The organism is Flavobacterium subsaxonicum WB 4.1-42 = DSM 21790 (genome assembly GCF_000422725.1).
GTDB classification, from domain to species: domain Bacteria; phylum Bacteroidota; class Bacteroidia; order Flavobacteriales; family Flavobacteriaceae; genus Flavobacterium; species Flavobacterium subsaxonicum.
Genome location: NZ_KE383909.1, coordinates 1,234,258 through 1,291,928, shown reverse-complemented (window position 1 = coordinate 1,291,928; position 57,671 = coordinate 1,234,258). Strand labels below are relative to the sequence as shown.

Below are 57,671 nucleotides of genomic sequence, written 5' to 3'. Positions count from 1 at the left end.
TAAGCACGTTATTGCCAATAGCACCCGGTTGAGTGTAGTACAATTTTAAGAACACCGCAAAGCCAAATTTCTTTTGCTCTTTAGAAGTATTTTCAGAAGGTTGAACCTTGTCTGCGGCAGGCGTACTAAGGCTGTCGCTGGTTTGTGCATTGGCAAAGTTAAGGCACAGCAATATCAGTATAGTAAGGTATGTGTTTTTCATTACTTAAAATTCAAGTGTGTAGTTAACGGGTTCTGAACCAATGGGTATTTGTACTTCGTGATTGCTTATAAGGGTGTTATCATTAATATAAGTACGGGTCTGATATTTTAAGGTAACAGTTTGGTTTTTAGCTACTAAATAAGATTCCTGATAGTTATAGTTTTCATCTTCCAGCGGAAGGTTAAAATTGTAATCAACCTCGTTTTTATCAATTAGCCCAACAAGGTTTAATTTGCTAATTGCATATCCGCCTGCATTATTTATGTTGATGCTAAGAGTTGTAGCATTGGCGACTTCAAATAACTTAATGTCTTCAAAATCAAGTTTATTATCGCTTAAATTTTCAGGAATTAAATTTTGAAAACTCGTAGACGAATAGGTAGTGTTTTGAGGATTGTAGGCGTTTTGATAGTTAACCAGTAACGCAATATTATTTTGGTTACGTGGTGCGGGGTAAAACATTTTGTAATTGCCACCGGCATCGGTTGTGGTATAGCTAATAATATCGGTGTCGCTTATAGGGTTGTAGTACAGGCCGGAATAGCCGTCTTTAGAAATATACACACTAACCGGAACGCCCTGTAACGGGCTACCGTTGGCATCTGTAATACGCCCCTGATAGAGCACGCGTTCGTCGCCGGTATATTTTAGTTCGTCATCACAGGCTGTAAGTGCTATTACAGCAATAAAAAATAACAGTAATTTTTTTAACATAGCAAGGTTGGTTTATATAACAAAGATGCTAATATGTTAAAAGGTTGCTTATGTGTGTGTTAATTATTTTTGTTGTACATTAATACGGTCTAAAATTTTACTAATACTATACTATTATGAAGATGTTTTTCTTTTCTGCCAAGCCGTACGATAAAGTGTTTTTTGATAGGTATAATAAAGATACCGGTATAGAAATTGAATATTTAGATACGCACCTTGGGCCGCATATAGTTAATGTGGTAGAAGATGCCGTTGCTGTTTGCGTGTTTGTAAATGATAAAGTTACCGCCGATGTTATAGCCCAGTTGGCTGCCAAAGGCGTAAAGATAATTGCCCTGCGTTGTGCCGGTTTTAATAATGTAGACCTTAATGCTGCCAAAGCGCATGGCATACGAGTTTGCAGGGTGCCGGCGTATTCACCTGAGGCTGTGGCCGAACATGCCGTAGCTATGTTGTTGACCCTGAACCGTAAAACACATAAAGCGTATAACCGTGTGCGCGAGCAAAATTTTTCGTTAAACGGATTGCTGGGTTTCAACCTGCATGGCAAAATGGTTGGTGTTATAGGTACGGGCAAAATTGGTAAAGCCTTCTGTAAAATTATGCTGGGCTTTGGCTGCACTGTTGTTGCGTATGATATTTATGAAGACGCCGACCTTAAATTGCTTGGCGTAACCTATGTAACGCAACAAGAGGTTATGCAAAAGTCGGATGTAATATCGCTGCATTGCCCGCTTACGGCAGATAATCATTACCTTATAAATAAAGATACCCTTGCTTTAATGAAGGAGGGCGTAACCCTGATAAACACCAGCCGCGGTGGCCTTGTTTGCACTGCCGATATTATCGATGCCCTTAAGCAGCACAAGGTGGGGCACCTGGGTATTGATGTGTACGAGCAGGAAGAGAAACTGTTTTTCAGGGATTTATCTCAGGATATTATAGAAGACGATATGATACAGCGGCTTATGAGTTTCCCAAATGTGCTGGTTACTGCGCACCAGGCCTTTTTTACCAATGAAGCCCTGTCTCAAATTGCACAAATTACGCTGGGCAGCATTGCAAGCCTTATAAAAGGGCAGGAGCCTGAAGATTTGGCAACCTTATTGGTATAACAAAAAAATCCGGACGTGTAGGTCCGGATTTTTAACGCACTAATAAACTAAGTTAAAAGGTTTATCTAAGGCGGTCGGCAGATTTTACGAGATCCTCATCCTTTTTAACAGCCCTATTGGCAAGGCTTAAAAAAACGATAGAAATTACAGGAAGAAACATCCCAATACCCTTCTCAGAGATTTCACTCTCTCCGGATAAATTTAGCAACCGGTAAACAAATAATCCTAATAAAATTAAATTCAATATTATGTTAAGCCTGTTTAAAACAAACTGTTTTTTTCTTTTCTTGTAGCTAAACAGCGTTATTATAGATAACGTTGCACTAAACACAAAAAGTATTACAAAAGCAATATTATCCATAAAGCTAACCTCTTCGCCATTGCTAAGCGTGTACAACGGCAAAAAAATGGGTAAAATACCGCTTGCTATAATGGCTATTAGTAAATAAACGCTTTGTATTCTTTGTATCATTGCTGCTTTAATTGCTGCACAAAAATATGTTTTCTTTTTAAAAAATACTATTGGTTATAAAAATAAATTTGTATTATTGCAGAACAAAACCATAAGTACTTCATTCTGCGAAGTATGGTATCTCCAAAAAAATCAATACACTTACTGCATTTAGATTACGATTTAATTAACCAATAGTTATACATGTTTGATATTTCTGAATTAAAAGAAATGAAGCTTCCTGAGCTTCAGGAAATTGCAAAAAAAGCAAAAATCAGCAAATTCAGGGGCCTTAAAAAAGACGAGCTTGTTTATCAAATTCTCGACCACCAGGCCGCCAACCCAGCCATAATACAACCACTTTTTGAAGAAACTGCCACAGCAGCACCATTAGTTGCAGATGATGCCGCAGCAGAAAACAAAACAAAAAGGGCGCGTATGACAAAAAACGCTGCCGAAGAAGCTAAAATACTGGCCACAATGCCGGAAACCCCTGCACGTACAGAAAAACCGGAAGAAACCCCGGCACACCCAATTATAGAGCCTGTACCGGCAAGGCAGCCAAGAGCAGATAAAGCCTTTGTAAAAAAAGACGATGCACCTAAACCCCGCACTGCAAAAACAATAATTACCCCGGCAGATAGTACTGCCCCTGCACCAGAAGCTAAAGCAGATATTGCCGATGCCAAGCCTGCTACAGAAAGAGCACCGCAAAAAGACGACAGGAGAAAAATACTTCCTGCAAAAGATAGTGCACAGCCAAGACCTGCAGATGGAACAGCCCCCGCAAGGACAAGGCCCCAGCTTACCGAAGAAGAAAGGCTTGCACAAATAGAAAGGGCTAACGCCAACAACCCTAATCATCCAAGTTATAAAAAGAACCTGGCTGTACAAAACGGGCAAAACACCCCTAATATACCCCCAATTATCTCGAACAAAGAAAACGTACCAAGCCAGCCTGCAGCTGCAGCACAGCCTGTACAAAATAAAAGACAAAATTTTAGGGAGCCTGATTTTGAATTTGATGGTATTATAGAAAGCGAAGGCGTACTGGAAATGATGCCCGATGGCTATGGTTTTCTTCGCTCGTCTGACTACAACTACCTTGCATCGCCCGATGATATTTATTTATCTAACTCGCAAATACGTTTGTTCGGCCTTAAAACCGGCGATACTGTTAAAGGAGTAGTGCGCCCTCCAAAAGAAGGCGAAAAATACTTTCCGCTTGTTAAGGTAAACAAGATAAACGGCCATGATCCGCAGGTAGTGCGCGACAGGGTTTCTTTTGAGCACCTTACGCCACTTTTTCCGGAAGAAAAATTTAACCTTGCCGATAAGCAAAGCACCATATCTACGCGTATTATAGATTTGTTTTCGCCAATAGGTAAAGGCCAGCGTGGTATGATCGTGGCACAGCCTAAAACAGGTAAAACCATGTTGCTTAAAGATATAGCCAACTCCATAGCGGCTAATCACCCGGAGGTGTACCTTATTGTTCTATTGATCGATGAAAGGCCCGAAGAGGTTACCGATATGCAGCGTAGCGTTAGGGGAGAGGTTATTGCCTCTACCTTTGATGAGCCTGCAGAGCGCCATGTAAAAGTGGCTAACATAGTGCTGGAAAAGGCTAAACGCCTTGTAGAGTGCGGCCACGATGTGGTTATATTACTCGATTCTATTACCCGTTTGGCAAGGGCTTACAATACGGTTCAGCCGGCATCGGGTAAAGTATTGAGTGGTGGTGTAGATGCTAATGCACTGCAAAAACCTAAACGATTTTTTGGTGCTGCCCGTAATATAGAAGGCGGCGGATCTTTAAGTATTATTGCTACGGCACTTACCGAAACCGGTTCTAAAATGGACGAGGTTATTTTTGAAGAATTTAAAGGTACCGGTAACATGGAGCTTCAGCTGGACAGAAAAATTGCCAACAGGCGTATTTTCCCTGCGATAGACTTAACATCGTCAAGCACCAGGAGAGACGACCTATTATTAGACGAAAAAACCATACAGCGCATGTGGATAATGAGAAAATACCTTGCCGATATGAATCCGGTTGAGGCTATGGACTTTATTAACGACCGCTTTAGAAAAACCAGGAACAACGAAGATTTTCTGCTATCTATGAATGATTAATTTTTAGTTGTTAAGGGGCCAAGTTTCTGAGAGATTTAAGTTTTTAGCAAATTCAATATACAAGAAAAGCCCCGATTGGGGCTTTTCTGTTTTTGTAATATTTTAGAACTTAGCATCTAAGAACCTCAGCACCTCAGTTACTCCTTGATAACTAAAATACTGGCTTTAAAACCTGTAGCAAGGTTCCATTGGTTACTGGATATAACTTTTTGCTGATCATCATAAACCCTGAATTCCGCCGTATTGGGGCCCGATGTTCCTTGGTTAAGGGCTTCAAAATCAATCTTGTTAAAGCCTTCATCTAAGGTAATTTGTATGCCCTTAAAACTATTATCAAGCATAATTTCATCAACTACTACGCGATCGTTAACCATAACTTTTATACGGTCGCCGTCTTCGGCACCAAAGTCGCGGGCCATAACCTGTACAAATTTCGATTTGCTTCGTACCTCGCCAAAAGACTGGTTACCACGATAGGCCTCATTAGATTCGCCTTCGGGCTTAACGGCGGCACGTTCGGCGTATTCGCTGCTGCGGTTTACAAACTTATCTTCCTGAAACATGCTAAACTCACTCTTTTTTTCTCCGACCGAAAATTTGGGCAGATTGAAATCGTTCTTTTCTTTGGGTTTGGCTGAAAAAGGGCTGTCCGGACTAACCGTTGTTGTAGAGGGTGCTATTGTAGTATTGGCTTTTTCTTTAGGAATTGCAATGCCACCGGCGTGTGTATCTACCTGAGCCCAAAGCCCAAGAGATGTTAGTAACAGCAAAATAAGAAAAACGTTTTTCATAAAATCCGATAAGATACAAGCAAAGTAACAAAAATTCTGCCAGTAATTGCAATGGCCGCAGTATTTGTGAGGTTAATAACGTTTTAAGTACGGTTAAATTGTAATTTGCCACAATTTTACAGGCTGCTCAAAAGTAATCGATCCGGGAGTGGTTACGTATTCTTTCACAAAAGTAAAGCCTGCCTTTTGTAACAACTTATTGGGCGCAGGGTTAAGTGCATACGGCTCGCAATACAAGGTTTTAATTTTGAGGTTATTAAAATAGTAGGGTAGTGACAGCCGTATCAGTTCGACACCATAGCCCTTTTTACGGTCGGCAGCATCCCAGATGTGTAAATGCATGTACGCGTTGGTACCAAAAGTAAACGGGTTAACGTTAGAGTGCCCAATGGGCTGGCCGTTAGCTTCCCAAATTAGGGCATAACCTTTTTTTTGGTCGTAAGGCAGGGCAAGCTGCGATTGCATCATAGCGGTAAACTGCTCGCGTTCGGGCATTTTTGCAATGTCTACACCCAAAGATTTAAGGTAGGCTTCATCAGCACCAAACCAATAGTTGGCAACACGATCGATATCATTTAGGGTTAATTCTCTAACGGTTAGCATCTTTATTATCAATTATAATACGACGCTAATAAAAGTACACAAATTACAACGATTTTACGGTATACGATTTAGCTTTTTTAGATTCAAAACTTACAGTATATCCAATAGTAGATTTTGTACTTTTTAAGTTAAGCCCTTCAATTATAAACGGTTCTGTAGCCCTTATAGTGCAGGTTCCGCCATTGTTAGATACAATTTTTGCGGTAGCAAGTTTGCCGGCTTTCCAGTTAATATCTACCGTAAAATTGCCTCTTGCAACAATGCCCGTAGTTGCGCCTTCTGCCCATGCATCGGGCAGTGCCGGCAATAAATGTATCTCGTTATTCTGGCTTTGCATCAGCATTTCTATAATGCCTGCCGTGCCGGCAAAGTTACCATCTATCTGGAACGGTGGGTGGGCATCAAACAGGTTAGGGTAGGCCCCGCCGTGGCCGCTGTACTTAGTATCGTTATCTTTTGTAAGGCGTAACTGGTTTTTAAACAAGGTGTACGCATGGTTGCCATCTAACAGGCGCGCCCACATATTTACTTTCCAGGCAAGGCTCCAGCCCGTACCGTCGTCGCCACGCAGTTCTAATGTTTTTTTCGCTGCGTTAGCCAATTCCGGTGTTGTCAGCGGCGATATACTATTTGCAGGATGCAATGCATATAGGTGCGATGTATGCCTGTGGTGCGGGTCTACGTCTTCAAAATCTTTATACCATTCCTGCAATTGACTTTTGCTGCCAATTTTAAAAGGTAACAGCTTATCGTTAGCCTTTTCTATAGTCTCCCTAAAATCTTTATCAGTATTTAAAAGGTTGGAAGCCGCTATGGTATTCGCAAATAAGTCTCTGATTATACCCATATCCATAGTGCTGCCCACTGTCATTACGCCCTGTTTTTTACCATCGTAGTAATACGTATTTTCGGGCGATGTAGACGGCATTGTAACCAGGTAGCCGTTTTTGTCTTTTTGCAGCCAGTCTAATGTAAACTCTGCAGCGCCTTTCATAATAGGGTAGGCTTGCTTTAAATATTCTTTATCTCCGGTAAATTGGTAATGCTCCCACAAATGCCTGCTTAGCCAGTTAGCGCCCATGTACCAGTTGGCCCACATAGGGTCGCCATTGCCAAGGTCGCCCACAGGGTTGCTGGTGCCCCAAATATCGGCGTTGTGGTGTACCACCCAGCCTTTGGCGTGGTAAAAACTCTTCGCAGTTTCGGCCCCTGTAACCGACAGGTTCCTGATCAGGTCGTTTAAAGGGGAGAATAATTCTGAAAGGTTAGCCGTTTCTACCGGCCAGTAATTCATCTGTACGTTAATATTGGTGGTATAATTGCTGCTCCAGGGTGCGCGCAGGTCTTTATTCCAGATGCCCTGTAAATTGGCAGGAGCATCTTTAGTACGCGATGACGAAATTAGCAGATAACGCCCGTATTGAAAAAATAATGCTTCGAGCTTTGAGTCTTTTTTACCTGCCGTATATTCTTCCAGTCGTTTATCTGTAGGCAATGCCGACTTATCGGCTTCGCCTGCATTTAGGTTTAAGGACACACGGTTAAATAACTTATGAAAATCGTCCAGATGCTCTTTAAGCAAAGCATCGTACTTTTTATTAGTGGCTTTCGCCAGATAGTCTGTAGCCAGTTTGTGCTCGTCTTTACCCTCGCTGTCAGGGCATTTATCAAAGCCGTTAAAACTTGTTGCGGCAGATACTACCAATATAATTTCGGAAGCATTTTGTATGGCAATAGTACTACCCTGATTTGTAACGGTACCGTCTTTAATTATAGGCTTTAGAATTAGTTCGAAACGCATACCGCGGCAGCCTGCAACATCTTTATAAATTATAGGCTCTTTATTGTAGCTAATATAGCTTGGGTCGGCATGGCTTGGTGCCTTGCCGTTTAAAAACAACAATTGCTCTTTTACAGCACTTTTATAAGGCAGCTGGCTTTTGGTATCAACCGTAACAGAAAGCTTTTTAGGCTGGCTGGATGTAAGGCGAATAATGATACACTCTCCCGGAGCCGAAGCAAAAATTTCCCTTTTATAAGTTACCCCATCTACCGTAAAACTTGTGGTTGCCACACCATCGGCAATATTAAGGTCGCGATAATAAGCGGCAGGTTTTTTATTGCCCAGGTCCTGTTTTAAAATAAGGTCGCCCAGCGGCAAGTAGCTCTCACTATATAGGCCCTGCATATTTTTTGTAAGTTCGTAAGCCTTTGCATAATCGCCGCTAAGCAGCGCAGCCCTGGTGGGTGCTAAATTTTCGAACGCTGTAGGGTTTACATTTTTAGATACCGGCCCGCCACTCCAAAGTGTGGCTTCGTTAAGCTGAATCAGTTCTTCGTTAACCCGTCCAAAAATCATTGCGCCAAGCCTGCCGTTGCCTATGGGCAGGGCTTCTGTCCATTCGGTGGCCGGTTTATCATAATGAAGTTTTAAATCTTGTTGGGCAAATAACGTTGTAGTGCAAGTAAGGACCAGTAAAAGTTGGTATGTTCTTAATATCATTATAATAGATAATTTTTTTGGATGCTATAGATTAATTGTATCTACAGCATCCAAAAATAAAGAATAAGAAAATATAAAAATTAAGGCAGGTTGTCTATTAGTTAAGCAATACTATCATCGTTTGAAATTGTGTTTACTGCCCAACATATTCAAAAGTATCAAAATCGGCATAGGCCTTTGAGGTTTGATTTTTTGACGTTGCAAACAAGCCAAGGTAAATACCTGTAAAGCCACCAACGGTTTCAGAACTTATGTAGGCTACATTCATTTTACCTGCGGAAGTAAAGTTTTTACCATCGGTCGAGTAGGCAAACGAGTAAAAGTCGGCGCTGCCTGTAACCTGCAAATATACTTTACCTTTGGGTATGGTAATTTCCTGGGCTATGTGGGTAAGTTCGCCCATACGGTAGCGTAGAACCACCACCTGTCTATCAGCAGAAGCTGATTGCTTTACAAACATATCGTAATGCGATTTATTGCTCATAAAAACGGTAACGCCCGATGCATCGCCATCCTGAGCATCGTTAAGGTTTAAAGCTGTTGAAGCTTTAAAATTAATGTGCTCCTGCCTGCGGGCAACAAAAGTAGGTGTATCTATATCGTGTAACTGTACAGTTGATGCTTTTAAACGCAGCGTACTTTTTTTATCGGTTAACGAATAATTTTCCAGGCGCGGATTTCTCAAATAATTCCACTCTAAACCCAATTTAGTATCTTTAAAATCGGTATCGAAAACCGGTTTTTTAAAGGGTTGCAGGGGCAGGGTAGTAACATCCATATTCAGGTCAATGGTTCCGTTACCATTTACAACCGGCCACGCATCTTTATCCCATCGCACGGGAGCCAAAAATGTTTCGCGGCCCAACATGTGGTGCAACCCAGATTGCGGACGGAAACCCAAACATACCATCCACCAAGAGCCATCTTTGGCCTGTACAAAATCGGCGTGCCCGGTGCCCTGTATAGGGTTCATTTGGGTAGCCACATTAGCGTGCGTTAATATAGGGTTGGATGGATTAGAATCGTAAGGGCCATCTATGTGTTTGCTGCGTGAAATAGTAACCTTATGGCCGTATTCTGTTCCACCTTCCGAGATCATAAGATAATACCAGCCGTCTTTTTTGTACAGGTGCGGAGATTCCGGGTAGCGGCCTCCTGTGCCTGTCCACAATGCTTTGGCGGGGGTTAATTGCTGACCCGTTATTGGGTTGATTTCGCTTAGGTAAATAGTATTATCGGGGTTGGTGGTCAGGTAGCATTTATCGCCCTCAAAATACAGCGAAGGGTCAATACCTTTTTGCTCCAGCCAAACAGGGTCAGACCATTCGCCACGCGGGTCTTTGGTGTGTACAATAAAATTCCCTTTGTCAGATACATTAGTGGTTATCATGTAAAATGTACCCTCGTGGTAGCGAATAGTTGGTGCGTAGATGCCACCCGAAACCCCTGCTTTTTGCAATGGCAGTTGCGACGGACGCGTTAGGCAATGGCCTATCTGCTCCCAGTTTATAAGGTCTTTACTGTGGTATAAGGGCACACCTGGAAAATATTCGAAACTGCTGGTTACCAGGTAAAAATCGTCGCCCACGCGGCAAACGCTCGGGTCAGGATGAAAACCCGGTATGATTGGGTTTTTATAGCCCTGGCCGTAGCCCGTTAAACAGCACAGGTTGAGTAATAATACAAGAAGTGTTACCTTTTTCATTTCATTATTTTTGATATGCGAAGGTATGCTCAACATACCTTTTACAGGGGATATTTTGAATTATATAACTGTATATTACGTATTACAACGTTTTATTTTAAGCTGCGCAGGTAGTCTGATGGCGATATGCCAAACTCGTTCTTAAAGTTGACACTAAAGCGCTTAGGCGAATTAAAGCCAACCGCATAGGCTACTTCGGCTATTTGCAACTGGCTTTTTTCTAAAAGCTGTTTGGCTCTTTTTAGCCTCACGGTACGAATAAATTCAGAGGGGCCTTTGCCCGTAATGTGCATTAGTTTTTTGTAAAGGTGGGTGCGGCTAAGGCCAACTGCCGCGCCAAGCTCTTCTACCGTAAAATCAGCATTGCCTATGTTTTGCTCCACACTTTTTATAGCCTTTTCTATTAGCTGTTCGTCTAAAGAAGTTATGGTAATTTCGCTTGGCGAAACATCCATTTTTTGGCTAAATGCCTGATGGCCCTTTTGAGTCCACTCTAAAAATTTGCTTACGCGAAGCTTTAATACATTAAAGTTGAAGGGTTTGGTAAGATAATCATCTGCACCAAGCTCCAGGCCTTCTATTTTGTATTCTTCGGCGGTCCTGGCAGTTAGCAATATTACCGGAATGTGTGACCACTGTATGTTGTTTTTTATATAGCTGCAAAGCTCGGTACCGCTCATTACAGGCATCATAACATCGCTTATCACTATATTTACATCGTTACTATGCAGTTTTTCGATGGCTTCTTTACCGTTGTGGGCAACCACTACCGTATAATCTTCAGACAGGCCATCGGCCATAAAATCGCAAAAATCTTTGTTGTCATCTACAAAAAGCAGCACCGGGTTTGTTTTAATAACTTCGGCATCGATTTCAACTACGTCTTCTTCAAATATATTTTCTTCCTCATCTTTAATGAGTTCTACAGGCAGTTTAAATGTAAAAATACTGCCTTTCGGATTGTTATCCGTAACCGTAACCGTGCCCTTATGCATGGCAAGGTACTCGCTTACAATGTGCAGGCCAATGCCGCTGCCTGTATTTTCTTTGCCCTGTGTTGCCTGGTAAAAGCGCTCAAAAACGTGCTGCTTTTCGGTATCGCTAATGCCATGGCCGGTATCGGCTACGCTAACGCATACATTATTGCCCTCGGCATAAATATGTAAGTTGATGCTGCCGCCATCCGGGGTATATTTAAAGGCATTTGAAAGGATATTAAAAAGTATCTTCTGCACTTTAGCCGGATCGAACTGCATAAACAGTGTTTCCATTTGACTGGTAAACAAAAAGGTAATATTACGGTCGGCGGCATACGACTGGAACAGCGTACAGTTGTCTTTAATGTAATGAACAAAATCGCCCATTTCCGTATTAAGGTTTTCGGTACCCACATCGAGCTTACGGAAGTCGAGTAACGAGTTGATCAGCTCCATTAACTGCTCTACATTTTTATATACGATAGATAGTTTTGACCGCAGGCCGCTATCCAGGTCTTTACTTAAAATGGTTTGCAGCGGTATGGTAATCAGGGTAAGGGGCGTACGCAGGTCGTGACTAATGTTGGTAAAGAACCTGAGCTTCATTTCGTTAAGGTTAATTTGCTGCAGGTGCTCTAATTGTATACGCTGATTTTCCAGCTCGGCATTGTGTTTTTTGGTGGTGCGCTGCGCTATGTAAATCATCATGCCTATAAAGGCAACAATATAAATCAATAAAGCCCAGCCTGAAAGGTATAGGGGAGGGGTAACCACTATGTTTAAAGTGGTGGCCCGGTTATTCCAGACTCCATCGCTGTTAGCGGCTTTTATTAGCAGCTTGTAGCTGCCCGGCGCCAGCGACGAGAACTCAATTTTGTTTTTTTCGGTAGGAAGCCACTGATTGTTAAAGCCTTCCAGTTTGTAGAGGTACTTAACCTTGTCGGCATTTATCAGGTCTCCGGTAGTAAATTGCAGGGCAATTAACTTATCGTTATGGCTAAACGTTATGGTTGATGTTTGCTCCATAGGGTGGCTAAGCAACTGATGCCCATTGTAAACCGAATCTACCTGAACAACCGTGTTACCTAAATTTAAACCCGTAAAAATTACCTTAGCCAATGGTTTACTTTTCTCGGCCATTTTGTTGGGGTTAACCACGGTGTAACCCTCTGTACCGCCTAATAGTATGTCGCCATTGCGCAGTTTGTATACCGCGTGCGTGTTAAAATAGTTATCGTTAAGGCCATCTTTGGTAGAAAAATTCCTGCTGCTTATTTTAATAGCCCCTTTGGCATCCTGATTGGCAGATAACACCGACACACCATTGCTTGTTGTTACCCATATATGTTGGTGGCTATCTTCGATAATACCCTTTATAATATTATCGCACAGGCCGTCTTTTTTATCAAAGTAGTACAAGGCATCTTTTTGTGTATCCCACAGCGTTAAACCTTTAGTATGCCCCAGCCAGATGTTGCCCCGGGTATCTTTATAAACGCAGGAAACAAACAATTGCCTGAATTTTTGCGTACCCGCAATATTGCCAGTAGCCTTGGTTTGCTTGCCTGTAATAATATCGATAATAAAAAGCCCGTTACCTGTAGCAACATACAATTTATCGCCATTATCGTAAAACATATCTAATATGTAATCCAGCCCTTTAGCGGTAGAAATTAAGGGGTCAAAGCCCTTTTTATTATAACGAAGGCACTGTATGCCGCTGCCAAGCGTGCCTATCCATAAATTGCCGTAACGGTCTTCTTTTAAATTCCAGATGTCGTTAGCGGCTAAGGTGCTATTTTGCTTTGTGTAGTGGGTAAACACGCCATTTTCGTAACAAAACAGGCCGTTTAAGTAGGTGCCAATCCAAATCCGGCCTTTGCTGTCTTCCAGTAACGAAACAATAACGTTGCTTGGTAGCGGCAGTTTCCTGATGGCGCTCCCGGCCGATTGTTCTTTTAGATATAGCCCGTTACCATCGGTACCCAGCCAAAGGTTGCCTTTTTTGTCTTCTAAAATAACACTAACATCTTTACAGTTTTGCTGCTCTATGTTTATAAGATTACTGAAACTATCGTGGTAATACGAAATCCCTTTTTTACTGTGGCCCACCCATATAGTACCGGTAGTATCTCTGTAAAGGCAGCCTATATTGTTGGAGGCGATAGTAGAGCTTGTATTTTGGTTGTACGTTATGCCTGTAATACTGTTGGTGGCTATGGTGTAGATAAACAGCCCCTTATGATCTGTACCTATCCAGATGTGGCCGTTGCCATCATCGGTAATGTCGAGGATAATATCGGTTTGGTTATTTATGGAAGAATTTAAGGATATGGCCTGCCATTGTGCCTGTGCATTTTTTTGATAATAAGTGGTAGTGGTTGTACCTGAGTAGAGCCATAGCCCGTTTTGGGCGTCTACATAAATTTTATTATCGTGATTGGCCAGTTCTTTTTTGATAAAGTCTGGCAGGCTGATTAGAGATTCTTTGCCACTTTGCTTGTTTAATTTCCAAATTGCACCCGACTTAAGTGTGCAGTATAAATTGTTACCGTCATCGGAAAAAGAGGTACCGGCAACATCATCTGTCTTTTGTTTCGGATTAAAAACCTTTAAAGATTTTTTGCGGGTATCATATAAAGATATCTTATCCTGACCCAATACCCATAGGTCTTTATTTCGGTCTACGTATACGTTATAATTGGTGCCGACCTGTATACCTAACTTCTTTAAAAACGCGGGGATATCGCTTATAAAGCTATCCTTGCCACGGTTGTAAACACTGTACCCCGAACTGCTGTTTATCCAGATGTTGCCCAAGCCGTCTTCCTGCAACCCTAAAATATCGTCGTTACCTAAAGAGGAGGGTTTGCCCGGTTTGGTGGCGTATACCTTAAATTCGTAGCCATCGTAACGGTTTAAGCCTGACTCGGTACCTATCCACAAAAATCCATAACTGTCTTTTAAAATACTTTTTACGGTACTGTTAGACAGCCCGTCATCGGTTCGCAGATGATGAAATGTATACGTTTGCCCTACAGCCTGCAAACAGGCCATAAGTGCTATTAGTAAGGTTAAGAAGTATCGGGTAAATGGTTTCATTTAAGTTATGGCTTCCGGGGGCACAATATAGTACAAATATTTATCTTGAATAACATAAGCAGGGTATAGAAATTAGCCACGAATTACACCAATTAATCGAATTTTTAAAACCTTTATCGCTTTTAAATGCACCAGGATTTATGATTAATATTTGTGGTAATTTGTAGCAAAATTTTTAACTAACATATGTCTATAAAAAGTAAAAAGCACGAATTAATCGTACTTTTTACCTTTGTAATTTATTTTGTTGTTACTACTTAAGCGTAATGGTCTGCTCGGTTCCGTTGTAGTCTACAGTTTGTCCTTCAGCATCATAAGTAAACGCTTTAGGCTTGTCTTTACTAACGGTTACAATGGTAAACTTACGGTTTTTAAGCATTCCGTTAAATTCGCCTTTACGTGCACCAATGGTTAAAGTGCCTTTGGCATTGTTGTAGGTAAACGCAATGTTGGTATACTTTCCGGTTTCGTAGTTATAGTTATCATCTTCATCTTCATACAACGTAAAGCTTCCATCTTTACCTTTATATACGTACAACACTATTTTATCGGCCGGTTTCTCGTTGCTGTACTGCATTTCCGGGCCTACAGGAATAATAGCGCCTTCGCGGATAAATAACGGAATACGCTCGTAAGGGGCATCCACATTTAGCTGCTGGCCACCTGTTATGTAACGGCCTGTATAGAAATCGAACCAGTTAGAATCTGATGGGAAGTATACATTACGTTTACGTGCCTCGTAGCTGTACACAGGGCATACCATAAAGGCAGGGCCAAACATAAACTGGTCGCTAATGTTCTCTACTTTACTGTCTGAAGCAAAGTCCATAAGTAGCGGGCGCATAATGGTATAATCGTTAAAATACGTCATACCTGCCATAGTATAAATGTATGGCATTAGCCTGTAACGTAGGTTGGTATAATATAAAATAGATTTATATGCCGGGTGTGTTTCCGGAGCAATGTTCCACGGCTCGCGGAAAGGAAACTGACCGTGTGCCCTGTATAACGGCGCAAATGCACCAAACTGGAACCAACGTGCGTTAAGCTCTCTCCACTCTTTATTATCGCTGTTTTCTTTACCATCTTTATCAAAAGCCAACTGGCCGCTTACGTACCTGTCTTCTACGCAAAAACCGCCAATATCCATAGTCCAATACGGTATACCGCTAACTGCAAAGTTAAGTCCGGCAGAAATCTGCGCCTTCATATCTTCCCAACGGGTAGCAATATCACCACTCCAGGTAGCAGTAGAGTAACGCTGTAAACCTGCAAAACCAGAACGCGTTAGCAGGAATACCCTTTTGTTAGGGGCAACACTACGCTGGCCATCATAAATAGCCTCGGCATTCATCAACGCATAAGTATTAAAAAACTCTGTAGACGATCCTAACGCTGTAGGGCCACACAGTGCTTTACGGTATTCCATATCGGTACAATCCAGCACGTTAGGCTCGCTGGCATCCATCCACCAGGCATCAACTCCTAATGGGTATAAGTTATCGTAAATCTGTTTCCAGAACAATTTACGCGCACCGCCAGAGTAGGCATCATAAAACGAACCTACATAACCCGGGCCAACCCAGTCGCGAACGTTGTCTTTAATAGCTTGTTGGTACATCCAGCCTTTGCTGTCAAACTCTTTAAAATGCTCTGTAGTTTTGTAAAACTTAGGCCACACAGAGATCATCATTTTTGCGTTAAGGGCATGGATAGAATCTACCATACCTTTAGGGTTCGGAAAACGTTTTGCATCAAACTCATGGCTTCCCCATGCATCTTCCTCCCAATAATTCCAGTCCAGTACAATGTTGTCTATCGGAATTTTACGTTTCCTGAATTCTTTCAGGCTGCCCAAAATTTCGTCCTGCGTTTTGTAACGCTCGCGGCTTTGCCAGTAACCCATAGCCCATTTAGGCATAATTTGAGATTTACCGGTTAGTGTACGGTAACCTTTAATAACCTCGTCGGCATTTTCGCCGTAAACAAAGTAGTAGTCCAGTTTTTTAGACATTTCGCTCCACCAAACCTGGTTGCTCTTTTCGTCAACTTCCTGAGGTGTCACGGCACGTAAACCACAGTAGGATGTGCCGCCATCAGGGCGCCACTCAATACGCAATGGCACACGTTTGCCTGCCTGTAATGGTATGGCAAATTTGTAACTATTTGGATTCCATGCCGTTCTCCAACGCTCTGCAACCACTAACTCGTTATTAAGGTATACTTTAACGTAGCCTGCGTAGTACAGAATAAATTTATAAGTGCCATCTACCGGTGCTTCAATTTCTCCTTCGTAAGTAACGTTAGCATTTTTTAAAGGGAAATTCTGAGGCAGGTTTTTTATACTCTTAATATCTTCAAAAAAGATAGATTCTTCCTTACGCTCAAGGGTTTGCACGCCTTTATCTTTAGATGTATAGGTACCTGTTAAACCACCCTGGTTACCTTTTTTATCGTATAATTTAAAAATGGTATTAAGCTGTTTGTAAGGGCGGCTATCGCCAAAACGGCTTAAAGAATAGCTGTCCCATAAAAGGCCGTAATTTTTGTTAGATACTATAAATGGTACCGATACCTTGGTATTGTACTGAAACAGCTCTTCGCTTTTATCTTTGTAGTTAAATTCGTCTGACTGGTGCTGACCCAAACCGTGAAAAGCTTCATCGGCAGGCGATTCGAAAATTTGCCTTACCGAGTAGCCGTTGGTTCCTTCAACCTCAATAGGAGTGAACGATTTACCACCGCCCTGTTGTTCTGCCAAAATTACCTTGCCGTTTTTATCTTTAAAGTTTACGCCGCCATTTTGTTTAGACACCATTACTTTTACGCGAGATGTAGACACCATAACCGAATCGGATACGTTTTTAACCGTAAAAGGGCTTGACTTTATGCCGGGTACGATTATTAAGCTGGAATCTTTAGGGAATTCATTTTCCGGGGTGGCAGATACATGAATAAGCTCATCGCGCAATACCTGGATTCGAACTTTTTTAACGTCGGTTTTGCCGCTGCTCTTAACATTTACAACAACGCCATCATCTGTGGTTTGGTACTGCGTAGCCGAACATGCCGCCAGCAACATACCCGCAAAAATGAGAGGTAATTTTTTAGAGATCATTAATTACTAAGTTTTTTATGATTTTTATAAAGCCAACAAATTTGCAAATAAAAATGTTATAAAGGGTGCAATTATGTATCTAAAACGGTATAGTTATGAATTATCCTGTTTCTGCATGTTTTATGATTTTGAATTTAAGGTGTTGTTGTATAGTTTGTTAAGTGTTTATTGAGTGGCGGCAATGTATTATTTTATTAAAATTGCCGCCAGTAATAAATACCGTATATAAAATTAATTATTTATAAAGCTTAGACTATTTCTTTAGCTTTTTCGTAGTTTTCTATAACTTTAAACAGCGCATCAGAATAGTTAAATAGATCGTCGAGAGAAGTAATTTCGCTACGTACCTCTTTACGTTGTTCATCAAGTGTTACAAAGTATTTTTTGGTGCCATTAAAATAAAGGCGGCAAATAGTTTTGCGGTTGTTGTTATCTAATAGTATGGCAAAATAAGAAAGGGCATCGCGGTAGGTAACCCTTGCTACGGGTATTTTCTGCCTTAATATTGTTTTGATGATCATAAAACCTTCAAGCTCTTCTTCGGTAGTAACAATCTGGTTAGGATCTGCCGGTGCTTCGGGTGCTAAGGCGGCATCCTGTTCCTGTACAACAGCACTCTCTTTTGTAAGTGCTGATTTTAATCTCTCTGTTATAAGGTCGCTAATATATTGGTGCAGTGATATTTTTGTAAGGTTAGTAAACTGCTCTAATACCTTTGCCGTTATAACACTTGGGTATACCTGACGTGCAAAATGCTTTACAAAATCCGGGCTCGGACTTGCAAATTCGGCATTGATAAGTTTTTTAAGCTCATTAGTGTGCTTAAGGTCGCTGGCTGTGTTAACTATATTATCAAAATCGTAATATGCTTTATGAAACTTTTTAAGCTCTTCGATCTGGTTGTCTTTTATATCGGTAATATCAAAAGAGAAAAAGGGTTTCTCATCCATTTTGTTAGACTCAACCAAATCAGTATAAAACCTATACTCAATGCCATTGGTAAGTATAGAAAATTTAGCCTTTGTGGTATGAAAGTATCTAAACAACTGCGATGCATTGTTTACATTTAACGGGGCAGCATGGTGTTTGCACTCTATAAGAATAATGGGTTCGCCATTTTGCATAATGGCATAATCTATTTTTTCGCCTTGTTTAATACCTATGTCTGCAACCAGTTCCGGTGTAACCTCAAAGGGGTTAAATACATCATAGCCTAACTCTTTAATAAAAGGCATTATAAAAGCATTTTTTGTAGCTTCTTCTGTATTTACCTGGGCTTTAAGTTTACCAACCCTGTCGCCCAACATTTTTATCTGATCTTTAAAGTCCATAATGCTTGATATTTATTTTTTGAAAGTAGTCTCTCTATAGGTTATTGTAATACATTGTTTTATCATTCCAAACCTACTAAACTTAAAAATGTTAATTTTAAGGGAATCCTTATTTTTATAAAATTTTCATAAATATATGCAGGCAAAAAAATACCGGCTGTTAAGCCGGTACAAGTACTAAGAAATAAAAAAACAAATAGTCATTAATTCTGGGGAATTAATTTGGGGGCAACGCCGTTATATTTTAGTAAAAGGTGTTGGGCAATATCCTGTTGGCTAATAATATTGTGGCCGGGCAATATCATTTCTGTTTGCCCGGTAACCGGATTAATAAACAGTGCGGCACCTGGCCTGCAATTTTTAAATCGGTATTGCAATGCCTGTAATCCTTTAACTAAGCCATGTTGTGCTGTAACCTCAAAAACAAAATGCGAACACGATTTTTTAAACAAGCAATTACGTCGCTTATTTTTGGGTATGGCCAACCAGTAAAATTTAATTATTACGAGTAAAAGATGCCTCATTTTTTAAACACCACCATTTGATTAGCGGTAGTGTAGCCTGGTTTGGCTGCTATGCCAAAGCATCCGGCGTCTGGCTGTACAAAGGTGGTAACACTCTCAAGCCCTACGTAAGTCCAGCCTTTGGCGGTATAGCTTGTAATGGTAGCTTCTAATTGTTGGGCTACATGGTTGGTATTGCCGCTTTTTGAATCTATTGAGGCAACAAAGGGTACAACTTTATATTCCATTGTGGGTAAAGTTTAAATTTTGTCAAACCTAATACACTTAAAAATGCCTATTGTAAGGGAATCCTCATTTTGTAAAAATTAATAATTGGGCGGTTACACAAGTCCCATATCTTTGGCAATACTAATAAGGTGGGTTGTGTTCCTGGCCTGTAGCGAGGTACGCATTTTTATAATGCGTTTTTCTACGCTGCTTATGCTTTGCGCTTTTTTTCTTTCGGTTTTAAAAGCTTCTACAATTTCGTTCTGGCTAAGGCCATCGGCAAGCAATGTAATAATTTCGAGGTCCAGGGCATCCATTTCTAAAAGCATATCGGGTTTTCTTAAATGCGATAGTTGTGGCGAAAGATAATTATTGCCCTTATAAATTTCGGTAATGGCTTTTTGTAGCTGGGCGGCACTATCGCGGCTTTTAAGCACATAGCCGTTTATGTTGCATTCGTCTAACAGGTAGCGTATTTTATAGCCACGCTCTTCTATAGAATAGGCAATTATTTTAAGGGGCCAGTTTTGCTCGCGTATCGCCTTTATAAGATCTTCGCCCGAGGCAAGAATATTGTTACGGTTGCCACCTGTAAAGGAGAGGTCTGTAATAAGCAAGTCAAAAGGGTCGTCATCCAAGTGGGCTTTCTTTAGCTTTAAAAAAGCGTCATCACAGTATTTTGCATAATAAACGGTTTGGATATTTAATGTATCTAACAGCATTTTAAGGCCCATACCTATGCTGTCTATATCTTCGGCAACCAGAATTTTTTTAAACATACGCTGAATTATAGTGGAATTGCAATTGAAATTTTTAATCCTTTAGTTATGTCATCAAAAGTAATGGTACCGTTTATTGATTTTATGCGGTTTTCCGCATTTTGCAATCCGTTTTTGTAAAAAAAATTATTTTTCTTAATCCCTACGCCGTTATCTGCATAGCTAATATGTAGTTTTTTATCGGCTACCGTAAATTTTACAACTACCAGGGTAGCCTGGCTGTGTTTTTTCATGTTTACCATAAACTCCTGCAATACACGGTATATGGTAACTTTTTTATGCTCGTCCAGCACATTCCACGAAACAGAATGGGTATTTACGGGCAGTACATTAAGCTGTGGCGTTTTATAGCGGGCCAGCATTTCTATAAGCACAATATAAAAATCGTTGCCGGTATCTACACTGCTGTTTTCTCTGGAAATATCGCGTGTTTTTTCGTAAACAGAATCGAGCCTCTTTAAAAGTGTTTCTTTTTTATCATCGGTATCAAAATGTAGCGATTCGGTAAACATCATGGTATCAAACATATCGTTAGCCAGCTCATCATGAATTTTTTTAGATATGCGGCTTTCGGTATTATACACCTCAATAATTTTTGCTTTTTTATGCTTAAGCCTTTGTACAATAACAATAAAAAATGCAGTAGCTACTGCACCACAGGCAATCATAACAAATACAAGTTTAAGTACTCTGTCGTTTTGTGCCTGTAGCTTATTTTGAGTTTGTTGATTTTTTAACCTTAAATTTTCTGCCTCGGTATTTTTAGAGTTGTACTTTATACTTGCAAATTCGCTTTTATTTTTAAGCCGCATTTTAGTAAGGCTATCGTTAATAGTAAAATAGCCAATAGCCTCTTTTTTAGATTCTTTTTCCGGCAAAACATTAATCAGGATTTGTAATGCGGTTAAACGTTCGTCTGGATTTTTAATTTTTGTGGCAATATTGTACGCTTTAAGTGCATAACTTGCGGCAACTTTTTTATTTTTAGCAGCGTAATATTTAGCCAGTTGTATGTTGCCCGATAACATACCCGGAAGGTCGTTTGTTTTTAGCCTTATGTTAAGCGAATTTTGAAGATAACTTAACGCAGCAGGATTATTAATGGTTTGATAAATGCTGCCTATGTTATTTAATACTCTTGCCTTGGCACTTAAGTTTGTTTGTACAATTGCAGATGCATTTAAAGCGGTTAAAATTTTTAATGCCGATGTATAATCTTTTTTATCAAAATAAACCATTGCAATATTATTTTGTACAATAGATTTAGATATAGAATCTTTGGCAATTTTTGCAGCCTGGTTATAATATTCAATTGCCTTATCGAAGTTTAAAAGCTTTCTGTAACAAATACCTAATAAATTGTAAGCTTCGCTCAGGTATATTTGGTTGTGGCTGTTTTTAAGGTATAACAAAGCCTCGGTAGCGTTTTCTTCGCTGCCAAAATAATCGCCCGAAATTTTTTGTGTTTCGGCCATTCTAAGCAGTGCATAGCCACACCTTAAACTGTCTTTATGCAGCGTATACAGCTGTTTAGCTTTATTGTAGTAATAAAAAGCACTATCGTATGCCTGCCCGTTACTGTTGGCTATTGCTTTATTTAAAGTTGTATTAATATAGGCTAAAGTATCATCGTTATAATATACCTCATCAGATATAGGTTTGGCCGCATTTTTATTATTGCATGAAAACACTATTGCAATTATAAGGACAATAAAAAACGGGGAATAAATCTTAAAATTAAGTTTCATTCCCCGAAATTAGTAAAAATTCATAAAGAGCAGCCAAATATTATTTTGGCTTTACGGGCGGTGGGGGCGGGGGCGGAATGGGTATTAGGCCATCATCGGTACTAAACCCATCGGCATAGCTATCAGGGTTGTTGGTATCGCTCACACTTTCGTTATCGCAAGACATTGCTATACTGCCCAGCAGCGATAGGGCTGCCAGCAAAACTATTTTTTTCATTTGTTTTGGTTCTTAAAAATTAAACATGGGGCAACCTGCAGGTGCTTTTAGCCATAAGGCGGTAAGCACCCGTTTTGGGTATGCCAATAATTTTTTTGGGAAGTGTAGTGTGCTAACAAAACCACGGGCAGATTATACTTCCCGGAATAACTGTTGCAGTTTTGTAAAGCAGCACTATGTTAAAATGTTAAAACTTGTTTTGTACATTTGCCCTGTTGCGCAACAAGGCAGTAACTAATTACAGGGCAAAGAAATGGCAGATAATTACGTTTAAAAGCACAGAATTCCTGTTATTCCGGGCATTCCTATTAATTCCAAAAAAATCCTGTCGATTCCAAATTCAATACAAATAGCAGCTATTATGGATGATTATAAAAAAGCGATTTTAGCTCAGTACGAAAGTGTAAAAGAAGGTGCACACGCCGATTTATTATTGCCTGCAACTACCGCTAAGCTTAAAGAATTAAGTTTAGTACTGTTTGATGCTTTAAGTAGCGACGACAAAAAAATCTACGAACGTTTTTTTGGTCCTGAAGCATTAAGCTTTAGCAGTATTAAGAAGTTTGATAATGATAAATTTAGGCCTTTAGTAAGATTTTTAAGGGGAGGTGTTGCTCCTAAAAGTGTGGCAAGTATAGAGTTGCTGGCAATTTTAGTAGACCTTGAGCCAAGACCTTTTCAAAAATTCAGAAAGCAGGAAGGCTTAACAGGAGTTGGTAAGGATAAAACCTCTCTTGGGATAGAAAATGGGGGAGTGGGACAAATTCAGTCTTTTTATAGGGATAGTAGTCGGCAGAATGATGTGTTAGGAAAAGAAGGGGTAGAAAATGAGCCGTTAGAAAAGACGGAGCCTGATATAATTGATATTAGCACAACAGCACCCAAAGTTGTGCATCAAAAATATTTTGCCGTTGGGCGTAGCGAAAGATTGCAGGCAAGGCAAAATTTACTTAAAATAGCAGTAATTATTGTGCTATTTTGTACTGTGGCTGCATTTGCGGTTAAAGATTTATTTTTAGATAGTAATGGCTGTATGGTTTGGAATAAAGATCATTACGAAACCGCGCCCTGCGATAATAATGTTAATGCTTTAGCAAATAACCCAACTGTGCCTTTAAGCGAAGATTTGCTTACTTACCAAAAAAAAATAGAGGTGTCTGATACCACTACTTTTTATAATACTGACGGTAGCCCACGGGTTTGGTACGGCAAATCTGCCGATAAAGTATACGAGTATTTTACCTACCCCGGCTTACACCCTGAAACGCATAAAACGCTTAAAAAAATAACCGATTATATGATAAAAAAGCATATTAAAAATAAGCGTTAAATATTGGTTATTTGTTTTTGCACTTGACATTTAGAAGGCGGAGAAGCAAAATATAAAATATGGCAGTTAAATTACCACCTAATTATAATTTTTTGTTTGCCGGTAACTGCGTACTCTTTAGATGCCGACGAAGATTTAAGAGGCTTAAATACTGTTTGGTTTTTACCTTCTGTTAGTAACACTTGTACCTTAAGCTTTGCTTTTTTATCATTAAACAATATCATTAATCGGGAAACAAAAAGGTTACTGCCAATAATGCTGAATGAAATAGATTTTTCTGTGGCAACTGGTTTTGTAATTGGGTAGTCTGTAAAAAGCATACAAGCAGCACCTTCTATTTTTAAGTATTGCCTTGGCACCACACCAAAGCCCACGCCGGCGCCATACACTTCCTGGCCTACCTGCCCGTGCTGTTCCCAACCGTCCTGCAGGTCTTCTACGGGTATCCATAATTTAGGGTCCACCTCTCCGGTTTTAACTTCTTTAGATAAAATATCTTCCGGCAATAGCGGAGGGTAGTAACACGGCAAGCGGCTAACACTGTAGCGTATAAGCTCTGGCAACAGCAGCATTACCGATGGCAGGATAGGAGCCTTTATAGCAACGGCTTCTTTAATATAATCGTTAAGCGCGGCATAAACTTCCATCTCCTCATAAGCTGCCTTGTACGGCGCATCATTAAGCGGAAAGATGCCAAAAAAATTATCAAAGTTGGTGGCATTGCCATAATTGCATTCCCACAACTGTACGTTTTTCATAATTCCGGCAATGCAAAGGTAACTAACATCTAAAAAAAGTTGTTCTTTAGTCTCTTTATAGAGCCTAAGCATTGCCAGGGCAGAAAAAGCTGTATTATTGGCCTGGTAAAAAATAGCCATGCCCATATCCTTCAGCTTTCTGGCAGCTCTAAGGGCTTCGTTAAGGTATTTTTTTTCGCCTGTTACCCTCCACACGTTTACCATTAAGTGGGCATAGCCACCGGCTACGTCTTTTTCGCCACCCTTGCCAGGAACTGTTTCTGCCTTTAAGGTTTCCAGCGTATCCATTTTATAGAAAACCGGCCAAACATAATCAAAATGATGTGCCACCTTAATTGCATATCCTATAGATTTAAGCAGTAGTTCTTTAGCTTCCTTATCGCCATTCAGCGCCAGTTTAGAAAGGTTCATTAACGGGTGGTGCAGGTACCAGGAATCCATGGTCATGGCCTTTTTTTGCTCTTCAGATTCGTCCAGCTCTCCACGTTGCGATGGCAGCCACCGCGAAATAGTTTGCAGCTTATCATCATAAAAAGCCTCTAAGCCGCCTTTAATCTCATCAATTACCTGAAAGCTCTCGCCCGTCCACTGTGCGTACTCATTTATAGCCCACAGTACAGATAGCTGCACCATAATTTCAGATGGGGTTTTATAATCGCACAGGTAAGCATTAAGATACGGATGACCTTTTGCGTAGGTCCAGCAGCCTTTATTAAATGTTAGGTCGTGCAGGGCTTTTTTAGACATTTCCGGCCAGTCGCGGTAGGTGGTATCCGGTTTTGGTATCACACTGTAAATTGCGGCTAAATGGTTAAGATAATGCTTTGCAACGCTAACATCGTCTTCGGGAATATCGGGGCTGAATAATACATACGCATCAGACAGTGCAACTTCTGTTCCCGCAGGTAGTGCCTTTTCTGTGGTAACGGGCAGGCTAAAACCAATTTCAGGCCATTGTCCACCAACAGTTTCAGATAGCGAGGTTTGTGTAGCATTGCAATATTCTGAGACTGAAGTAAGGTTTTGAAAGTACAAAAACGACCCTTTTTTAGGACTTATACTGCTGCCAAAAAGCAAACCGGAACGTGTGCCCTGTTGGTGCAGGTATAGGGTACCGGAGGTATTTTCTATGCTGCCATTTTCGGTAAGAGGTACTATATCTTTAGGCCAGTAAGGTATTACAAGGTCTAAATTGGGTGTAAACATTGTTTTGTAGTGTAAAATGGCATTGTCAGGATCTGGGAAATCCATTACCATTTTGTAGCTGCCTATTTCTGTTTGCAGCACCAACGTGCAACCCGAGTTGTTTTCGGTTATGTCTGTAACTTCAAAATTACAATTTAAGCCAAATGCGGCGCGAAAGCCAAGCTTGCAGCCATTTGGTGCCGTGCTAACAATCCAGATAGCATTGTCCGCATTATGCAGGGTATAAGCATACTCTAAAAACATTTTTTTAAGAAGAACGGCACTGTTCTTAATTGCTGATTGCGCCGTTGCTGCCCAGGGTGTAATCAGTTTCATATTTTAGCAGGAGGTTTACATTTATGTATTTATACAAAAATAACCTTCCGTAAAAAAAAACGCTTTACAAGAAACTGTTTACTTTCTTACAATATTACGCATGCTGTTAGCAACACCTGCAGGGCGTATATTGCTATATTGGGAAGAATACGCTAAATGCGGCCCCCTTGCCGGGAGTGCCTTCTGCAGTAATAAACCCCTGGTGTTTTGTCATTATCTTTTTACAGATGGCCAGGCCTATGCCTGTACCGCTGTATTTATCTTTGCTGTGCAGCCTAAAAAAAGGTTCGAATAGTTTTGCGGCGTGATCGTTAGAAAAGCCTATGCCGTTATCTTGTACCGTTATCTTAATGTATTTTATGTTGCGGGTGCCGGGCATTACAGAGAGTTCACTATGGGTTGCCTCTGTACAATCTATGGTTATGGCCGGTGCAATGTTGGGGTTGGCATATTTTAATGCGTTGCCAATAAGGTTTATAAATAACTGGCGTATTAGCGTGGGCATTGCACGTAGAACGGGTAGGGGGGCACTGTTTACAACAGCCCCTTTGGCAGTAATACTATCTGATAATTCCTGGTCTATAACCTCGTGGATTAGCGCATCAAAGTCGGTGTCGAATAATTGGAAATCGTCTGAATTGCTAATGTGCGAGTAATGCAGCAAATCTTCGGTTAGCTGTTGCATGCGGTTGGTAGATACCAATATGCGGGTTAGGTGGTCGGCACTTTCGTGGGTAAGTTTCGACTGCTCATCGCTTAAAATAAGCTTGCTAAAGGTATGTATTTTTCTAAGCGGCTCCTGCAAATCGTGACTTGCAATGTAACTAAACGATGACAGCTCTTTATTGCTTTCTTCCAATGCTATGTTATTTTTTTCGAGCAGGCTGTTAACCGTGCGTATCTCTGTCATATCATCTATGGCAATAAGGATAAGCTGTTCGCCTAAATTTTCGTTGATAATAGGGCGGGCATTAAGCAGCATAACGCGTTCTCCAATTTGGGGCAGGAGTATTTCGAGCTCAAAATTCTCCACTTTGGTATCAGATGATATTACCTTTAAAAGTTGCTCTTTAAGGCTTGCATTGTGCCATTTGCCATCAAAAAGGTCAAATAGCAGCTTGCCGGCAGTGTCCTGCTCTGTGGTTTTAAAATATTTGTAAAACGATGCATTGGCACTCTTAACCCGCAAGTCGGCGTCAAGCACAATCAGCGGCTCCCGAATGGTCTCTACAATAGAGGCAGAGTACATCCTGGAAAGCGATAGTTGCTCCTGGCGGTCTTTAAGCTCGGCATTTACACTGTTAAGCTCTTCGTTGTTAGACAACAGCTCTTCGGTAGATGTTTCCAGCTCTTCGTTAAGGGTTTGCAGTTCTTCGCTGTTGCTTAAAAGTTCTTCGTTGGCACTTTGCAGCTCTTCATACGCCACTTCCTGGTCTTCGGTAACACGGCGAATATCATCGCGCATTTGCTGCAATTCGGCTTCAAGCTGCTGTATGCGCTCCAACTCGGCACTTTTATGCTGCGATAAAAAATCAGGGTCTATTGGTATAACCGTATTTTTATGAAAAAGCAGCAGGTAATACTGCTCGCCATTTTCTTCAATATTTTTAACTTCCAGGTTAACTGTAAAGTCTTTATCCCTTACGGGCAGGTTTTCCTTCAGCTCGCTACCGCCACCTTTTTTTACCTTTACAAGGGCATTGCGCACCTCGAAAGCAAGGTCTTCGTGCAGCATTTTGTACACGTTAAAATTGGGCTTGCCCTGCGATGGCTGCAGGTAGGGGCTGGTATCGCCATGAAAATGTATAATATCCTTGGTTTCGTCTAAAATTAGCGACGCCGGGGTATATTTGGTAAATAAGAGTTCGTTAACCTTTTTCTGGATGTTGCTGCCCGCAACTTCTATTTTTGCCTGCGGATGGCTTAAGTTGGTTGCGGTAACACCCTGCTGCCCGTAGGGTGCGGGTATAAAACTATCATTAACACTTTTGCGGCTGTATATTTTTTGGTTTTTAACCAAAGGGTCAAATAGGTTGGCTACGTTATTAATAGTTTCAGATTTGCCAATAAACAATACGCCATTGGGCCTAAGGGCGTAATGGAAGGTATTAAGCGCTTTTTTTTGTAAAAAGCGATCCATGTAAATCAGCACATTTCGGCACGATATAAGGTCCATCCGGGCAAAAGGCGGATCTTTAACAAAGTTATGTATGGCAAACACGCACATTTCTCTTATCTCTTTTTTTACATGGTACACACCATCTATTTTAGAAAAGTGGGCGTTTAAACGCTCTGTAGATACGTTTTGTACATCGGCACTGCTGTAAACAGCGGCGCGGGCTTTGGCAATTACATTTTCGGATATATCCGATGCAAAAACCTGTATTTTCATATCGGGGTGCGTAGTGCCAAAAAACTCTTTTAGGCAAATAGCCATAGAGTAAGCCTCCTCTCCGGTAGAGCATCCTGCCACCCAGGCACGTATGCCTTCGGCAGGTATCTTATCTTTTGCAATGTGCGGCAAAGCCTCGTTTACCAGTGTGCTAAAGTTTCTGGAATCTCTAAAAAAGTAACTTACCGGAATCAGCACATCGTTAAACAGCGCATCTTGTTCTTTACGGTCTTTTTGCACAAGGTTTAGGTAAGCGGCCATATCATCAATCTTGCAAATAACCATTCGGCGGGCAATCCTGCGGCGCATTGTGGGCTGCTTGTAATGGTTAAAATCATTACCGGTACGTTGGTGCAGTACCCTTATAATCTGTTTAAAAAGCTCGTCTTCGTTGTCTGTTGCCTTGTCAGTACTATCTGCATAGGCAAAACTCTGCTCGTAGGCGGTATCAATGCATTGTAGTTGTGCCGGTATCTCTTCGGCAGTTAGTACAAAATCGGCAGCGCCGGCCCTTATGGCGCTAAGTGGCATGCCTTCAAAAGAGGCGTCATCGGGCAACTGGGCAAAGGTAGAGCCGCCATATTCTTTAATAATTTTTAATCCTTCGGTACCGTCATAGCCGGTGCCGGATAATACAACACCCCTGGCAAAGCTTCGGTGCACCTCGGCCAGCGATTTAAAAAATATATCAATAGGCTTATTTAATTTACCATTAACGTCGCGCGGGGCAAGGTTAAGTTTACCATCATAAGCCGTTAAAATCTTATTCTCCGGTATAATATATATGGTGTTGGGCTGTAGCTCAATATCGTTTACTATCTCTAACACCGGTATTTTTGTCTGGCGCGCTAATATTTCGGGCAGCAGGCTCTCGTGGTGTGCCGCTAAATGCTGCACCAATACATAGGCCATTCCCGAATTTTCGGGAATTTTACTTAAAAGGCGGCTAAAAGCATCGAGCCCCCCGGCCGAAGCCCCAACACCAACAATAGGAAAGTTTACGGTTGATTTTTTAGGTATATAATTTTCTAAAAGCATAATTACTAATGTAATAGGTGTAAAAGCTAACGACTATTGTGTATTAGGATGCCTGCACAGGCCCCAGTAATCTAAAATAACTTTAATGGTATTTTTTGAATTTTGGTAATCAGGGCCTTTTTTAAAGAATCCCTGTGTTGTCATGTTTAAAAAGGCATTATTAACATCGGCCTGGTTGGCTACCGATGAGTAAAAAATAAACGGTATGCTTTTTCTGCGCAATTTTGGGTCGTCATCAAGGGTTTTCTTAAATTCGAGCCCGCCCATGCCCGGCAAATTTGTATCTGAAATGATTACAAATATCGACTGAAAGGTTGTGCACAGGTAGTCCATAGCACTTTCGGCGGTTTCAAACCACTTTAGCTCGTTAGGCAGCTTTAGCTCCTTAAAAATCTCTCCTAAAAATGTACGGTCGTCCATATCATCTTCGATAATAACAATTACACCAGATTTTGACATAGAATTTATATTTGTTGATAATTACTACTTCTCAATTTCTTATAACTTCTGTGTACTAACGTCAAAAATAGATAACACAGCACAGTTTCAGTTACATAATAATTTTAATTTCTTGCAATTAAAACAGTGGTAAGGTACTTTTTATTCGCAACTTTTATAGCCTAATTTTATTAATACTTATCAATTAGGTTAATTAAAAGCAGTACTGGCTATCATTATGCAACACCAATGATAAATTGTGTAAGTTATTATACGCTGTAATATGGCAAATTTGTAATCATATCAAAACAATTAATCTAATTATTATGGCAACCCCAACAAGTAAAAATACAGGGGCACCTAAAAAGGCTGCCCCGGCAAAAAAAACAACATCTAAAAGCGCAGACGGAAAAGTTAAGGCTAAAAGCGACGCTGCCGAAGGGCTACGCGAACTGTTTATTGATAGCCTTAAAGATATTTACTGGGCAGAGAAGGCATTGGTAAAAACCCTGCCTAAAATGGCTAAAAATGCCACTACAGAGAGCCTTGTGGCTGCTATAGAAGAGCATACCGAAGTTACCATTGCACAGGTGCAAAAGGTAGAGAGTGTTTTTGAATTGCTTGGCGAAAAAGCGGTTGCTAAAAAATGCGAAGCCATGGACGGGCTTATTAAAGAAGGCCAGGAAATTATGGAAAGCACCGAATCTGGCCCTGTGCGCGATGCCGGTATTATTGCCGCATCTCAAAAAATTGAACATTACGAAATTGCTACTTACGGAACCCTTGTGGCATTTGCTAAAACGCTTGGCGAAAATGAGGCAGCGGCTATTTTGGAAGAAATTTTAAACGAAGAAAAAGAAGCCGACTCTGTACTAACCGATGCCGCTTACAACGATATTAATTTTGAAGCTGCCGGCGAAGACGGTGTGGAAGGCGAAGATGACGCTGTTAAAACAGGCGATGCTATTTGAGGAGAAACAGCTATAAGGTTATATTTCAGGTTGCCTTACTAATCCTGCTATAATTATGTTACCGTTTTGACAGACGGTTCGTAATTGTGGCGGGATTTTATTGTAAACTGTATAATTAGAGGTAAATGTCTGGGGACTAAGCATACACAAATGTTATATTGTTGCTAATTAACGCTATTTTTAGAACGTACCTTATTTTATAGTTTAAATTTACTGCAAAACCGCCCCTGCCATGAAACTATATTTAAGTTACAATTTTGATAAGGCCTGCAGGACTATCTTACAGGAGCAGTTAGATAAGTTTAATTTTAAGTATACTTTAGAGGGGCCGGGTATAGTGCATTTTGCAGACAGTATGCCCATGCACGATTATAAGTTATTGCAAGAGCAGCTGCAACATTATGGTATTGAGATAGTAGACAATCAAAAGGCCATTATGGTGCAAAAAATTAAGGGAGCTATTTTAGCAATGCTCGCCGAAAAAGATATGCCGCAAATTAAGATATCTACCTACCTGGCTATGCAGCTTAACGAAAATTACAGAACACTGTCTAACGTGTTTAACGAAGTTTGCCATATATCGATAGAGAGTTTTATTATTATTCAAAAAATTGAGAAGGTAAAGCAATTGCTTGTAAATGAGAGCCTGTCGCTTACAGAAATTTCTTTTTTAATGAATTACAGCAGTGTGGCCCACTTATCTAACCAGTTTAAAAAAATTACGGGTTTTAACCCTACCGTGTTTCAAAAAGTGCTGCAAAACAAACGTGCCTTAACAAATAACATCAATTAACATTAAAATTATGGACCCGGAAAAACTTTACATTTTGCTTGCGGAAGATGATCAGGACGACCGCCGTTTTTTTAAGAAAGTCTTTGATAGTTTAAAAATTACGCATACCCTGAGTATGTGCGAAGATGGCCTGGAGCTTATGGCCTACCTGGACGATACACATAAACTGCCCCATATTATATTTTTGGATATAAGCATGCCGGGCAAATCAGGCATGGAGTGCTTAAAAGCCATACGTTCTAACAGCAGGTACCGCGATACTACGGTGGCTATGTACTCCAGTATATCATCTGAAGATACGGTTGAGGAAGCTTTTGTATTTGGCGCCAATATTTTTATCAAAAAGCCCAACGATTTTGATAAGCTTAAAAAAATACTGACCGAGGTAACTTACATCAATTGGCAATATGTAACCGATGGCCTTAATCGCGAAAATTACATGATAAATTATTACACTAACGTGCCCGATAAATTTTTATAAAAAGTAAATCCTTCCCCTCGGGGCGGGATTTTTTTTTGCAGTGCAAAAGTTGTCAATCTCAAAGTCCGAAAGTGAAATATTAAGCACTTTTTGGGCTGTTTTTAGTCAAATATAATGTTTAAGGATACAAGCCATTTGCAAAAAAATGTAAGAGGCCAAAAGGCAATTATAACCAATTTTGTATAACTAAAACCAACGTTATGAAAAATGCAAAAATATTGCTAATCGCTTCAGGATTAGTGTTTAGCTTATCTATAGCTTCATGTAAAAATGATAACCCAAATGGCACCCAAACCCACGACAGCAACTATAATGGTACTGCTACAGAGAGTGCTACGAGTATGGGAGCTTCAGATTCTATTACGGTAGATGGCGGTAACCCGGGCGAGGGCACCTCGACATCAGGCAGCGGCGATGCTACAACCAACTCAGGCACAGGCGCATCGGGCGAGGTTACACCTGGTAATCAGACCTCTGGATCAGGAAAATCGCAATAATGGCATTTATGTGCTAATGCACAACCCCCAATAATACGTGTGTTACTTTTTGGATGAGCCGGGCTATGCCCGGCTTTTTGCTTATTATAATTTTTTAAGTGTTTTAAAATCAGTTTAACCTGCTTAAATATTAGTAGTTATTTACCTTATAATCAATTAGGTAATTGTTTTTATATTGTTGTAAAGAGAATATCTATTGAATTATCTTTACCTTATCAGCATAGCGTTTTGGGGCTGCTGGTGTCTCGGCCGCATAACCTAATGATATGTTTATGGCTACATCATTCGGGCATCTTCTTTTGCACCGATTGCGCGTTCAGATTTGGCATCCCAGCGCTTGGGATCCCAGGTTCTTTTGGTTGAAATCTCTTTACGGATAGCATCTACGGATACACGTGCGTACACGTAACGCAGGGTAGGTTCCTTGCGGGACGGCTTTAACATGAAGCTTAAGCCATAGCTTTTCTCTAACATAATTCAAAAAATTAAAAATTAATAATGTAGAATTATGAACCAATCATTTAAAATCATCAAGGGTATTACCCCCGTTGTCTTTCAGTGTTTTACACTGTCTTACAGTGCATTTTTTGGTGCAATTTTTCGGGCAATTTACATTGCACCGGCAAATGACCCAACTTTATGTGCATTTTTGAAAATTTTGCATGTTGCAGGGAAAATAAAAAAGCCTGCAAATATCAAAATTTGCAGGCTTTAAAGGCTTTTCGAGACGTTTTGTGCGTTTTTGGCAACTTTACAAAGTATGCCTAAAACTGTCTCAGTGGAGTGAGTGGGACTTCTATCGAACACTTAATACCCGTTTTGACTTTTTTTGAAGCCTTAAAATAGGATGAATGTAAAAACAACGACGCCATTGTCTTCCAATGGTGTTGTTTGTCTTTTTGTGGAATGAGTGAGATTTCTACCGAACACCTTATACCTGTTTTGACGCTATTTAATGAGATTAAAAACACAAACTAGATTATATAGTGGTTTAGGACGAGTTAATGTAGTGCTGTAATTTATGTATAAATAGGGCAATTAAACTCCCTAGTAAAATTTAGTAATTCCATTTTGGGCCAGGTGAAATTTGCTTCTATATTATTTAAGTTCTATGAGTTAATTACCATATTAGTTAACACGCATATTTTTTTTGGTGTAATTGTAATCAGTTTAATGAAAACTTTTATCTTTAAAATCTTTAAAAGCTTACTTTATTTACACAACCTCTTTCTCTGTATAAAATGAATATAAATATATCGGTAAAGCAATTAGGGAAAAAGTACCCAATACTTGAGCAGAAAAGTATTGATTTTGTTGTGACAAACCCTTTTATCGCCACTCGAAAATTTATTGAATTAATTGTAGAGCACCAGGTACAATTATTTAATTCTTCATCGTTTGTATTTGACGATACAGACAAAATTCATCTTCCTAATGAAAATTATTTACCCATTTTAACAGATACGGGCAAAGCAGGTTTTGGATCCATTTATAATTACAATAAAATTGATTTATCCACTGCCATAAAAACTGCCCTTTTGGCTTTTGAAGATGGTATGTATACTATTTTCTATGGTGATGATGAACTTGATGATCTAAATACAGAAATAAATTTAGAAGAAAACAAAGCATTTACATTTATCAGGCTTACTTTTTTAGCAGGTAGCTACTGGTAGTACAAACATTCCAACCTTAAAAATATATATAATGTCTATTGAAGTTATACTTAAACTTAAAGTAACAGAAGATCCGGTTAAAAGATATAAAAAAGAGTTGCAGGAAGTTATTAATAGTAATTTGCTTTCTAAGCTATTATCTAAAAATAAATTAAAGAAAGAAGTAGCCGAATTTGGCCTGGCTTTAGTTACTCTCACCCGGCATGATTATAATAATTGGTATGTTTTTCTTGGTTCTGATAAATGTACTCCTTTTGAAAAATGGATAACAGACGGCATGTGGGAAGATAAAAACTATTATAGTTTATTAGTTTATTTTTTTGGAGAAAAATGTGCTGACTACGTAAAAGAAGCGTGGAGCAGGCTGCCACAAAAAATGTTTCAAAATGGTTATGAAAGGCGATCGTTCAGGGCACCGGCAAATAAAAAATATTTATTGGTTAACCAAATCAATTTTTTGCGATCATTAGTTAATGTTTCTAGTACATATAGTTACCCAAATACAACTTTTTATGATTTAACTTTTGAAGAACAAATTTGTTTTGATACTGAGGTTACAAATAATACTAACCAGTTCATGCTATGGTCGGCAGCAATAGATATGGATAAGACCGGTTTATTTGAGTTATTTGAAGACATTATTTTTAATAAACATCCGCAGGGAAAGGTATCCCGCAATATCATTAAAGCACTTTTAAACAGTAATAAAAAAGAGTGCTGGCAACTTGTAGAAAAGCTATTGCTTGCTGCACAGCGACAGGAAGGACTACGGCAAACAATTTTAGAGGCGCTAGATGAAACCAGTATTGGAGCTATACAATACATGATAAATGTAATTATAGAACATAAGCTAACGCGTTTTTCATCGGTTGTAAGAGCTATTGATACCTGGACAGGTTTGGGGTGGGAGGCAGAGAAAGAAACTACTATAAGAAACATTATTCAATTAGCAGCGTCTTATTTCTCAAATCAAGAATCTATTTCAACCGGAATTTACAGTAAAAACAATAATGAAGCCTACATGGCTTTGTGGGTACAGGGTGTTTTTGATGTAGAGGCAACGGTTCCTTATTTACATGAATTGCTGGAAAAAGGATCGGTTGAAAAAAAATGCCTTGCATTAAAATTTACTGGTGAAACGCAAGACCCGTATATCGAAATGCCACTGTATTTTAAGGCGCTTAAAGATGATAACCTGCAGGTACTGGCTTTTACCCTCCCACGTATGAATAACTTATTAGGAGCCAATTCAAAATCGGGCTTTTATATTAACAATGCTGATTACCCTGGTTTTTTTGAAAAAGTTTATGGCCTGGCACAGTCTGTCACCGTTAAGAACAAGGTTTTTGAAAGCAAAGTATTTTCATGGTTAAAAGTTACATTTGAAAAAGACGCACTTTATACGGCCGCTATTAATTTAATAGGTGATGATGCTGATAAGCTGGAGCGCATCTTATCTCATTTTGAAGAAATGTCGATAGATCTCCGGACTACTCTGGCGAGGAGGGTATTAGGCGATTTTTACCAGTATTCCTTTTATAGTTCAAGCAGCAGCCCTGAAGATGATAAAAAAATTCCTACTGATTTCCAGAGAAATTTTGCTTTACGCATTTTAAAAGACAGGGGAGAATCGCTCGTGGCCTCGGCAATATATACGCTTAAAAAAGTAGAATTAAGAGATGAGGAGTTAGCACTATTCCAGGACTTATTTAAACGAAAAAGTTCTAATTTAAAAAAGAATTTAATTGAGATAATCCTGCGCCAGAAAGACAGTAAAATTGAAAATTTTGTTGATAAGATATTAGATAATGGCGATTTAGAGCAGCGTATGTCGGCTTTAGACATGATGCTGCAACTGCAAAAAAAAGACAGGCTGGCAAAAAAAGTAAACAACTGGGTAAGCGATTATGCATTACGCCCAAAAATTACCGAAAAAGAATTAAAATTTATAGAACAACTTGAGCCTTCAAAAAAAGAAGAGGCTCTAAGTGCGGAAAATGGGTATGGTTTTTATAACCCGGGCCAAATTTCAGATTATTCGTTACCTAAACAAGATAATAATTCGCTGTATGCCAAAGCTGTAAAAATGCATAAGTATGGTTTTTCTAAACCAATGACTCATATAAAAGATGAAATTACTAAGCTTTATAAATTATTTGAGGAACATAAAAATTATGAGTATACTACTGAGTATCATGATAACAGAAAAGAAACGATACTTTTAGCAAATTCCTTCAGGCAAATAAAAATTCTGGCAGACAATGCTGATAAAGAAGCAATTATAAAAAATTATCCTTTATACGGTATTTGGTGTAGCTGGTTTGAAAATTCTGGGTTAGCCGAAAGGGATTTATTTCTGTTAACCCTTGTGGGCAATTGCGACAGAAAAATATTTAAGGATTTCCTTGAAAAGCATGTGTTTTATTTTTTCGATTTTATTCCAAATCCTATGAAGCCCGCGTATGAGTGGAATAATCCAATATTGGGTATAATAAAGGCATTACAGCTAAACTACCCGTTTAAAGAAAAAGAAGATTTTTTGATTGATGCTTCTAGCGCTTTATTTTCTGATATGCCAAAAGATATCCTGAATTATGAGCATGTGCCACCAAAGAACCAATATTACTATGGACCTGATAAAGGTAAAGGCTGGCAAAGCCAGGGATTTTGTGATATCTATTTAAACAGTATTAATTTAGAGTTATTAACTAAAGAACAAAGTAAAAATGTTTGGAATTTATACAGATGGAGGCAATTATCGGGATTAAAAAAAAACGTAGAGCACGCAAAACCGCCTGTTTATATGTACTGCTTGGCTTACGAACAAAAGATAATATCTGAAGGCGAATTATATGAAGGGCTTGTTGAATCTGAAAGATTGTCTGTTTTAACAGGGGAAACCAAGCATTACAACCACTTTGGGAGTGAAAATTTAATAAAGAAATTCCCGTTTCTGACACCAATGATTGACCAGATCAGGAATGCATTTTTAGACGTTGAAATAAAGCGCGGCGATTCTAATACTCCGGTCACTCATTTTGTACAGGCTTTTCAAAAAATATACGGAATTACCCGGTTTATAGAATTGCTTACCGGCTTAGGCAAATCAAGCTTATATAAAGGTTACATTTATTCCTGGAGCTATACAGAATTAACTAAGCAAAAACTATTTAGTTTTTTATTAAAAAAATGCTATCCGTTAAACTCTGACACTCAAGAAGTATTTAACGAGCATATTGCCACGGCAAAAATATCTGAAGAGCGGCTTATTCAGGCTGCTATATATGCTCCGCAATGGCAAAAATATATTAGTAACTATTTAGACTGGAAAGGCCTGGACGAAGGAATTTGGTGGTTACATGCACATACAAAAACAGCAGCTTACAGCAATGTAAATTCTGAATTGGAAAGTGAGGCCGCTAAATTCTCGGTTATAGACCTTCAGGATTTTAAAGACGGCGCTGTTGATAGCAATTGGTTTATGTCAGCCTATAAGCAATTAGGTAAGCTAAAATGGGAACTTTTATATGAAGCTGCTAAGTATGTAACAGATGGAAATGGGCACAGGCGCGCGCGCCTGTATGCAGATACAATTACCGGAGACCTTAAAATAAGAGAGGTTACTGCAAAAATTAAAAACAAAAGGGATCAGGATTATTTACGTGTTTACGGATTAGTGCCTTTAAGTAAAACAAGCCCTGAAAAAGATATTTTAGCACGATACGAATATTTACAGCAATTTAAAAAGGAGAGCAGAGAATTTGGCGCTATGAAACTGACCAGCGAAGCACTTGCTGTTAGGGTTGCCTTAGAAAATCTAGCCCGAAATGCTGGATATCCTGATCCTGTGCGTTTAACCTGGGCTATGGAGACCAAACAGGTACAAAATATTTTATCAAAAGAAACAGAAGTAACTATTGATGATGTAGCTGTGCGCCTTATAATAAACGAAGAAGGTAAAGCAGATATAGTTACTTTAAAAGGAGGTAAAGAACTAAAGGCTGTTCCGCCAAACATAAAAAAAGATAAAGCTATTCTTGAATTAGCCGGTTACAGAAAAACCATGCGCGAGCAATGGATACGCTCTAAAAAAGGATTAGAAGAAAGCATGGTTAGAGGAGATGAGTTTTTATTTTCAGAGATCAAAAACCTTTTTGAGCATCCCATTATTTCCAGACACCTGGAGAAGCTGGTTTTTATATCTAATGATGATAGAAATGGCTTTTATATAAACGGGAATCTTGTTAATGCATTAGGTGAAATAACTGCTTTAGATGAACATCAAACTTTAAGAATTGCCCATTGTTATGATTTACATAAAAATAATGTATGGACAGATTATCAGGCATATTGTTTTGATAATAAGCATATTCAGCCTTTTAAGCAGGTGTTTAGGGAGTTGTATATACCCACAGTTGATGAATTAAGCGAGAAATCTGTTTCCAGAAGGTATGCGGGACACCAGGTGCATCCTAAGCAAACTTTAGCTTTATTGAAGAATAGAGGATGGAAGGTAGATTATGAAGAAGGATTGCAAAAAGTTTTTCATAAAGAGGGCTACCAGGTTAAAATGTATGCCATGGCAAATTGGTTTTCTCCTGCAGATATAGAGAGTCCTACCTTAGAGACTATTGAATTTCATTCTTTAAAGGATTATAAAAATATTGCATTTGAAGATATTAACCCAAGGATATTTTCTGAAGTAATGCGGGATATAGATTTAGTAGTCAGCGTTGCCCATGTAGGTGGTGTAGACCCTGAGGCAAGCCATTCATCTATAGAAATGAGGGTTGTATTGATTAAGGAAACATTACGACTGTTTAAAATTAAAAATGTTGAAATAAAGCAAAACCATGCTTTGGTTAAAGGCACAATGGCTAACTATAGCATTCATTTAGGCAGTGCTGTTGTACACCAGGTTCCCGGAAAGTATTTGTCAGTCTTACCGGTACATTCGCAGCATAGGGGGCGTCTATTTTTACCATTTGCAGATGATGACCCAAAATCAGCAGAAGTTATGTCGAAAGTAATTTTATTCGCTAAAGATGATAAAATACAAGATCCTACCATCTTAAGCCAGATTGACAAAAGGTATGTAAGTGAAACGCTCGAATAAAATTATACCCCATTTGAGAAAAGCGTAGTGAGCGGGATTTCTATCGAATACTTGATACCAATTTTGACGTTTTTTGAAGCCTTAAAATAGAATAAATGTAAAAACAACAACGCCATTGTCTTCCAATGGAGTTGTTTGTCTTTTGTTGAGTGGGCGGATCTCTATCGAACACTTGATACCTGTTTTGACTTTTTTTAAAAATAGTTAATAAAAGACTATCACCAGCACTGAAATACTAATGAATATTTAGATATATAAAATGTTGTGGTTGGAAACATCGATCAAAAAATAGCTATACCAACCGGTCCCTTGAAACTTGGCAGTTATTGTTGCTCTGAACTCTTGGCTTCGTTAGTTGCCTTCTCCTTAAATATGCTAGGATAAGCCTCACTAATATCTTCGTCTACTTTTCCTTTAATACCATAATGGTACATGTATAGCCCATACGGTGTGATGTCAAGATGATTACCCCAAATGGAGATTGTGCCAGAATTGGTAAGCAGAGGGTAGCGGTGCTTTGCATCGTCATATATACCTCCATAAAAAGGAGTTTTGAACTCTGCCATGTCATCAAATAATGACACGCCATACATGTTTAACTGATTGAGACAGTAGCTCAAATTGACAAAATCATCCCAGCCATAGGCTTCGTTCAGGTGGGCAGCAAAAAGGTTGGCAAACACTTTCGACTTTTCGATTTGAAGGAAAGTATCGTTGAATATCATTATTTGCTCCATCACTTTCGCACGATATTTATCGTTCGCAGCGAATTCCTCCCGAAACTTGTCAAATTTATCCTCAGACAATTTTCCAGAGTGAAATTCTTTAAGAAAAGTTAGAATTTTTTTAGCAAAGAATATTTCCTTGACTTTTAATCCAGATTTAACAACACCAACTACTGTTTTAACAATCGGTATTTCCTTTAGAATATCATCGCTAACAAAGGCATCTAAGCCTATCTCAGCATAGTCCAGTGCATTGTCGAAATTATTAGAAATCAGTGACATCCCTACTTCCTTAGTGGTGTCTTTATGTTCCGCGTAGGACTCCTCTGTTTTTATATCAGCCATAATTTATATGCTAAGCTATGTAATATTAATCAAATTGATAATCTTCAAATAAATGTTTTCACCATTCTTCATAGTTACAATAGTACGACAAAAGCAGAATACTACGATTGATGTTATTTAGTAAATTGAAATCTATTTTTGAGACAAAAAAATTAAGCGAAGCAATTTGTGAAGTACGTTAAAAAAATAACGCCACTGTCTTCCAGTGGCGTTATTTGTCTTTTGTGGAGTGAATGGGGTTTCTATCGAACACCTGATACCTGTTTTGACATTTTTTGAAGGGCTTAAAATAGTATAAATAATGAAACAACAAAGCCATTGTCTTCCAATGGCGTTGTTTGTCTTTTTGTGGACTGAGAGGGACTCCAGTCGAACATCTTATACACATTTAATTGTTTTTAAATAAGATAGATTTACAAAAAAAACATAATTAATCAAAAATTACAATTTCAGCTTCAATATATTTTACAGCACTAAATAGCTTCACTTTATGATATACCCATACTTTTATATCATGCATTGGAGGTGCAGCAACAATCATTAAAGGATTTTGCAAACGTGCTTCTTTATGATTAGCAATTTTACTAATAGTCTTTTTATCTTCACAACTCAAATATGAATATGAATTGGGATGTGTATGCCAGTCTCCTAAATAAGTTATTAGCTGATTAGATTCTTTATATATCTCACTAATTTTACTCTGATGAAATAGTTGATCTGGTTGAAATGTATTATAATTATGGACTGCATCTTCACCTGGACCAATTAGATCTGTAATTACAAACTCCCAAAGTGATACACGATATCCCATAAGTATACCTCCCGTCTCCAGTGGCGACCACATAAGACCACTTGAAAAAATGTCATTTATGATAATATTCTTAATCCAAATTTTATATCTCATTTGTCTATTCTTTATTGCAGTATGGACAATCAGGATGTTTTGTCAATTGGTGTGTCGTCCATTTTGGAAAAATCGGATTTCCGTGATCGTCGATCAATGAGAGTATCCCAATATCGCCCGGCATATCAGCATACCCGCTTTCCAACTTGCAGATAGTACCTATTGCCAATCTTACTCCAGCGCTTACAATATTATCTAATTCAAAACTTGTTCCTGTAAATGTTATGTCTCCGCAACCAACAGCTTGAACGTTTCCATTAAGATTAGTTGGTGGATGGGGAATATCTCCATTTTTTAATGCATACTGAAAGCACATCCAACATCCTTTTGTAAGTTTGGGAATATACCGCATTACTACACCACCCCAAACCCCAGGAGTACCATATATTGACAGAAATGAAATATCACGCTTTTTTGCTTCCTCCGAAAGATAATGACTAACACCTGTTTCAGCTGTAGCATCATAAATAAGAGAAGCCCCAGAAATAATTTCTTCGATTGATGGAAGATTAGATAAATCTATAGGTAATTTTCGTATTCCAACTTCAGGAATTCCAACTCGATAATTAAATTTATTTATTTTTATATAGGGATAATTCTCATTTAAAAAACGCTCTAAAGCATCAGTTTTAAACATTCCGGCATACATAACCCCAAGAGGCCATCTAACTATCGTTCCCGCACTGATCGTATCAAAATCTATTAAAGTAATTTCTCCTATCCCATTTTTCGCAAATTCAATAACAGATGGGGCACCTAGAGCACCTAAACCAAAAACTACAACTTTTTTTCCTGATAGTAGTTTTAAGGATGGATTACGAAAATTTAGCTCATTTAAACTAATACGATTAACTTTTGAATAATATGTACCTCTATTAGCAATTGAAACATTTCTTCCGTTCTGCTTTTTTTCTAAAGGTTGGGTTACTGTAATTATAAAGAGCCATCCCCAAGAAATACTACCAGGAACGTGTTCTTCTGGAAATGTAATTCCTACGACATTTTCAATCGTGTGGCCTTTTTTAAGCGTCACGGGACGATTAGCTTTTAAAAATTTGTCTTTTTTTTCAAAATCTATTAATTTTATAAGCCAATTATAATCCTTGTTCGCATCACCATAAGGGGGCCTTTCTTTCAAACGATAAACAAAACCAGTCATCCTGGATGGAAATATAGTCGATATTTCTTCAGGCAACTTACCTAAAGAGTCACCCTTTAAATCAAAACTTTCAAGCGCAACCATCCTTGTAGGAACTTCAGCATTTAAGGGTATACCCAATTTTATTTTGCCGATTAGCTCAACAGGATGATTTGCAACTACCACTGTATCGAAAACCGTTGTGTCAAAAATAATCGAAGCATTATTAATACTTGGATAGTACTCGGAAACTGGCTCTGCTTGTTCGTCTGCGTTTGCTTTTAAAATATCTGAATCTATTATTACACCTTCAGTTAAAACTTTAGGTAATTGCTCTTTAAGATATTCAACTAATGTACTTTGGGGCATCCAATAAGACGATAATCGCGGCAGTAAACAAAGATTCTTATCTATGATATTTTGATGTCTGGGTAAATTAATTTCCTCAGCATAAATCTCTGGTCTAAAGTAAGGATATGAACTTGGGAAAACTGCTGTCAACTTTATAGGCAAAAACTCATTTGGAATTAGTGCGAAATTACTTTGTTCTGTAATCTCTAAATTAAGGCGTAAAATGCCTTGCTTTTTTAATTCTTCGTCAATGTCAAAAGCTATATTATTTACTTGAAGGTCGTGTTGTTCTCGAACCCACCTATCTGGATTATCAATATACCACATAATTATAAACCCACTTTTCGATCGCTAGGAGCTGTTGGGGGATTTTGTGGACCAGGGCCTGGATTTGGTGGAGGATTACCGCCTCCAGAGTGATCATCACCAAAGCCAAGGCGATTCATAACACATTCAACAAATGTTTTTCGAGAACGTGGTGCAGGAACAGAATTGCAACATAATTTGATAGCTGTTCTAATTTTATCTGTTGATATACTAGGAAATTTTCCATGAATCTTTTTTACAAGATAATCAACTTCCCATTCTTCCTCACATGAAAAAAAATGCTTATCATGTTCTTTTTTTTTACGATCATCATAGTCAGCCCAGTCTTCGTTTAAAATTGTTTCTTTAGACATAAAATATTTTAGTTATAGATTAATATTGATTTCAAATGTAATTAACTCATTTTGAATAAATTTGAGGGTTTCCTCATTTTTATCCATAAAATATAATTGTCTATATTTTGTCTATTATAACCGTCAAAATGATTTGATTTCAAACAATATAGCAATTAAAATAATTATTAACTTTTTCAGATAGAAAGAAAATGCTTGCGGTGATCGAAATATAGTCGTTTCAAAGAACAGCTAATGCTACGCTTTACCAAGCCCTGCAAAAAAAATAATGCTTCTGTAAGGGAGCATTATTTTTTTTGCAGGGGATGAGGGATTCGAACTATGAGCTAACCCCTGTCATTGCTATGTTTTTAAAGTTCAATTCGGCTGTGCCATGAACTTTCTACACTATATTAAATCGTATAAAACCTGCTTATTTTAAAGAACTATAATTCTTCACAAATATAAGGTTTATTCATATGATTAGTGTTATGACTACTTAATCAACATATTTTTCTCTAATTCTGCAATTATATCAACAATGGGATTTCTAACTGACAAATAATGTTCTACGTATCGAGATGTGTCTAATGAAAGCTTCTTTAATTCAAATAATTTTAAATCATCTTCTAAAATCTGAGAAAAGATTGAAGTAAAACAAGCTGGATTATCCACAACCAAGGTATTGGTATGTTCTTTTAATATCCACTTATAAAATGGACTATTAGCAATATCACGCGAAACAATCAATGCTAAGCCAGCATTCATCATTTCTCGTGGAATGATCGAATAGTGATTAACAACTCCATAATTAAATTCACTACAAATCCCCACGTCAGCATGAGCGAGTAAAATGGGAATTATCCATGGAGCTACAGCTGGTAACAGAATTGATCTTCTTAATAATTCCGGATGGCTAGTAACAAATTCCAGCGATGATTTTAAACAATCTCTTTCTCCGCAAAATGCTCCAATCAAAGTAAAATCATGCCCCTCTTCTGCCAATAAGTTAAGCGATTTTAAAATTTCATTAGTGGACTTACCTGATGAAACTTTGCCATAAATTGTGAATACGGTTCCAGAGGGTTTTTTATAAGCTGATGTTTGATTAAATAACGCTTTTATTTCATGGTCATATTGAAATGATATAGTTATTTCATCTAAAATCTTGCTGCATAAAGTTTCAAGGGATTCATTTTCCTTATTTTTATGGTAGATAGGTAATGGCAAACCACGGGGTAAAACAGCAAATTGAGATTTAGAAGCTCCTAATTCAATTAATTTTGATTGAGTTATTTCATTATTTGCCGTAATGATAATGTCAGCATTAGATAATATATCCTTTATAAGAAATTTTAAATCTTCATGTTCTGAGAGAGTCATAATATCTGATCCACCATGAATTATCATCAGTTTAATATTATTTAATTTTGAAGCTTTAAGTGCTACATAGGCATATGGTATAATATACCAGCCTATTATTAAATCATATTTATTTAATGAGGTAAGTTGAATTGCCTTTCCTATCAATCTCTCCATTCGTAAACTTGATGATGGAAATTGAACGAACTTTCCCAATTGAGTTGGATAATGAAAATTTAATTTAGAATCTGTAAATCCATTATAATCAGAAAAAAGTAAATCTCTCATAGTTGGCTCAACCTCCAAACAATCACTAAGCAAATCGACAAAGTGCCCTTCACTTACCAAAGCTAACGCTGTTCCCAGCGTCAAATTAGCCGCACCTCCTTCAATTGGAGGCAGCTTTCCAATGATTAAAATCCGCATTGTTGAAAATTCTCACACTATAAATTACTACTAGACCAATCCATTTTCGCGAATCTTTTTCCATACTCTTGAGGTATAACGCCATTAACGTTTTAGAAGTATTTTACAAAACTTAAGATTGGCTTAAGTCTTATAATAAAATTGCAAGCTACGATGCCTGAACACCAAAAAGGTATCCGACTAATGCCGAGGCGCACATAGCAACAGTACCCCATAAGCAAATGCGCAGTATGGACTTGACGATCCCGGAACCTCCTGCACTTGCCGCGAGGGTACCAGACACGGCAAGGAATACAATTGCAAAGCAATATTGCAATACTACCATATATTTAATTGGTGCAAAAATAGCCACTAACAGCGGCAACACACCCCCGGCGATGAAAGCTGATGCAGAGGCCATAGCCGCCTGAAATGGCTTTGCCTGCGTGATCTCATTGATGCCCAGTTCGTCTCTGGCATGCGCTTCGAGCGCATTGTGGGCAGTGAGCTGTTCTGCAACCTCCCTGGCAAGCTTGGATGTTAGCCCCCTCGCTATATAGATTCCGGTCAGTTCGGTCAGTTCGGCTTCGGGCATCTCTAATAGTTCTTTCTTTTCCCTTTCCAGGTCGGACGTTTCAACATCGCTTTGCGAACTTACCGATACATACTCGCCGGCTGCCATTGAAAGGGCTCCTGCTACTACACCGGCCAGGGCAGCCAGCACAATCGGGTTTCTGCTGTCGCTTGCTGCAGCGATGCCAATTGCAAGGCTGGTAGTAGATAATATACCATCATTTGCTCCCAATACAGCAGCACGGAGCCAGCCGCTGCGGTTTATAAAATGATTTTCGGTTTGCGTGTTCATCTTTTGGTAATACAGTATTGCATAGTAAAGTTATATTATATTTATCTAAAAAAAACACAGACCATATCGTCATTCCATCATTCTGGTTTCCACTAAGTCTATAAGAAACTGAAATGTCTGCCTTTGTTGACTTTTTTGTATTAGCAATTAACAGCTTGCGACGTAATTTATATTTATACCAAGTCTGAATTGCTTAATACAAGAACTAGTGCTGGTTTAATTTTTTACATTTGAAACACTAATTAAAAATCACTAATGCCATGTTGCAGTTTAAAGATAAAAGGCTGGTGAAATTTGGAGCGCACATAAACGCTCTCCGCAAAGAGCGCAACATGGAAACCAATGATATCGCTAAAAACTGTTCTCTTAGTATCAAAGACTTAATGGCTATTGAAAAGGGTAACAAGAATTTTGGATTTACAACACTTCTTGAACTCGCGAAAGGTTTAGGGGTGAGCCCCGCTGTTTTACTACAATTGGATTTAGAATGAATACTTCGATATTGATATTTTAAAATTGTTAGAGACTTATTTATTAAGCACAGGTATCAATGCTGTGTAAAGTCCATATTAACCCAAGCTAATTTAATCCACATTACACTTATTAAATGTGATCTATATCACTTTTGAACATGATATAAATCATTAAAATCCATTTTAGATTTAGAGACCTTTATTGCAAATTAATATGCAATATTATGATACCTAAAACAATGAAAGCGGCAGTAATACACGATTTTGGGCAGCCACTACAAATAGAAGAAATGCCAGTTCGGGAACCGGGGCAAAACGAAATACTGGTAAAAGTAATTGCCTGTGGTGTTTGCCATACGGATCTGCATGCCTGTATGGGAGACTGGCCTGTTAGACCTAAAATGCCCCTGATTCCCGGGCACGAGGCTATAGGATACGTGGTAGCCCTGGGTGGTGGCGTGCAAAAAATAAAAGAAGGGGATATTGTAGGCGTGCCATGGCTCTATAGTGCCTGCGGTTGCTGCGACTATTGCTATACCGGCTGGGAAACGCTTTGCGAAGCGCAAAAAAATGGCGGTTACAGCGTTGATGGAGGGTTTGCCGAATATGTGGTAGCCGATTCCAGATACATAGCACATTTCCCATCAAATATCAATTTTGCAGAAATGGCACCCATTATATGTGCGGGCGTAACGGTTTATAAAGGTTTAAAAGAAACTGCTGCAAAACCAGGCGAATGGGTTGGTATTTCAGGTATAGGTGGGCTGGGTCATTTAGCGGTCCAATATGCAAAAGCCATGGGCCTGCATGTGGCAGCCATAGATATTGCAGATGACAAACTACAACTGGCAAAGGATCTTGGTGCCGACCTTGTTGTCAACGCCAAAGAGGAAGACCCAGGCAGGTATTTAAAAAAAGAAACCGGTGGTATGCACGGGGTGCTGGTAACTGCCCCCTCTCCAATCGCATTCAAGCAGGGGCTAAGTGCACTCAGGCGTAAAGGGGTCTTATCGTTAAACGGATTGCCAGCGGGAACCTTTGACCTTTCCATTTTTGATACCGTCCTCAATGGTACTACTATTAAAGGCTCTATAGTCGGAACACGTAAAGACATGGAGGAAGCAATTTCTTTCGCAGTAGAAGGCAAGGTTAAGGCTACTGTTCATCCGGTAAAGCTGGACGATATCAACACGGTGTTCAATGATATGAAACATGGGGATATCAGTGGCAGGATGGTACTGGAAATAGCCAGGCCGTAATGAACACTCAAATTATAAAAGTATTTTGATTCTTTGATACCCTGATTTTTTATCATGGTGTCCACTATATAATCCAACGAAATTTGATACTAACCTTAAAAAGATAAATCATGGAAGCCAAAACTTCAATATCCTGCCTGCGCAACCTTTTTGATGAAGATATGCGCGCTTTTATCAGTGCGGAAGCTGAGTTAAAACAAAGCATATCGGGCTGGAAAAAAAATGATCTTTCAATGCCCTTTATGGTGTTGTTAGAAGACTACCACGATAATATTGAAACACACATGGACAGGCTTAACAGGGTCTTTGTCTTGGAACATATTATATCGGCAGCTATCGCTAATTCGGTCATGAAAGCTTTAATCGAAGAAACGAACGCAAAACTTAACCTATGTAAGTATCCTGAAGTAAAAGAAGCCTGCCTGTTAGGAGCACTTCAAAAAATTATCCATGTAAAGATTAGCGCATATGGAACAGCAGCATCATTTGCGAATACTTTAGGTTTAAAGGATGAAGCAGTATTGTTGCACCAATGCGTTGAGGATGAAAAAGATTTTGACAGCAGCTTTTCCCACATAGCGCGCAATAATAGTAACGAAAAAGCTATAGAACCACTTTCGCAGCTTGATTAATATTTTAAATAGTTTATTATGAAAATTTTATTGATGGCGAGTTTATTATTGGCTTTATTGCCACGCGGTTGCGCTGAAGAAAACGAAGACACTATTGACAACGAGCCCCTTGAGGGCATTAGTTATGTAGCCAAAGATATTGAAGTGCGTAAAGCTGTATCTGAATGGGCAGCGTTTATGAAAGAATCCGACAGTGTAGTCCTTTCAGCGAAAATACAGATTTCAAGGGCTGTCGACAGATCTGACGACCCAAAATTGAAACATAATTTAAAATTCAGGAACGAAATATACCGTGCTGACGGTAAACTGGAACGACTGAGCGAAAAATTATTATGGGCCAAAAAATTTGAAAAGATAGAAGCTACCCAAATGGACGACCAAACGCTAGAAAAGATGGCGTCCTTCAAGGATGAATTTAGGGAAGATACGGCCAAACTAAATAGTATATTGCTAAAATTAAAGGCAGAGGAAAATAAATGACCTGGTTTATAACGTAGCCAGCCTATACAACACTTCCCGGTCATTTATAATAATTTTTTTACCGGATAATATAATTACTTTTGATTTATTTAACTGCGAGAGTAGCCTGATGCAACTCTCTGTGGCTGTGCCAATAAGGCCGGCTAACTCTTCACGCGTCAGTTTTGCCTGCAAGCTGTTATCGGCATCCGTGCCAAAATTGTCGAGCAGATATAGCAAGGTTTCCGCCAGGCGCTGTTTAACGGGTTTCTGGGCCATTGTTACCAGGTGGTCATCAGCTGCCTTTAGGTCGCTGCAAATGGTTTTCATAACGGCCATAGAAAATTGGTTGTTCCGGTTGAAAAAGGCCATTACCTGCTTTTTAGGTATATAACAAACGGCCATATCTTCCAATGCTACGGCACTTAAGTTTACCGGTTCTTCACTTATCATAGACCGCTGCCCTAACAGCTCACCGCTGGCAATGAGCTTTACAATTTGCTCACTCCCGTTAGCGCTAAGCTTTGTAAGCTTACATATGCCTTGTTTAATGCAGAAAATACCATTAATGTTCTCGCCTTCAGAAAAAACGGCTTCACCTTTTTTTATAATATGCGAAGTTTTGCAATTTTCTATCACTACCGTTTCCTGCGTTGTTAGGGCTCTAAGCGACGTGGACTGGCGTACCCTGCACTGATCACAATTGTTCATACTTTTATGTTCTAGTTTTACAGAACAGCGTAGGCTTTCGACTGGCCAAACCGTTCACAAAAATTATACTCTATCACCTCTATTGTAAACCGGGCGTAAGGATATTCGATACCATCAAGTACCCATGCCGCTTCGATTTTGGAGGGTACAATGTAGCCTTTACACCAAGAGTAATCGCTGAATGTTCCCACCCAATTTTCCGCTGACTTATTATCGTACCAACGCCTGGTTTCTATCCGGTATATTTCATTGGCCTCATTAAACAAAACTTTATATTTTACTATTTTGTTGTTGTTCTTAACGATCAGTATCGCTGCAGTATCATCAAGGGGTTTCCAGTAAATAGTGTTGGAAGGGAATAATGCCGTAGGGAATAAGACGCATTCGCCTATCCACCGCAAAAGTTCCGCTTCGTTAGTTGCTGAGCCTGTCAGGTGTTTGATTGGAAAGGCAGATAGCAGCCATACCCGCAAACCGCCTTTCCCTGATATGAAACAATCAATGGCGGTAAATAAACGCGTTGATCCTTTCCATACAAAGCCCGGAGGTGTTACATTATAATACTGCTCTCCATTTATCAATGTCCATTCTTTGTGCAAACTAGTTTTAAAATCGCCACGGTGTCGTAATCTTGCTGTATGGATCATGGGCATCCCGAGCGCAGCAACTTTCCTTAAATATCGTTGTACTGGCGGAGGTAGCGCATCCAGTTTATCATAATTAACGTAAATCCCATTAGCATCATTTTTATTATATAAGTTGTTTACAGTATTTGTAAAAACAGCGTGCAGAATCAACCTTCCGATAATAATGAAAAGCACAATAACGCTACTGGAACAGTTAAGTAATACATACTATTTTATGTTAGGCATGTAAACTCATTACCGGTACTTTAGAATGGAATGCCATTTGGGTAGAAAGGCTAAAGGAGAACAGCCGTTTAAAAAACTTCTTATGGTGTACCGGCATGGTAACCATGTTTACGTGATTTAATTCAATATAGTCAAGGGCTGTCTCTTCTATAGCATTGGTAGCCAGTACATGAAAATTTATATCAGCTTTATTAAAGTGTTCTTTCCACTTATCTATTATTATGGCTTCGATAGGCTCGTGATGCAGTTTAATTTGCAATACATCAATATGTGCACCGAAAATATCGGCGATCTCTTTAGCTTTTTGTAAAATATCCATTTCAAACTTTTCATACTGCGTTAAAAAGAGCATCTTTTTAATTGAAGTATACCGGCACTTTTCAGGAATTGCAATTACGGTAGTTTTAGATTGGTTAATAACCTTTTCAGTAATACTGCCTAAAAAGGTTTCCTTAAGGCCGGTGGCTCCTGTTGTTCCCATGATAATAACGTCAATAGCGTCTTTATGGGCCAGATTTAATATTTCCTGTATCGTATCTCCATTTTCTAAAACATGGCTGACCTTTATATGCTCCAGTTGTTCTTTTTCGGCAATAGCCCTTAGTTTGGGCACATCACTTTTGTAATTTTCAAATTCGCTCAACTCATTAATATCATAATTTTCCTGTAAGTAATCGTAGCTGGTAATTGCCATGCCTATCGGCAACTCATATACGTGCAGTGTTATAATTTCTGCATTGAATTTTTTAGCCAGGTGCAGCGCATAGGCAAATGCATTTAACGATGTTTTAGAAAAATCTGTTGGAAATAATATTTTTTTCATGGCTAAAGGATTATTAAATATGCCGGTAAAAATAGCACTAAGCCTTAATGAAAAAAATGATGCAGGTCATACTTTTATTCTACCTCTTTTTTGTTCTACTATGATATACATCATTTATAATAGATAGACTGACATAGATATTTGTACACTATTGGGTAAAAATGGAATCAAAACACAAATATACAGTCGACCTGCAGTGGGATGGGGAAAGAAAGGGAACTTTAACCGCCGGAGTTTCCCCGCAATCGATCGAAGTGGCCACCGGATCTGATTTCCATAAAGGCATTGAAGGCGCATGGTCGCCGGAGCATTTATACCTGGCAACGCTTACGAGTTGTCTAATGACAACCTTTTTAGCCGTTGCAGAAAATTCTAACCTTATTTTTAGTGATTTTAAATGCAATGCCATTGCCACGGCAGATGAAGTTGATAGGTTACTACAGATTGCCGATGTAATTATTAAGCTAACTGTATGTGTTCCCTCGTCTAAAACTGTGCAGAAAGCATTACGGATTATAGCAATCAGCGAAAAACACTGCGTGATATCCAACTCTGTAAAAACCCGCATCCATATTGCGCCGGAGGTTATTGTAAAGTAATTTTCATGAAGCTTCAGTCTTCTGCCGTATCTTTCTTTTTCTGCTTTTCTAATTTTTTAAAGTATCCCTTCAGTAAAAAATTATGTTTTAAGGCTTCCATATCCTGGTTAAAATTATCGGTTCCCTTTTCAAGGTTATCCAGGGTCTTGTTTAGTTTTACAGTTAGCGTAGAATCGTTAAGCAGGCTGTTTACAGGGCCATTTCCGTTTACGATAGCTATATTTAAAGTTGCCACAAAATTATTCATTTCCCGTGTTATCGTATTTGCATTTTCGCTGGCTGTTTTAATGTTGGCCATTGTTTGCTGTAGGTTAGCAGCAAAGTCTTTATCGGATAACAGCAGCCCCGCGGCGCCCTTGCCGTTTTTTGTATCGGTGATAATACTGTTTAATTGCGTAACAAATTCCTGGGCCTGGGCTGTGGTGGTGTTAATATTTTGTATAGACAATTCTATATTTTCGGCTACTCCCTTATTTTCCAATAATTTTAAAACGGCGCTGTTATTAATGCGAAGGGCAGTGCCTTTTAAAGCTTCAGAAATTGCCGCTATATTATTATTTGTTTTAGATAAGGTAGCCAGCATTTCATCAATGTCAGTTTTTTTCTCAACGGCAAGGTAATCGCCATCATTTATCCCCGGAAAGGTTCCCGCAAGTGGTATAATGTTTACCACCTTGTTGCCCATTAGCCCCTCTGTACCAATAGATACTAAAGCGTTTTTGGGTATGTGTATCAGTACATCCTGTTTAATAAGCAAGGTAACCTCTATACTATGCTGGTTAAGCAAAACAATGGATTTTACAGTACCCGCATTAATGCCGGAGAAAAGTACATTGTTGCCTTCCTGTAGCCCGTTAACGTTGCTAAACCTTGCCTTTAACTGCGCATCTGAGCTAAAAAAGCTGCTGCTGCTACTTATAAAAAACAGTGCTGTTACCAGTAAAGCAAGCCCTAAGAGTACAAATAAACCAAGGCGTATATTATTTGTTGCAGTAGTTTTCATACTATTCAAAAAATTGTTTAATGTTTGGATCGTCAGCTATTTCAAATTCGTTGTAGGTGCCCTGTGCATAACACTTTCCATCAAGCAACAGCACAACCCTGTCGGCCGTTTTTTTTACGCAATTCATATCATGCGATATAATAATTGAGGTGGTATGGTACTTTTTCTGCAGGTCGAGTATCAGCTTATCAATTTCCCTGGCGGTTACCGGGTCAAGGCCAGAGGTAGGTTCATCGTATAAAATAATATCAGGCTTTAATATCATAGTCCTGGCAAGGGCAATACGTTTTAGCATGCCTCCGGATAGTTCAGCCGGCATCATATCTACCGTGTGGGCAAGGTTAACATTTTCCAGTGCTTCGATAACCATTGCATTAATTTGTTCCTGAGACATTTTGATCCATCGCCGGCGGAGTGGAAATTCCAGGTTTTCACGCACCGTCATGGAATCGTAAATGGCATTGCCCTGAAAAAGAAAGCCAATTTTAGATCGCATCTTATCCAGCTCGTTATGCGATAATCCGTTTATTGATTTGCCTGAGATAATGATGTTGCCTTTATCGGGCTGTAACAGGCCGATAATACATTTTATAAGTACCGATTTACCGGAGCCTGATTTACCCAGTACCACAACATTTTCTTCTTTGTATACCGTAAGGTTAAAATCGTCCAGTACTTTGTTAGTACCAAATTGCTTGTATAAGTGCTCTATAACAATTGCAGTTTCCTGCTTCTCAGGAATGGTGGTTATGGTTTCTTTTTTAGTTTCCATGACTAATTAAATCCTAATAGGTTGGTTATTTGTACTGCCAAAAGGTCAATTATAAATATAAGCACAGAGGCCAGCACTACCGCAGAATTTGCCGCATTGCCCACACCTGTAGTCCCTTTGGCGGCTTTATAGCCTTTATAACTACCTACAATACCTACGGCAAAGCCAAAGAAAAAAGTTTTGATAAAGGCGGGTACTACGTCGCTAAACTCAAGTGAGTGAAAAACCTGGGAGAAAAAGAGCGTTAAACTGGTTGTACCCTGAATATTTACACCAATGTAGGCGCCCAAAAGCGCTATTGCATCTGCCATCACGATCAGTATGGGCAGCATTAGTGTGGCGGCCAGTACACGCGTTGCCACCAGGTACTTAAACGGATTGGTGCCACTTACTTCCATAGCATCAATTTGTTCGGTTACTTTCATGGAGCCAAGTTCGGCGCCAATACTACTGGCAATTTTACCGGCAAATATTAGTGCTGCAATTACGGGTCCAATCTCACGAATTATGGCAAGCCCCACCATTACCGGCAGTTGGGATGCCACCCCATATTCTACCAGCGTGGGGTGTAGCTGCATGGTAAGTACCAAACCTATTATAAAACTGGTAAGTGCCACCAGCCCAAACGATTTATAACCTATGTTGTAGCATTGCTTTAACAATTCGCCGGTTTCAAAAGGACGGGAGAATCCCAATCCGAAGTAGTGGCCGGTAAACCGTGCAAGGTCTCCGGTGTCTTCTAAAAAAAATCGTATGGAACGTGGTAAATCCATAATTAATTGTATAAAAGGTTGGCTAGTGCTGCATCGCGGTTATAAATGTCTTCATAAAACACAACGCTTCCCTGTTCGTCTGCCCAAGCGGTAAAGTAGCCAATGTAAACGGGTATTTTTTGCTTAAGGTAATAAACACTCTCTTTTCCGGCATTCATAGCCTTATCCGTTTTCTCTTCGGTCCAGCCCGCCTCTTTTTCCATTATCGCAAGGGCCATCTCACGTGCTTTTTCTACCCGTATGCATCCATGGCTAAAGGCGCGTTCTTCTTTAATAAAGAGGTTTTTAGAAGGTGTATCGTGCAGGTAAATATTATTTGAATTAGGAAATATAAACTTGACGAGGCCTAAGGGGTTATCCGGACCGGGCCTTTGGCGTAGTTTATTACCATTCCATTCCATATTATGGGCAGCAAGGTAGTTGCCGTTTTTTTTTACGGCTGGCAGGATTTCCTTATTAAGGATGCTGTTGGGTATATTCCAGTAAGGGTTAAATACAATATAGCTTATCGCGCCACTAAACACTGTTGTTTTTGTAGCCTCTTTGCCTACAACAACTTTAGATATAAAGAAAGGTTTTCCCTCTCTAAAATAATGCAGCCTGAACGACGGAATGTTTACCGCTATAAATTCCTTAGCATTGTTGATAGCGGGTGCTATCCACCGGCACCGCTCCATATTTACAGCAATGCATTGGATGCGCTGTTCAACAGTTATATTCAACTCTTCAATAAAGGCGGGTGTTATGAGGCTGTCGGCAGCTTTGTTTTGCAAGGTTTTGTATTTGTTTATACTGTTTAAAAGTGCTGCGTCAAAATCTGTTTTGCCCGAATCGGACTCCAAATAACCTTCCGTATAAAGCCTTTTCCTTACCTGCAAAACTGTGCTGCAGGAATCACCCGGCTTTAATTGTTGTACACCGTTTGGCAGGGTTATGGGCTGCCAGCCTCCCCGTTTTTGAATATCAAGATATCGGGCAAGTGCTTTTTTAAGATAATAATATTGGCTAAACAAATAGCGGCCATCATTTGATCGTGCTTCCGGATTTTTAATCAGTGTGTCCAGATACGCAGCATAGTGTAGTTGCTGCCGGGGCAGGTGCCAGCCCGTAAGCGCACTTTTTTCAGGATCCAACCCTATCTGAACTTTTTTTACATAGTACAGGTACAGCGATGTAATGAGTAGCTCGGCATCGGTATCTGCTCTTCTTTTATCAGCGGTAAAAATTGCGTCAAACTCGTTTTTATATGGTGGTGGCGTAAAAATACCCTCCATTGGCAATTGCTGTAGTTCGTTATAAAGAATCCCGGCAAAATCGGTAAGCCCGTTGCTATTGTACCATATAAACTGATAATTATTTTTAGCGTAAAATAGTTGTAAATCGGTCTTATAATTCTTCAAGTCAGGATGCCTGTAGTAAAAATCGATAATTTTTGTGCTGTCTACTTTTTCTACACCGGCCTGTATTATTTGCATGGAGTGTTTAGCGCTGACCAAAGGTGAACAAAATAATACAATCAGTATGAAGTAGGCTCTGTACATTGCATCTCGAATTTCTACGCAATCTACAGCTGTATTATTATCTGTGTAATGACTTTCATCATTTTATTATCGCAAATCAGGATATACCTTTCCACATCTAATTATTAAAACGGTAATAATGGAGAATTTTACAATCGTTATAAATGGTGATGACCCGGTTTTAGTTGATTTCGTAAATAATAAAGCATTTGGGTCACATGCCTATGCACTTGAAGAGGTAGCTAATGCACTAGGAGAACGGCTGCGCATCATTAAAGTTGATACTGCTAAGAATAAGACTATTTTGTCCGCATATGGCTTGCATCTGCAAAATAGTTTCAGCCCTACGCTTATACTTTTCAGAAAGGGCAAAATGTTGTGGAGGGATAATCAGGAGTTATCTAAAACAGATATCATGATGAATATCGTGTACAACCTTAGGTAACTATTATTTACCTAATCTTAAGAATCACTAAATTAAGCAATTAAACCTTCCAATGGCAAATCAATTTAATATACAGGGGTTAACCGACGAGCAGGTTGCAGCCGCCCGGATAAACTTCGGGAGCAATACGATACAATTTAAAAAAGAGAACTGCATTTTAAATGTTGTAAAAAGCCTTGCAAAAGAGCCCATGGTACTTTTGCTTTTAATAGCCTCGCTTATTTACTTTATGAGTGGAAAAATTAGCGACGGCATATTTTTAACTGCTGCTATTGTTTTAATATCCTTTATTTCTTTGTTTCAGGAAAAGCGCAGCCATAATGCGTTAAAAAAATTACAGCAGTTTACACAGCCCCAATGTAAAGTGGTAAGAAACGGTGTTGAGCAGGTGATTAAAGCTGATGAGCTGGTTGTTGGTGACTACCTTATAGTATCGGAAGGAGATAGTATAATTGCCGATGGCATTATCGTACAATCAAATGATTTCTCCGTAAACGAGTCGGTGCTTACCGGCGAATCGCTATCGGTTTTTAAAGATAAAGATCAGCCTGATAATAACATTTTTTCGGGTACGGCTGTTGCAAGCGGGCTAGCCCTGGTGCAGGTTACCAACATTGGCAACACTACCCGTTGGGGTAAAATAGGCCTGAGCCTTTTAACGATAGCCGAAGAAAAAACACCTTTAGAACTGCAAATAGGCAGGTTTGTAAAAAACATGGTTATTATAGGCGTAATTGTGTTTGTTCTTGTATGGATTATAAATTACATACATACAAAGAGTTTTATCAATAGCCTGCTTAACGCGCTTACACTTGCCATGAGCATACTGCCCGAAGAAATACCGGTAGCATTTACCACGTTTATGGCCCTTGGCGCCTGGAGGTTAATGAATAACGGTATTATTGTAAAGCAGATGAAAACCGTAGAAACCCTGGGCAGCGCAACCGTTTTGTGTACAGATAAGACCGGTACGCTTACACAAAACAAAATGAGCCTGGCGAAGGTTTACATTTTTTCAGAAAAATCTATCGTACCTGTGCAAGGAATCTTGAGCAGTGCTACTCAGGAATTACTTACAGTTGCTATGTGGGCTAGCGAACCTGTGCCTTTTGACCCGATGGAGACTGCCCTGCATAATGCCTACGTAAACTTTATTGATAACGATGTACGCCCTTTTTTTAAAATGGTACACGAATACCCGTTAAGCGGAAAACCACCCATGATGACTCATATATTTGAAAACCAAGATGGCGAGCGGATTATTGCAGCCAAGGGCGCACCGGAAGCCCTTATGGCTGTTTCAAATCTAAACAACGAGGAAAAAGACGCTATTGAAAAGGCC

Annotated in this window: 49 protein-coding genes (2 of these 49 only partly in view); 17 read left to right on the top strand and 32 right to left on the bottom strand. The window is 39.2% G+C overall.

Features of this window, described 5'->3' with window-relative positions:
* Nucleotides 1-202 carry the 5' portion of a hypothetical protein gene (locus G509_RS0116315; RefSeq protein ID WP_026992515.1) on the bottom strand. It extends 131 nt beyond the left edge of the window, so 202 of the gene's 333 nt are visible here — the first part of the coding sequence; it begins with the start codon at nucleotides 200-202; its stop codon lies beyond the left edge, outside the window.
* Between the two features lie 3 nt (nucleotides 203-205).
* On the bottom strand, nucleotides 206-916 hold the full coding sequence (locus tag G509_RS0116310) for a carboxypeptidase-like regulatory domain-containing protein (RefSeq protein ID WP_026992514.1): 711 nt from the start codon (nucleotides 914-916) through the stop codon (nucleotides 206-208).
* A 116-nt stretch (nucleotides 917-1,032) separates the two neighbouring features.
* Here G509_RS0116310 and G509_RS0116305 point away from each other — a divergent pair, with 116 nt between their 5' ends.
* Nucleotides 1,033-2,031 (top strand): 2-hydroxyacid dehydrogenase, encoded by a 999-nt coding sequence (locus tag G509_RS0116305; RefSeq protein ID WP_026992513.1) that lies wholly within the window; start codon nucleotides 1,033-1,035, stop codon nucleotides 2,029-2,031.
* Between the two features lie 61 nt (nucleotides 2,032-2,092).
* Here the strand turns inward: G509_RS0116305 and G509_RS0116300 are convergent, their stop codons facing one another.
* Nucleotides 2,093-2,503 (bottom strand): DUF4293 domain-containing protein, encoded by a 411-nt coding sequence (locus tag G509_RS0116300; RefSeq protein ID WP_026992512.1) that lies wholly within the window; start codon nucleotides 2,501-2,503, stop codon nucleotides 2,093-2,095.
* 183 nt (nucleotides 2,504-2,686) lie between these two features.
* On the opposite strand from G509_RS0116300, the gene rho reads away from it, so the two are divergent.
* Nucleotides 2,687-4,618, top strand: a complete 1,932-nt coding sequence (gene rho, locus G509_RS0116295; RefSeq protein ID WP_026992511.1) for a transcription termination factor Rho — start codon at nucleotides 2,687-2,689, stop codon at nucleotides 4,616-4,618.
* Nucleotides 4,619-4,755: 137 nt separating this feature from the next.
* Here the strand turns inward: rho and G509_RS22335 are convergent, their stop codons facing one another.
* The 12 genes from G509_RS22335 to G509_RS23435 form a co-directional block, all read right to left on the bottom strand.
* On the bottom strand, nucleotides 4,756-5,409 hold the full coding sequence (locus G509_RS22335) for a hypothetical protein (protein ID WP_051200301.1): 654 nt from the start codon (nucleotides 5,407-5,409) through the stop codon (nucleotides 4,756-4,758).
* Nucleotides 5,410-5,502: 93 nt separating this feature from the next.
* The gene (locus tag G509_RS0116285) at nucleotides 5,503-6,012 is read right to left on the bottom strand and encodes a GNAT family N-acetyltransferase (protein WP_035739043.1); all 510 of its coding nucleotides are present in this window, start codon (nucleotides 6,010-6,012) and stop codon (nucleotides 5,503-5,505) included.
* A 43-nt stretch (nucleotides 6,013-6,055) separates the two neighbouring features.
* Nucleotides 6,056-8,515, bottom strand: coding sequence for a glycoside hydrolase family 95 protein (locus G509_RS0116280; protein WP_026992509.1), 2,460 nt, complete (start codon nucleotides 8,513-8,515; stop codon nucleotides 6,056-6,058).
* 133 nt (nucleotides 8,516-8,648) lie between these two features.
* Nucleotides 8,649-10,220 (bottom strand): glycoside hydrolase family 43 protein, encoded by a 1,572-nt coding sequence (locus G509_RS0116275; RefSeq protein ID WP_026992508.1) that lies wholly within the window; start codon nucleotides 10,218-10,220, stop codon nucleotides 8,649-8,651.
* Between the two features lie 92 nt (nucleotides 10,221-10,312).
* Nucleotides 10,313-14,299 (bottom strand): hybrid sensor histidine kinase/response regulator transcription factor, encoded by a 3,987-nt coding sequence (locus G509_RS0116270; protein WP_026992507.1) that lies wholly within the window; start codon nucleotides 14,297-14,299, stop codon nucleotides 10,313-10,315.
* Nucleotides 14,300-14,552: 253 nt separating this feature from the next.
* Nucleotides 14,553-17,417, bottom strand: a complete 2,865-nt coding sequence (locus G509_RS0116265; RefSeq protein WP_026992506.1) for a TIM-barrel domain-containing protein — start codon at nucleotides 17,415-17,417, stop codon at nucleotides 14,553-14,555.
* Nucleotides 17,418-17,665: 248 nt separating this feature from the next.
* Nucleotides 17,666-18,748 carry a type I restriction endonuclease gene (locus G509_RS0116260; RefSeq protein WP_026992505.1) on the bottom strand — a complete coding sequence of 361 codons (1,083 nt, stop codon included), beginning with the start codon at nucleotides 18,746-18,748 and terminating at the stop codon, nucleotides 17,666-17,668.
* A 203-nt stretch (nucleotides 18,749-18,951) separates the two neighbouring features.
* Complete coding sequence (gene yidD / locus G509_RS22330) at nucleotides 18,952-19,272, bottom strand: membrane protein insertion efficiency factor YidD (RefSeq protein ID WP_051200298.1); 321 nt, start codon at nucleotides 19,270-19,272, stop codon at nucleotides 18,952-18,954.
* Complete coding sequence (locus G509_RS0116250; protein WP_026992504.1) at nucleotides 19,269-19,499, bottom strand: hypothetical protein; 231 nt, start codon at nucleotides 19,497-19,499, stop codon at nucleotides 19,269-19,271. The genes yidD and G509_RS0116250 overlap by 4 nt, the downstream gene beginning before the upstream one ends.
* 93 nt (nucleotides 19,500-19,592) lie before the next feature.
* Nucleotides 19,593-20,258, bottom strand: a complete 666-nt coding sequence (locus G509_RS0116245) for a response regulator transcription factor (protein WP_026992503.1) — start codon at nucleotides 20,256-20,258, stop codon at nucleotides 19,593-19,595.
* A gap of 8 nt (nucleotides 20,259-20,266) precedes the next feature.
* The gene (locus G509_RS0116240; protein ID WP_051200296.1) at nucleotides 20,267-22,006 is read right to left on the bottom strand and encodes a tetratricopeptide repeat-containing sensor histidine kinase; all 1,740 of its coding nucleotides are present in this window, start codon (nucleotides 22,004-22,006) and stop codon (nucleotides 20,267-20,269) included.
* A gap of 40 nt (nucleotides 22,007-22,046) precedes the next feature.
* The gene (locus tag G509_RS23435; protein WP_154657779.1) at nucleotides 22,047-22,223 is read right to left on the bottom strand and encodes a hypothetical protein; all 177 of its coding nucleotides are present in this window, start codon (nucleotides 22,221-22,223) and stop codon (nucleotides 22,047-22,049) included.
* Nucleotides 22,224-22,584: 361 nt separating this feature from the next.
* Here G509_RS23435 and G509_RS0116225 point away from each other — a divergent pair, with 361 nt between their 5' ends.
* Nucleotides 22,585-23,553: a hypothetical protein gene (locus G509_RS0116225; protein WP_026992500.1), complete on the top strand. Its 969-nt coding sequence runs from the start codon at nucleotides 22,585-22,587 to the stop codon at nucleotides 23,551-23,553.
* 71 nt (nucleotides 23,554-23,624) lie between these two features.
* Here G509_RS0116225 and G509_RS0116220 read toward each other — a convergent pair whose 3' ends face one another.
* The 3 genes from G509_RS0116220 to G509_RS0116210 all read right to left on the bottom strand — a co-directional run bounded on the left by G509_RS0116220 (nucleotide 23,625) and on the right by G509_RS0116210 (nucleotide 29,721).
* Nucleotides 23,625-25,832, bottom strand: a complete 2,208-nt coding sequence (locus tag G509_RS0116220; RefSeq protein WP_026992499.1) for a hypothetical protein — start codon at nucleotides 25,830-25,832, stop codon at nucleotides 23,625-23,627.
* Nucleotides 25,833-25,965: 133 nt separating this feature from the next.
* Nucleotides 25,966-29,262, bottom strand: a complete 3,297-nt coding sequence (locus G509_RS22325) for a CheR family methyltransferase (RefSeq protein WP_051200293.1) — start codon at nucleotides 29,260-29,262, stop codon at nucleotides 25,966-25,968.
* Nucleotides 29,263-29,295: 33 nt separating this feature from the next.
* Nucleotides 29,296-29,721: a response regulator gene (locus tag G509_RS0116210; protein WP_026992498.1), complete on the bottom strand. Its 426-nt coding sequence runs from the start codon at nucleotides 29,719-29,721 to the stop codon at nucleotides 29,296-29,298.
* 305 nt (nucleotides 29,722-30,026) lie between these two features.
* Between G509_RS0116210 and G509_RS22320 the strand changes: the two genes are divergently transcribed.
* The 4 genes from G509_RS22320 (at nucleotide 30,027) to G509_RS0116190 (ending at nucleotide 32,442) form a co-directional block, all read left to right on the top strand.
* Nucleotides 30,027-30,671 carry a YciE/YciF ferroxidase family protein gene (locus G509_RS22320; RefSeq protein ID WP_035739040.1) on the top strand — a complete coding sequence of 215 codons (645 nt, stop codon included), beginning with the start codon at nucleotides 30,027-30,029 and terminating at the stop codon, nucleotides 30,669-30,671.
* 232 nt (nucleotides 30,672-30,903) lie between these two features.
* Nucleotides 30,904-31,464, top strand: coding sequence for a helix-turn-helix domain-containing protein (locus tag G509_RS0116200; protein WP_026992497.1), 561 nt, complete (start codon nucleotides 30,904-30,906; stop codon nucleotides 31,462-31,464).
* A 10-nt stretch (nucleotides 31,465-31,474) separates the two neighbouring features.
* A complete protein-coding gene (locus G509_RS0116195; RefSeq protein ID WP_026992496.1) occupies nucleotides 31,475-31,945 on the top strand; it encodes a response regulator in 471 nt (156 codons plus the stop codon).
* Between the two features lie 200 nt (nucleotides 31,946-32,145).
* On the top strand, nucleotides 32,146-32,442 hold the full coding sequence (locus G509_RS0116190; RefSeq protein ID WP_026992495.1) for a hypothetical protein: 297 nt from the start codon (nucleotides 32,146-32,148) through the stop codon (nucleotides 32,440-32,442).
* Nucleotides 32,443-32,718: 276 nt separating this feature from the next.
* Here G509_RS0116190 and G509_RS0116185 read toward each other — a convergent pair whose 3' ends face one another.
* On the bottom strand, nucleotides 32,719-32,916 hold the full coding sequence (locus G509_RS0116185) for a hypothetical protein (RefSeq protein ID WP_026992494.1): 198 nt from the start codon (nucleotides 32,914-32,916) through the stop codon (nucleotides 32,719-32,721).
* Between the two features lie 34 nt (nucleotides 32,917-32,950).
* Between G509_RS0116185 and G509_RS23430 the strand changes: the two genes are divergently transcribed.
* The 3 genes from G509_RS23430 (at nucleotide 32,951) to G509_RS0116165 (ending at nucleotide 39,234) form a co-directional block, all read left to right on the top strand.
* Complete coding sequence (locus tag G509_RS23430; protein ID WP_131450699.1) at nucleotides 32,951-33,157, top strand: hypothetical protein; 207 nt, start codon at nucleotides 32,951-32,953, stop codon at nucleotides 33,155-33,157.
* Nucleotides 33,158-33,683: 526 nt separating this feature from the next.
* Nucleotides 33,684-34,118, top strand: coding sequence for a hypothetical protein (locus tag G509_RS0116170; protein WP_026992493.1), 435 nt, complete (start codon nucleotides 33,684-33,686; stop codon nucleotides 34,116-34,118).
* Nucleotides 34,119-34,149: 31 nt separating this feature from the next.
* Nucleotides 34,150-39,234 carry a DUF4132 domain-containing protein gene (locus G509_RS0116165; RefSeq protein WP_026992492.1) on the top strand — a complete coding sequence of 1,695 codons (5,085 nt, stop codon included), beginning with the start codon at nucleotides 34,150-34,152 and terminating at the stop codon, nucleotides 39,232-39,234.
* Between the two features lie 323 nt (nucleotides 39,235-39,557).
* Here the strand turns inward: G509_RS0116165 and G509_RS0116160 are convergent, their stop codons facing one another.
* From G509_RS0116160 to G509_RS0116135, 6 genes are all read right to left on the bottom strand, one after another.
* Nucleotides 39,558-40,304, bottom strand: coding sequence for a hypothetical protein (locus G509_RS0116160; RefSeq protein ID WP_026992491.1), 747 nt, complete (start codon nucleotides 40,302-40,304; stop codon nucleotides 39,558-39,560).
* Nucleotides 40,305-40,734: 430 nt separating this feature from the next.
* A complete protein-coding gene (locus G509_RS22985; protein WP_051200291.1) occupies nucleotides 40,735-41,208 on the bottom strand; it encodes a Mov34/MPN/PAD-1 family protein in 474 nt (157 codons plus the stop codon).
* Between the two features lie 4 nt (nucleotides 41,209-41,212).
* Complete coding sequence (locus G509_RS0116150; RefSeq protein ID WP_026992490.1) at nucleotides 41,213-43,024, bottom strand: ThiF family adenylyltransferase; 1,812 nt, start codon at nucleotides 43,022-43,024, stop codon at nucleotides 41,213-41,215.
* Nucleotides 43,025-43,026: 2 nt separating this feature from the next.
* Nucleotides 43,027-43,377, bottom strand: coding sequence for a hypothetical protein (locus G509_RS0116145; protein WP_026992489.1), 351 nt, complete (start codon nucleotides 43,375-43,377; stop codon nucleotides 43,027-43,029).
* A gap of 474 nt (nucleotides 43,378-43,851) precedes the next feature.
* Nucleotides 43,852-45,144: a glycosyltransferase family protein gene (locus G509_RS0116140; RefSeq protein ID WP_026992488.1), complete on the bottom strand. Its 1,293-nt coding sequence runs from the start codon at nucleotides 45,142-45,144 to the stop codon at nucleotides 43,852-43,854.
* A 148-nt stretch (nucleotides 45,145-45,292) separates the two neighbouring features.
* On the bottom strand, nucleotides 45,293-45,988 hold the full coding sequence (locus G509_RS0116135; RefSeq protein ID WP_035739039.1) for a VIT1/CCC1 transporter family protein: 696 nt from the start codon (nucleotides 45,986-45,988) through the stop codon (nucleotides 45,293-45,295).
* 260 nt (nucleotides 45,989-46,248) lie between these two features.
* On the opposite strand from G509_RS0116135, the gene G509_RS0116130 reads away from it, so the two are divergent.
* The 4 genes from G509_RS0116130 (at nucleotide 46,249) to G509_RS0116115 (ending at nucleotide 48,832) form a co-directional block, all read left to right on the top strand.
* Nucleotides 46,249-46,479: a helix-turn-helix domain-containing protein gene (locus tag G509_RS0116130; protein ID WP_026992486.1), complete on the top strand. Its 231-nt coding sequence runs from the start codon at nucleotides 46,249-46,251 to the stop codon at nucleotides 46,477-46,479.
* A 206-nt stretch (nucleotides 46,480-46,685) separates the two neighbouring features.
* Complete coding sequence (gene adhP / locus G509_RS0116125; protein ID WP_026992485.1) at nucleotides 46,686-47,720, top strand: alcohol dehydrogenase AdhP; 1,035 nt, start codon at nucleotides 46,686-46,688, stop codon at nucleotides 47,718-47,720.
* Between the two features lie 110 nt (nucleotides 47,721-47,830).
* Nucleotides 47,831-48,352, top strand: a complete 522-nt coding sequence (locus G509_RS0116120) for a YciE/YciF ferroxidase family protein (RefSeq protein ID WP_026992484.1) — start codon at nucleotides 47,831-47,833, stop codon at nucleotides 48,350-48,352.
* An 18-nt stretch (nucleotides 48,353-48,370) separates the two neighbouring features.
* A complete protein-coding gene (locus G509_RS0116115; protein WP_026992483.1) occupies nucleotides 48,371-48,832 on the top strand; it encodes a hypothetical protein in 462 nt (153 codons plus the stop codon).
* Between the two features lie 6 nt (nucleotides 48,833-48,838).
* Here the strand turns inward: G509_RS0116115 and G509_RS0116110 are convergent, their stop codons facing one another.
* The 3 genes from G509_RS0116110 to G509_RS0116100 are packed head-to-tail and all read right to left on the bottom strand — an operon-like array spanning nucleotide 48,839 to nucleotide 51,217.
* Nucleotides 48,839-49,522 carry a Crp/Fnr family transcriptional regulator gene (locus tag G509_RS0116110; RefSeq protein WP_026992482.1) on the bottom strand — a complete coding sequence of 228 codons (684 nt, stop codon included), beginning with the start codon at nucleotides 49,520-49,522 and terminating at the stop codon, nucleotides 48,839-48,841.
* 17 nt (nucleotides 49,523-49,539) lie between these two features.
* Nucleotides 49,540-50,343, bottom strand: a complete 804-nt coding sequence (locus G509_RS22310; protein WP_131450698.1) for a DUF6544 family protein — start codon at nucleotides 50,341-50,343, stop codon at nucleotides 49,540-49,542.
* Between the two features lie 43 nt (nucleotides 50,344-50,386).
* Nucleotides 50,387-51,217, bottom strand: coding sequence for a universal stress protein (locus G509_RS0116100; protein WP_026992481.1), 831 nt, complete (start codon nucleotides 51,215-51,217; stop codon nucleotides 50,387-50,389).
* 161 nt (nucleotides 51,218-51,378) lie between these two features.
* On the opposite strand from G509_RS0116100, the gene G509_RS0116090 reads away from it, so the two are divergent.
* Nucleotides 51,379-51,816 carry an OsmC family protein gene (locus G509_RS0116090; RefSeq protein WP_026992480.1) on the top strand — a complete coding sequence of 146 codons (438 nt, stop codon included), beginning with the start codon at nucleotides 51,379-51,381 and terminating at the stop codon, nucleotides 51,814-51,816.
* 13 nt (nucleotides 51,817-51,829) lie between these two features.
* Here the strand turns inward: G509_RS0116090 and G509_RS0116085 are convergent, their stop codons facing one another.
* The 4 genes from G509_RS0116085 to G509_RS0116070 are packed head-to-tail and all read right to left on the bottom strand — an operon-like array spanning nucleotide 51,830 to nucleotide 55,839.
* A complete protein-coding gene (locus G509_RS0116085) occupies nucleotides 51,830-52,819 on the bottom strand; it encodes an MlaD family protein (protein WP_026992479.1) in 990 nt (329 codons plus the stop codon).
* Nucleotide 52,820: 1 nt separating this feature from the next.
* Entirely contained in the window at nucleotides 52,821-53,591 is a 771-nt protein-coding gene (locus G509_RS0116080; RefSeq protein ID WP_051200288.1) for an ABC transporter ATP-binding protein, read from the bottom strand.
* 2 nt (nucleotides 53,592-53,593) lie between these two features.
* A complete protein-coding gene (locus G509_RS0116075; protein WP_026992477.1) occupies nucleotides 53,594-54,364 on the bottom strand; it encodes an MlaE family ABC transporter permease in 771 nt (256 codons plus the stop codon).
* A 2-nt stretch (nucleotides 54,365-54,366) separates the two neighbouring features.
* Nucleotides 54,367-55,839: a L,D-transpeptidase family protein gene (locus G509_RS0116070; protein ID WP_242604846.1), complete on the bottom strand. Its 1,473-nt coding sequence runs from the start codon at nucleotides 55,837-55,839 to the stop codon at nucleotides 54,367-54,369.
* A 184-nt stretch (nucleotides 55,840-56,023) separates the two neighbouring features.
* Here G509_RS0116070 and G509_RS0116065 point away from each other — a divergent pair, with 184 nt between their 5' ends.
* Complete coding sequence (locus tag G509_RS0116065; protein ID WP_026992475.1) at nucleotides 56,024-56,329, top strand: thioredoxin family protein; 306 nt, start codon at nucleotides 56,024-56,026, stop codon at nucleotides 56,327-56,329.
* 52 nt (nucleotides 56,330-56,381) lie between these two features.
* Nucleotides 56,382-57,671, top strand: the 5' portion of a protein-coding gene (locus G509_RS0116060) for a cation-translocating P-type ATPase (RefSeq protein WP_026992474.1). The gene runs 1,209 nt beyond the window's last position; the window shows 1,290 of its 2,499 coding nt (coding positions 1-1,290); it begins with the start codon at nucleotides 56,382-56,384; its stop codon lies beyond the right edge, outside the window.

Excerpts from the sequence above, each read along its gene's own strand:
- G509_RS0116310 (WP_026992514.1), bottom strand. The coding sequence starts at position 916 with ATGTTAAAAAAATTACTGTTATTTTTTATTGCTGTAATAGCACTTACA.
- G509_RS0116305 (WP_026992513.1), top strand. The coding sequence starts at position 1,033 with ATGAAGATGTTTTTCTTTTCTGCCAAGCCGTACGATAAAGTGTTTTTT.
- G509_RS0116300 (WP_026992512.1), bottom strand. The coding sequence starts at position 2,503 with ATGATACAAAGAATACAAAGCGTTTATTTACTAATAGCCATTATAGCA.
- rho (WP_026992511.1), top strand. The coding sequence starts at position 2,687 with ATGTTTGATATTTCTGAATTAAAAGAAATGAAGCTTCCTGAGCTTCAG.
- G509_RS22335 (WP_051200301.1), bottom strand. The coding sequence starts at position 5,409 with ATGAAAAACGTTTTTCTTATTTTGCTGTTACTAACATCTCTTGGGCTT.
- G509_RS0116285 (WP_035739043.1), bottom strand. The coding sequence starts at position 6,012 with ATGCTAACCGTTAGAGAATTAACCCTAAATGATATCGATCGTGTTGCC.
- G509_RS0116280 (WP_026992509.1), bottom strand. The coding sequence starts at position 8,515 with ATGATATTAAGAACATACCAACTTTTACTGGTCCTTACTTGCACTACA.
- G509_RS0116275 (WP_026992508.1), bottom strand. The coding sequence starts at position 10,220 with ATGAAAAAGGTAACACTTCTTGTATTATTACTCAACCTGTGCTGTTTA.
- G509_RS0116270 (WP_026992507.1), bottom strand. The coding sequence starts at position 14,299 with ATGAAACCATTTACCCGATACTTCTTAACCTTACTAATAGCACTTATG.
- G509_RS0116265 (WP_026992506.1), bottom strand. The coding sequence starts at position 17,417 with ATGATCTCTAAAAAATTACCTCTCATTTTTGCGGGTATGTTGCTGGCG.
- G509_RS0116260 (WP_026992505.1), bottom strand. The coding sequence starts at position 18,748 with ATGGACTTTAAAGATCAGATAAAAATGTTGGGCGACAGGGTTGGTAAA.
- yidD (WP_051200298.1), bottom strand. The coding sequence starts at position 19,272 with ATGAGGCATCTTTTACTCGTAATAATTAAATTTTACTGGTTGGCCATA.
- G509_RS0116250 (WP_026992504.1), bottom strand. The coding sequence starts at position 19,499 with ATGGAATATAAAGTTGTACCCTTTGTTGCCTCAATAGATTCAAAAAGC.
- G509_RS0116245 (WP_026992503.1), bottom strand. The coding sequence starts at position 20,258 with ATGTTTAAAAAAATTCTGGTTGCCGAAGATATAGACAGCATAGGTATG.
- G509_RS0116240 (WP_051200296.1), bottom strand. The coding sequence starts at position 22,006 with ATGAAACTTAATTTTAAGATTTATTCCCCGTTTTTTATTGTCCTTATA.
- G509_RS23435 (WP_154657779.1), bottom strand. The coding sequence starts at position 22,223 with ATGAAAAAAATAGTTTTGCTGGCAGCCCTATCGCTGCTGGGCAGTATA.
- G509_RS0116225 (WP_026992500.1), top strand. The coding sequence starts at position 22,585 with ATGGATGATTATAAAAAAGCGATTTTAGCTCAGTACGAAAGTGTAAAA.
- G509_RS0116220 (WP_026992499.1), bottom strand. The coding sequence starts at position 25,832 with ATGAAACTGATTACACCCTGGGCAGCAACGGCGCAATCAGCAATTAAG.
- G509_RS22325 (WP_051200293.1), bottom strand. The coding sequence starts at position 29,262 with ATGCTTTTAGAAAATTATATACCTAAAAAATCAACCGTAAACTTTCCT.
- G509_RS0116210 (WP_026992498.1), bottom strand. The coding sequence starts at position 29,721 with ATGTCAAAATCTGGTGTAATTGTTATTATCGAAGATGATATGGACGAC.
- G509_RS22320 (WP_035739040.1), top strand. The coding sequence starts at position 30,027 with ATGGCAACCCCAACAAGTAAAAATACAGGGGCACCTAAAAAGGCTGCC.
- G509_RS0116200 (WP_026992497.1), top strand. The coding sequence starts at position 30,904 with ATGAAACTATATTTAAGTTACAATTTTGATAAGGCCTGCAGGACTATC.
- G509_RS0116195 (WP_026992496.1), top strand. The coding sequence starts at position 31,475 with ATGGACCCGGAAAAACTTTACATTTTGCTTGCGGAAGATGATCAGGAC.
- G509_RS0116190 (WP_026992495.1), top strand. The coding sequence starts at position 32,146 with ATGAAAAATGCAAAAATATTGCTAATCGCTTCAGGATTAGTGTTTAGC.
- G509_RS0116185 (WP_026992494.1), bottom strand. The coding sequence starts at position 32,916 with ATGTTAGAGAAAAGCTATGGCTTAAGCTTCATGTTAAAGCCGTCCCGC.
- G509_RS23430 (WP_131450699.1), top strand. The coding sequence starts at position 32,951 with ATGAACCAATCATTTAAAATCATCAAGGGTATTACCCCCGTTGTCTTT.
- G509_RS0116170 (WP_026992493.1), top strand. The coding sequence starts at position 33,684 with ATGAATATAAATATATCGGTAAAGCAATTAGGGAAAAAGTACCCAATA.
- G509_RS0116165 (WP_026992492.1), top strand. The coding sequence starts at position 34,150 with ATGTCTATTGAAGTTATACTTAAACTTAAAGTAACAGAAGATCCGGTT.
- G509_RS0116160 (WP_026992491.1), bottom strand. The coding sequence starts at position 40,304 with ATGGCTGATATAAAAACAGAGGAGTCCTACGCGGAACATAAAGACACC.
- G509_RS22985 (WP_051200291.1), bottom strand. The coding sequence starts at position 41,208 with ATGAGATATAAAATTTGGATTAAGAATATTATCATAAATGACATTTTT.
- G509_RS0116150 (WP_026992490.1), bottom strand. The coding sequence starts at position 43,024 with ATGTGGTATATTGATAATCCAGATAGGTGGGTTCGAGAACAACACGAC.
- G509_RS0116145 (WP_026992489.1), bottom strand. The coding sequence starts at position 43,377 with ATGTCTAAAGAAACAATTTTAAACGAAGACTGGGCTGACTATGATGAT.
- G509_RS0116140 (WP_026992488.1), bottom strand. The coding sequence starts at position 45,144 with ATGCGGATTTTAATCATTGGAAAGCTGCCTCCAATTGAAGGAGGTGCG.
- G509_RS0116135 (WP_035739039.1), bottom strand. The coding sequence starts at position 45,988 with ATGAACACGCAAACCGAAAATCATTTTATAAACCGCAGCGGCTGGCTC.
- G509_RS0116130 (WP_026992486.1), top strand. The coding sequence starts at position 46,249 with ATGTTGCAGTTTAAAGATAAAAGGCTGGTGAAATTTGGAGCGCACATA.
- adhP (WP_026992485.1), top strand. The coding sequence starts at position 46,686 with ATGATACCTAAAACAATGAAAGCGGCAGTAATACACGATTTTGGGCAG.
- G509_RS0116120 (WP_026992484.1), top strand. The coding sequence starts at position 47,831 with ATGGAAGCCAAAACTTCAATATCCTGCCTGCGCAACCTTTTTGATGAA.
- G509_RS0116115 (WP_026992483.1), top strand. The coding sequence starts at position 48,371 with ATGAAAATTTTATTGATGGCGAGTTTATTATTGGCTTTATTGCCACGC.
- G509_RS0116110 (WP_026992482.1), bottom strand. The coding sequence starts at position 49,522 with ATGAACAATTGTGATCAGTGCAGGGTACGCCAGTCCACGTCGCTTAGA.
- G509_RS0116100 (WP_026992481.1), bottom strand. The coding sequence starts at position 51,217 with ATGAAAAAAATATTATTTCCAACAGATTTTTCTAAAACATCGTTAAAT.
- G509_RS0116090 (WP_026992480.1), top strand. The coding sequence starts at position 51,379 with ATGGAATCAAAACACAAATATACAGTCGACCTGCAGTGGGATGGGGAA.
- G509_RS0116085 (WP_026992479.1), bottom strand. The coding sequence starts at position 52,819 with ATGAAAACTACTGCAACAAATAATATACGCCTTGGTTTATTTGTACTC.
- G509_RS0116080 (WP_051200288.1), bottom strand. The coding sequence starts at position 53,591 with ATGGAAACTAAAAAAGAAACCATAACCACCATTCCTGAGAAGCAGGAA.
- G509_RS0116075 (WP_026992477.1), bottom strand. The coding sequence starts at position 54,364 with ATGGATTTACCACGTTCCATACGATTTTTTTTAGAAGACACCGGAGAC.
- G509_RS0116070 (WP_242604846.1), bottom strand. The coding sequence starts at position 55,839 with ATGCAAATAATACAGGCCGGTGTAGAAAAAGTAGACAGCACAAAAATT.
- G509_RS0116065 (WP_026992475.1), top strand. The coding sequence starts at position 56,024 with ATGGAGAATTTTACAATCGTTATAAATGGTGATGACCCGGTTTTAGTT.